43 protein-coding genes and 2 pseudogenes are annotated in these 55692 nt (G+C 72.6%); 29 read left to right on the top strand and 16 right to left on the bottom strand.

What is annotated here, in order from left to right; translation table 11 throughout:
* From PUR61_RS05420 to PUR61_RS05430, 3 genes are all read left to right on the top strand, one after another.
* Positions 1-627: PhoH family protein (locus PUR61_RS05420; protein ID WP_329876161.1), on the top strand; the 627-nt coding region annotated here is incomplete at its 5' end.
* Between the two features lie 446 nt (positions 628-1073).
* A complete protein-coding gene (locus PUR61_RS05425; RefSeq protein WP_329876163.1) occupies positions 1074-1829 on the top strand; it encodes a transglycosylase SLT domain-containing protein in 756 nt (251 codons plus the stop codon).
* Positions 1830-2355: 526 nt separating this feature from the next.
* The gene (locus PUR61_RS05430) at positions 2356-3756 is read left to right on the top strand and encodes an AI-2E family transporter (RefSeq protein WP_329876165.1); all 1401 of its coding nucleotides are present in this window, start codon (positions 2356-2358) and stop codon (positions 3754-3756) included.
* 87 nt (positions 3757-3843) lie between these two features.
* On the opposite strand, the gene PUR61_RS05435 is transcribed toward PUR61_RS05430, so the two are convergent.
* Together PUR61_RS05435 and PUR61_RS05440 are read right to left on the bottom strand one after the other, a co-directional pair.
* Positions 3844-4386, bottom strand: a complete 543-nt coding sequence (locus PUR61_RS05435; protein ID WP_329876167.1) for an alkyl hydroperoxide reductase — start codon at positions 4384-4386, stop codon at positions 3844-3846.
* Between the two features lie 3 nt (positions 4387-4389).
* Positions 4390-4941 (bottom strand): peroxiredoxin, encoded by a 552-nt coding sequence (locus PUR61_RS05440; protein WP_030397082.1) that lies wholly within the window; start codon positions 4939-4941, stop codon positions 4390-4392.
* A 192-nt stretch (positions 4942-5133) separates the two neighbouring features.
* On the opposite strand from PUR61_RS05440, the gene PUR61_RS05445 reads away from it, so the two are divergent.
* Complete coding sequence (locus PUR61_RS05445) at positions 5134-6084, top strand: LysR substrate-binding domain-containing protein (RefSeq protein ID WP_329876174.1); 951 nt, start codon at positions 5134-5136, stop codon at positions 6082-6084.
* A gap of 38 nt (positions 6085-6122) precedes the next feature.
* Here the strand turns inward: PUR61_RS05445 and PUR61_RS05450 are convergent, their stop codons facing one another.
* Entirely contained in the window at positions 6123-6749 is a 627-nt protein-coding gene (locus PUR61_RS05450) for a TetR/AcrR family transcriptional regulator (protein WP_329876176.1), read from the bottom strand.
* 157 nt (positions 6750-6906) lie between these two features.
* On the opposite strand from PUR61_RS05450, the gene PUR61_RS05455 reads away from it, so the two are divergent.
* Positions 6907-9156 (top strand): MMPL family transporter, encoded by a 2250-nt coding sequence (locus PUR61_RS05455; RefSeq protein WP_329876178.1) that lies wholly within the window; start codon positions 6907-6909, stop codon positions 9154-9156.
* 100 nt (positions 9157-9256) lie between these two features.
* On the opposite strand, the gene PUR61_RS05460 is transcribed toward PUR61_RS05455, so the two are convergent.
* The 3 genes from PUR61_RS05460 to PUR61_RS05470 form a co-directional block, all read right to left on the bottom strand.
* Positions 9257-11161: an ATP-binding SpoIIE family protein phosphatase gene (locus PUR61_RS05460; protein WP_329876180.1), complete on the bottom strand. Its 1905-nt coding sequence runs from the start codon at positions 11159-11161 to the stop codon at positions 9257-9259.
* 221 nt (positions 11162-11382) lie between these two features.
* The gene (locus tag PUR61_RS05465; RefSeq protein WP_329876182.1) at positions 11383-12150 is read right to left on the bottom strand and encodes a class I SAM-dependent methyltransferase; all 768 of its coding nucleotides are present in this window, start codon (positions 12148-12150) and stop codon (positions 11383-11385) included.
* A gap of 602 nt (positions 12151-12752) precedes the next feature.
* The gene (locus PUR61_RS05470; protein ID WP_329876184.1) at positions 12753-15731 is read right to left on the bottom strand and encodes an AfsR/SARP family transcriptional regulator; all 2979 of its coding nucleotides are present in this window, start codon (positions 15729-15731) and stop codon (positions 12753-12755) included.
* A 197-nt stretch (positions 15732-15928) separates the two neighbouring features.
* On the opposite strand from PUR61_RS05470, the gene PUR61_RS05475 reads away from it, so the two are divergent.
* Entirely contained in the window at positions 15929-16216 is a 288-nt protein-coding gene (locus PUR61_RS05475; protein WP_329876186.1) for a hypothetical protein, read from the top strand.
* A 266-nt stretch (positions 16217-16482) separates the two neighbouring features.
* Here PUR61_RS05475 and PUR61_RS05480 read toward each other — a convergent pair whose 3' ends face one another.
* Positions 16483-16902, bottom strand: a complete 420-nt coding sequence (locus PUR61_RS05480; protein WP_329876188.1) for a hypothetical protein — start codon at positions 16900-16902, stop codon at positions 16483-16485.
* Positions 16903-17115: 213 nt separating this feature from the next.
* On the opposite strand from PUR61_RS05480, the gene PUR61_RS05485 reads away from it, so the two are divergent.
* Complete coding sequence (locus tag PUR61_RS05485; protein ID WP_329876190.1) at positions 17116-17874, top strand: GntR family transcriptional regulator; 759 nt, start codon at positions 17116-17118, stop codon at positions 17872-17874.
* A gap of 115 nt (positions 17875-17989) precedes the next feature.
* On the opposite strand, the gene PUR61_RS05490 is transcribed toward PUR61_RS05485, so the two are convergent.
* Positions 17990-19657, bottom strand: coding sequence for a fumarate hydratase (locus PUR61_RS05490; protein ID WP_329876192.1), 1668 nt, complete (start codon positions 19655-19657; stop codon positions 17990-17992).
* A 192-nt stretch (positions 19658-19849) separates the two neighbouring features.
* Here PUR61_RS05490 and PUR61_RS05495 point away from each other — a divergent pair, with 192 nt between their 5' ends.
* Complete coding sequence (locus PUR61_RS05495) at positions 19850-20611, top strand: DUF1707 SHOCT-like domain-containing protein (protein ID WP_443035126.1); 762 nt, start codon at positions 19850-19852, stop codon at positions 20609-20611.
* A gap of 348 nt (positions 20612-20959) precedes the next feature.
* Positions 20960-21319, top strand: a complete 360-nt coding sequence (locus PUR61_RS05500) for a WhiB family transcriptional regulator (protein ID WP_380361454.1) — start codon at positions 20960-20962, stop codon at positions 21317-21319.
* 168 nt (positions 21320-21487) lie between these two features.
* Here the strand turns inward: PUR61_RS05500 and glpX are convergent, their stop codons facing one another.
* A complete protein-coding gene (gene glpX / locus PUR61_RS05505; RefSeq protein WP_329876194.1) occupies positions 21488-22528 on the bottom strand; it encodes a class II fructose-bisphosphatase in 1041 nt (346 codons plus the stop codon).
* Between the two features lie 217 nt (positions 22529-22745).
* On the opposite strand from glpX, the gene PUR61_RS05510 reads away from it, so the two are divergent.
* Positions 22746-23282: a DUF4245 domain-containing protein gene (locus tag PUR61_RS05510; RefSeq protein ID WP_329876196.1), complete on the top strand. Its 537-nt coding sequence runs from the start codon at positions 22746-22748 to the stop codon at positions 23280-23282.
* 132 nt (positions 23283-23414) lie between these two features.
* Here PUR61_RS05510 and PUR61_RS05515 read toward each other — a convergent pair whose 3' ends face one another.
* The 4 genes from PUR61_RS05515 to PUR61_RS05530 form a co-directional block, all read right to left on the bottom strand.
* Entirely contained in the window at positions 23415-24017 is a 603-nt protein-coding gene (locus PUR61_RS05515; RefSeq protein ID WP_329876198.1) for a malonic semialdehyde reductase, read from the bottom strand.
* 122 nt (positions 24018-24139) lie between these two features.
* Positions 24140-24415 (bottom strand): exodeoxyribonuclease VII small subunit, encoded by a 276-nt coding sequence (locus PUR61_RS05520; protein ID WP_329876199.1) that lies wholly within the window; start codon positions 24413-24415, stop codon positions 24140-24142.
* A gap of 61 nt (positions 24416-24476) precedes the next feature.
* Positions 24477-25697 (bottom strand): exodeoxyribonuclease VII large subunit, encoded by a 1221-nt coding sequence (xseA, locus tag PUR61_RS05525; protein WP_329876201.1) that lies wholly within the window; start codon positions 25695-25697, stop codon positions 24477-24479.
* 130 nt (positions 25698-25827) lie between these two features.
* The gene (locus PUR61_RS05530) at positions 25828-27171 is read right to left on the bottom strand and encodes an APC family permease (RefSeq protein ID WP_329876203.1); all 1344 of its coding nucleotides are present in this window, start codon (positions 27169-27171) and stop codon (positions 25828-25830) included.
* 87 nt (positions 27172-27258) lie between these two features.
* Here PUR61_RS05530 and PUR61_RS05535 point away from each other — a divergent pair, with 87 nt between their 5' ends.
* Together PUR61_RS05535 and ppgK are read left to right on the top strand one after the other, a co-directional pair.
* Entirely contained in the window at positions 27259-28236 is a 978-nt protein-coding gene (locus PUR61_RS05535) for a 4-hydroxy-3-methylbut-2-enyl diphosphate reductase (protein WP_329876205.1), read from the top strand.
* Between the two features lie 137 nt (positions 28237-28373).
* A complete protein-coding gene (gene ppgK / locus PUR61_RS05540) occupies positions 28374-29120 on the top strand; it encodes a polyphosphate--glucose phosphotransferase (RefSeq protein WP_329876207.1) in 747 nt (248 codons plus the stop codon).
* Between the two features lie 140 nt (positions 29121-29260).
* On the opposite strand, the gene PUR61_RS05545 is transcribed toward ppgK, so the two are convergent.
* A complete protein-coding gene (locus tag PUR61_RS05545; RefSeq protein WP_329876209.1) occupies positions 29261-29935 on the bottom strand; it encodes a DUF6542 domain-containing protein in 675 nt (224 codons plus the stop codon).
* 254 nt (positions 29936-30189) lie between these two features.
* Between PUR61_RS05545 and ychF the strand changes: the two genes are divergently transcribed.
* From ychF to PUR61_RS05560, 3 genes are all read left to right on the top strand, one after another.
* Positions 30190-31263, top strand: a complete 1074-nt coding sequence (gene ychF, locus PUR61_RS05550) for a redox-regulated ATPase YchF (RefSeq protein WP_329876211.1) — start codon at positions 30190-30192, stop codon at positions 31261-31263.
* 197 nt (positions 31264-31460) lie between these two features.
* Positions 31461-31742 carry a type II toxin-antitoxin system Phd/YefM family antitoxin gene (locus PUR61_RS05555; RefSeq protein ID WP_329876214.1) on the top strand — a complete coding sequence of 94 codons (282 nt, stop codon included), beginning with the start codon at positions 31461-31463 and terminating at the stop codon, positions 31740-31742.
* Positions 31739-31993 carry a Txe/YoeB family addiction module toxin gene (locus PUR61_RS05560; protein ID WP_329876216.1) on the top strand — a complete coding sequence of 85 codons (255 nt, stop codon included), beginning with the start codon at positions 31739-31741 and terminating at the stop codon, positions 31991-31993. The genes PUR61_RS05555 and PUR61_RS05560 overlap by 4 nt, the downstream gene beginning before the upstream one ends.
* Positions 31994-32324: 331 nt before the next feature.
* Here PUR61_RS05560 and PUR61_RS05565 read toward each other — a convergent pair whose 3' ends face one another.
* Together PUR61_RS05565 and PUR61_RS05570 are read right to left on the bottom strand one after the other, a co-directional pair.
* Positions 32325-32987, bottom strand: a complete 663-nt coding sequence (locus tag PUR61_RS05565) for an HAD-IA family hydrolase (protein ID WP_329876218.1) — start codon at positions 32985-32987, stop codon at positions 32325-32327.
* 74 nt (positions 32988-33061) lie between these two features.
* Positions 33062-34206: pseudogene (locus PUR61_RS05570) on the bottom strand (dihydrofolate reductase family protein).
* A 247-nt stretch (positions 34207-34453) separates the two neighbouring features.
* On the opposite strand from PUR61_RS05570, the pseudogene PUR61_RS05575 reads away from it, so the two are divergent.
* From PUR61_RS05575 to PUR61_RS05640, 14 genes and pseudogenes are all read left to right on the top strand, one after another.
* A pseudogene (locus PUR61_RS05575) lies at positions 34454-35784 on the top strand (hypothetical protein).
* A gap of 161 nt (positions 35785-35945) precedes the next feature.
* Positions 35946-36761, top strand: coding sequence for a methyltransferase domain-containing protein (locus tag PUR61_RS05580; protein WP_329876221.1), 816 nt, complete (start codon positions 35946-35948; stop codon positions 36759-36761).
* Between the two features lie 206 nt (positions 36762-36967).
* Positions 36968-38551, top strand: coding sequence for a DUF4190 domain-containing protein (locus PUR61_RS05585; protein WP_329876223.1), 1584 nt, complete (start codon positions 36968-36970; stop codon positions 38549-38551).
* Positions 38552-38735: 184 nt separating this feature from the next.
* Positions 38736-38918 (top strand): SPOR domain-containing protein, encoded by a 183-nt coding sequence (locus PUR61_RS05590; protein ID WP_329876225.1) that lies wholly within the window; start codon positions 38736-38738, stop codon positions 38916-38918.
* 31 nt (positions 38919-38949) lie between these two features.
* Complete coding sequence (locus tag PUR61_RS05595; protein ID WP_329876227.1) at positions 38950-39381, top strand: (deoxy)nucleoside triphosphate pyrophosphohydrolase; 432 nt, start codon at positions 38950-38952, stop codon at positions 39379-39381.
* Positions 39382-40239: 858 nt separating this feature from the next.
* A complete protein-coding gene (locus PUR61_RS05600; RefSeq protein ID WP_329876229.1) occupies positions 40240-42690 on the top strand; it encodes a SpoIIE family protein phosphatase in 2451 nt (816 codons plus the stop codon).
* Between the two features lie 185 nt (positions 42691-42875).
* The gene (locus PUR61_RS05605) at positions 42876-45557 is read left to right on the top strand and encodes a SpoIIE family protein phosphatase (RefSeq protein ID WP_380356733.1); all 2682 of its coding nucleotides are present in this window, start codon (positions 42876-42878) and stop codon (positions 45555-45557) included.
* A gap of 161 nt (positions 45558-45718) precedes the next feature.
* Positions 45719-47485, top strand: a complete 1767-nt coding sequence (locus PUR61_RS05610; protein ID WP_329876231.1) for an ABC transporter family substrate-binding protein — start codon at positions 45719-45721, stop codon at positions 47483-47485.
* A 478-nt stretch (positions 47486-47963) separates the two neighbouring features.
* Positions 47964-49868, top strand: a complete 1905-nt coding sequence (gene typA, locus PUR61_RS05615) for a translational GTPase TypA (protein WP_329876233.1) — start codon at positions 47964-47966, stop codon at positions 49866-49868.
* 442 nt (positions 49869-50310) lie between these two features.
* The gene (locus PUR61_RS05620; RefSeq protein WP_329876235.1) at positions 50311-51945 is read left to right on the top strand and encodes a peptide ABC transporter substrate-binding protein; all 1635 of its coding nucleotides are present in this window, start codon (positions 50311-50313) and stop codon (positions 51943-51945) included.
* Positions 51946-52035: 90 nt separating this feature from the next.
* The gene (locus PUR61_RS05625) at positions 52036-52980 is read left to right on the top strand and encodes an ABC transporter permease (RefSeq protein WP_329876237.1); all 945 of its coding nucleotides are present in this window, start codon (positions 52036-52038) and stop codon (positions 52978-52980) included.
* Positions 52973-53914 carry an ABC transporter permease gene (locus PUR61_RS05630; protein ID WP_329876239.1) on the top strand — a complete coding sequence of 314 codons (942 nt, stop codon included), beginning with the start codon at positions 52973-52975 and terminating at the stop codon, positions 53912-53914. Before PUR61_RS05625 ends, PUR61_RS05630 begins: the two co-directional genes overlap by 8 nt.
* A gap of 19 nt (positions 53915-53933) precedes the next feature.
* Positions 53934-54983, top strand: a complete 1050-nt coding sequence (locus tag PUR61_RS05635) for an ABC transporter ATP-binding protein (protein WP_329876241.1) — start codon at positions 53934-53936, stop codon at positions 54981-54983.
* Positions 54976-55692: ABC transporter ATP-binding protein (locus tag PUR61_RS05640; protein WP_329876243.1), on the top strand; the 717-nt coding region annotated here is incomplete at its 3' end. The genes PUR61_RS05635 and PUR61_RS05640, both read left to right, overlap by 8 nt.

Consider the following 55692-nt stretch of genomic DNA (forward strand, 5'->3'; position numbering starts at 1 on the left):
CGCAGCGCCGAGCAGCGGGTCGCGCTGGACCTCCTGCTGGACCCGGAGGTCGGCATCGTCTCGATGGGCGGCCGGGCCGGGACGGGGAAGTCCGCGCTGGCGCTCTGCGCCGGGCTGGAGGCGGTCCTGGAGCGGCAGCAGCACCGGAAGGTGATGGTCTTCCGGCCGCTCTACGCGGTCGGCGGCCAGGAGCTCGGCTACCTGCCGGGCAGCGAGAGCGAGAAGATGAGCCCCTGGGCCCAGGCCGTCTTCGACACGCTCTCGGCCGTCACCACCCCGGACGTGATCGAGGAGATCATCTCCCGGGGGATGCTGGAGGTCCTGCCGCTGACCCACATCCGGGGGCGTTCCCTGCACGACGCCTTCGTGATCGTGGACGAGGCGCAGTCGCTGGAGCGCAACGTCCTGCTCACCGTGCTCTCCCGGATCGGCCAGGGCTCGCGGGTGGTCCTCACCCACGACGTCGCCCAACGCGACAACCTCCGGGTCGGCCGCCACGACGGCGTCGTCGCCGTGGTGGAGAAGCTGAAGGGCCATCCGCTCTTCGCCCACATCACGCTGACCCGGTCGGAGCGTTCGCCGATCGCGGCCCTGGTGACCGAGATGCTGGAGGACATCCACCCCTGATCGGGGTGATACGGTCATAGCGGGACAAAAAGGTCAATTCGCGGCGCGAGGCCCGCTCCTGACGGAGCGGGCCTCGTCCCTTTCATCACATCGAGTGCTTTCTGTCCGGAGAACTCCGGCACGGTGAATGTGACATCCGCCACGCAACAGGGAATTGCGTCGACAGTGCCCCTTGCGGCATGGTGAGGGTTCTGTCAGGCCCCGCGTACGGCATGGCATGGCTTCCGGGCACCCGGAAGTCCGGCCCGGACGGTCCACCAACTCCGGTCGGTGGGCGCACAATTGAACACCGATGAGCCGTACGCCGCCCGATCTCAACGCCCGGTCGCCTCACGTCGGCCGGACGCCGGGTCAGTACCTCCCGTGACCAGCACGTCCGGAGGGCAGCGCCAAGGGGCATGTTGCGCCCGTACGGTCACGCGTGGGCGATGCTGGAAGGAAACCATGTGACTCGGATCTCGGTCCGGGGAGTTGCTGTCGCCTCCGCCACCGCCGTCACCGCTGTTGGTGCCGTCGTGGGCATGGCCTCGGGCAGCGAGGGCAAGACGACGCAGACGGTCGATGTCGCCGGTGCGACCCTGCTTGCCGAAGTCCCCTCTGGCGCCCAGGCGCAGACCATCAGCGACAACATCGGCACGCAGGCAACCGCCCAGCAGGCCGCCGCCGACGCCGCCGCCAAGGCAGCCGCCGAGCAGAAGGCCGCCGAGGAGGCCGCGCGCCAGCAGGCCGCGGCCGACGCCCAGGCCAAGGCCGAGGCGCAGGCCAAGGAGGCGCAGGCCAAGGCCGACGCGGAGAAGGCCGCCAAGGCGGCCGAGGAGAAGCGGAAGGCCGACGAGGCCGCCGCCAACCGCTCCAAGTCGCGCTCGGCGATGGCTGCCACCGACAACGCGGCTCCGCCGGTCTCGGTCAGCCCCGGCTCCGTCCAGGAGCTCGCCCAGCAGATCGTCGGCAACGACGCCCAGTTCCAGTGCTTCAGCCAGATCGTGAAGCGCGAGTCCGGCTGGAACTACACCGCCACCAACAAGAGCTCCGGCGCGTACGGCCTGGTCCAGGCGCTGCCCGGGACGAAGATGGCCTCGGCGGGCGCCGACTGGCGTACCAACCCGGCCACGCAGATCAAGTGGGGCCTCAGCTACATGAACAGCCGCTACGGCAGCCCCTGTGGCGCCTGGTCGTTCTGGCAGTCGCACCACTGGTACTAGGCCCACCGGCCGAGTACCGGGTCCACCGGCTTCACCACGGCCCCCGGCCGCGCGGACAGCGCGACCGGGGGCCGTGCTGTGTCGTCCGCGAACCGCTGCGAACCGTGAACCGCCGGGCCCTGCCCGGGGGCGATCCGGCCCCGGCGCCCGGCCCCGACGCGAGCGGGCCGCGCCGCCCGGGCTGCGCTGACCAGTGCGCCCACGGGCGGTGCGGTCCTGGGTGCGGACGCGGGGCGCGGAGAGGGGTCCTGGTAGCCCTCCGCACCGGCCGGTCCGCCGACAGTTGGCTCCGGTCCCGACCGACTCCTCCCCGCTGCCCGACGCCTGAAACCACCCGAACTGCGTGGTTTCACCCCGGTATCCCCACTCCGGCCGTGGCCCGTTCTCCGCCGGTGGGTACGAAGAACCCGCCCGCCCGGCGGACTCGGCGTGCCCCGGCCGGGTAGCGTCATCCCTGACGGCCGTGGCGGGACCCACGGCGTCCCGCCGGACACGGCGGGTCCGGCGGGGAGAAGTGGTAACGAGCATGGCGCGGGGCGGAAAGGCTTTCAAGGCCGTGGCCAAGGGCATGGCCGTGGTGGCGAGCGCGGCCGCCGTGATCGAGCGGCGCCGACGGGCCGCGATGGCGGCCGACTTCCACGAATCCCTGCTCCTGGCGGCGCCCGCCGCCGCGGAGCTCCCGGCACCGTTGCCGGCTCCCCGGGAGGAGGCGGCGCCTGTCGCTGCCGCCGCACCGGCCGCCGCGGTCCCGCCGGCCGCGTCCGGCGGGACCGGTGGGTCCCACGGACACTTCGGGCGGCCCGCCACCCCCGCCGAGGCGGTGCCGTGGAGCCTGCGGGTGGCCGCCGAGTCCACCTGGCGGCTGCTGCTGCTCGGTGCCGCGCTGTACGTCGTCTTCTACATCGTCGACATGCTGCGGCTGGTCGCCTTCGCGGTGCTCGCCTCGCTGCTGATCTCCGCGTTGCTGGAGCCCACCGTCTCCTGGCTGCGCCGGCACGGCGTCCCGCGCTCGCTGGCCGCCGGTGGGGTGTTCATGAGCGGCCTGGCCGGAATCGGCCTGGTCGGCTGGTTCGTGGTCTGGCAGGTGACCACCAACCTGGAGACCGTCACCAGCAAGGTCAAGGCGGGCGTCGACCAGCTCCGGGACTGGCTGATCACCGGGCCGTTGCACCTGACCGAGCAGCAGATCACCGACTTCGCCAACCAGATCACCAAGGCGATCAGCACCAACACCGAGCAGATCACCTCGGCCAGCCTGACCGGCGCGCAGATCGCCGTCGAGGTGCTGACCGCCGTGCTGCTGGCCTTCTTCACCACCTTCTTCTTCCTCTACGACGGCGAGCGGATCTGGAACTGGGCGCTGCGGGGCCTGCCCCGGCACTCCCGGTACGCGATGGCCGGGGCCGGGCCGAAGGCCTGGGCGACGCTCACCGCCTACGTGCGCGGCACCGTCTGCGTGGCCTTCATCGACGCGGTCTGCATCGGCATCGGCATCCAGCTGCTCGGGGTGCCGATGGCGCTGCCGCTCGCCGTGATCATCTTCCTGGGCGCCTTCGTCCCGCTGGTGGGTGCGCTGGTCACCGGGACCGTCGCGGTGCTGATCGCCCTGGTCACCACCACGCCGTGGACCGCGCTGATGGTGCTGGTGGTGCTGATCGCCGTCCAGCAGCTGGAGGGACACATCCTCCAGCCGCTCATCCTCGGCCGGGCGGTCCGCGTCCACCCGCTCGGCGTGGTGCTGGGGGTGGCCGCCGGCTCCATCATCGGCGGCATCGGCGGTGCGATCGTCGCCGTCCCGCTGATCGCGGTCACCAACACCGTGGTCACCCACCTTCGCCGCCGCAACGAGGCGGGCCAGGCGGTCTTCACCGCCCTGGAGGCCGCCCGCGAGGCCGCGACCCGAGCCCCGGCACCACCGGCCTCGTAGTCGCCGCCCTCCCGGTACGCGAACGGGCCCCCGGGCGGACGTGGTGTCCGGCGCGGGGGCCCGTTCGGGGGTGGTGCGGGTGCGTCGTCAGGCGTTGACGGTCGCGAGCGCGGCCTCGGCGTCGAGGACACCGGCGACGGCCTGGAGCACGGCGGCGATCTTCATCGAGGCCTGGATGACGTCGCGGTCGACGCCGGCCTTGCGGAGGACGCCCTCGTGCGAGTCGAGGCACTGGCCGCAGCCGTTGATCGCGGAGACCGCGAAGCACCAGAGCTCGAAGTCGACCTTCTCGACGCCCGGGGTGCCGATGATGTTCATCCGCAGACCGGCCCGCATGCTGCTGTACTCCTTGTCGGAGAGCAGGTGCAGCGTCCGGTAGTAGACGTTGTTCATCCCCATGATCGCGGCCGCGCCCTTGGCAGCGGTGTACGCCTCCGGGGAGAGGTTGGCCTTGGCCTCGGGCTCCAGCTCACGCAGCACGGCGGCGCTGCGGGTGGCCATCGCGCAGGAGAGCACGGTGCCCCAGAGCTGCTGGGCGGGGAGGTCGGAGTTGCCGATGACCGAGCCCAGGTTGAGCTTCAGGTCCTTGGCGTAGTCCGGGAGGGCGGACTTCAGGTCGTCGAGGGCCATGGGTCAGCCGGCCAGCAGGGCCTGGGCGTCGAGGGTGTCCTCGCCCTTGGTCCAGTTGCACGGGCACAGCTCGTCGGTCTGCAGGGCGTCCAGCACCCGCAGGACCTCCTTGGGGTTACGGCCGACGGAGCCGGCGGTCACCATGACGAACTGGATCTCGTTGTTCGGGTCCACGATGAAGACGGCGCGCTGGGCGGTGCCGTCCGCGGCCTCGACGCCGCAGGCGCGCATGAGGTCGTGCTTGACGTCGGCCAGCATCGGGAACGGCAGGTCGCGGAGGTCCTTGTGGTCCTTGCGCCAGGCGTGGTGGACGAACTCCGAGTCGCCGGAGACGCCGAGGATCTGGGCGTCGCGGTCGGCGAACTCGTCGTTCAGCTTGCCGAACGCGGCGATCTCGGTCGGACAGACGAAGGTGAAGTCCATCGGCCAGAAGAACACGATCTTCCACTTGCCCTCGTAGGACTTGTGGTTGATCTCGGCGAAGGCGTTCGCGGCGTCCAGGTCGACGCAGGCGTTGAGTTCGAACTCGGGGAACTTGTCACCGATCGTGAGCACGTTCGCTTCTCCTGAAGTGAGACTGAGGGGGGTTTGTCCGTTTTGCGGAACGGTCTCTACCATTCCACATCGTGGACTGATCAGGGAAATAGCTACACTCGATGTGTCTGATCGGAGAGAGTTATCAATACCCCCAAGCCCCCCTCCCGCCCCACGGGGCGCAGGGCTCCCGCCCGCAAACCCGAGGGCGCTGTGGCGAGTGCCACATCCCGCGCCCCCCGCACACCGACGGTCGCCCAGCTCAGGGCCTTCGTCGCGGTGGCCGAGCACCGGCACTTCCGGGAGGCCGCGGCGGCCACCGGGACCAGCCAGCCGGCGCTGTCCGCGGCGGTCGCGGCGTTGGAGGAGTCGCTGGGCGCGCAGCTGATCGAGCGTACGACGCGGAAGGTGATTATCACCCAGCTGGGGGAGCGCGTGCTCGAACACTCGCGCCGGGTGCTCGCCTCCCTGCAGGGGCTGACCGAGGAGGTGGAGGCCGCCCGCCGCCCGTTCACCGGGCCGCTGCACCTGGGCGTCATCCCGACCGTCGCGCCGTACCTGCTCCCGCCGGTGCTGCGGCTGGTCCGGGACCGCTACCCGGATCTGGAGCTGCACGTCCACGAGGAACGGACGTCGTCGCTGCTGGAGGGCCTGGCCGCCGGGCGGCTGGACGTGCTGCTGCTGGCGCTGCCGGCCGGCGGGGCCGCGCCGACCCGGGACATCCCGCTGTTCGACGAGGACTTCGTCCTGGTCGCCCCGGCCGACCACGAGCTGGCCGGCCGGGTCGACGTGCCGCGCGACGTCCTGCTCGACCTGGACGTCCTGCTGCTGGAGGAGGGGCACTGCCTGCGTGACCAGGCCCTCGACATCTGCCGCGAGGTCGGCGCGGACCCGGCCGGCGCCACCACCAGGGCGGCCGGCCTCTCCACCCTGGTCCAGCTGGTCGCCGGCGGCCTCGGGGTGACCCTGCTGCCCGCCACGGCGCTGGACGTCGAGACGAGCCGCACCGACCGGTTGGCCGCCGTGCGCTTCGCCGCCCCGGCGCCGGGGCGGCGGATCGGGCTCGCCACCCGGCCGGGCTCGGCCCGCAGCGCCGAGTACGACCGGTTCGCCGTCTCGCTGCGCGAGGTACTGGCCGAGCTGCCGGTCCGACTGGTGCTCTGAGGGGGCCGCGGATCGCGAGCCGGCCCGTCGGGCGCCCGTCAGGGCAGGCGGGCCGGTGCTCCCAGGCAGAGTCCGATCGTGGTGGCGATCAGCAGGTCGAGGGTGTGCAGCGCCACGGCGTCCGGCCGCTCGCCGGCCCGGCGCAGCACCATGTAGCGGTCGGTCAGCCCGTTGAAGCCGACCAGGAACAGGACCGCGATCTCGTCGGCGGGCACGGCCAGGGTCTGGCCGTGTGCCTCGGCGAGCGCGGTGAGCAGCTCGGCGGCGGTGCTCTCGATCTCGTGCTGGACCGCGCGCATGATCTCCTGGAGATCCGGGTCGCGCAGTGACAGCGCCGTGAACTCGGTGATCAGCGCGCACCGTCCGCCCTCGGCGACGGCGCTCTCCCAGAGTGCGTAGACCATGGTCCGCACCTGCTCGCCGAACGACCCGTCGCCGGGGGAGGCGGCGCGGACCTGGTGGATGAACTCCGCGGTCAGCTCCTCGACGACGGAGCGGTAGAGGTCCTTCTTGGTGCCGAAGGTGTAGTGCACCGTCGCCTGTGCCACGCCCAGCTCGGCCGCGATCGCCCGGGTGCTGCCGGCGGCGATCCCCTCCCGGGCCATCAGGTCGATGGCGGCCTGGATCAGTTGGGGGCGCCTTTCGGAGGCGGGGACATGTGCCATTGGGCCAGGGTATCGCCATGTTCAGACAACCTGATCAGGCGAATTCGTCACAGGTTCGCGTCGAGTGACTTTGTCGCCCGACAAACTTGCGCGTACGGTGGTCCGAGACCTGTTCAGGCAGTCGCCTGCCTCGACCGACCCGATCGAAGGTGCCCGCATGGCCACGTACCTGTACCGCCTGGGCCGACTCTGCTTCCGCCGAAGGCGCACCGTCCTCGCCGTCTGGCTGGCCCTGCTGATCGCCGTCGGCGGCGCCGCGGGGGCGTTCGCGGGCAAGACCAGCGACGAGTTCAAGGTCCCCGGGACCGAGGCACAGGCCACCCTGGACCGGATCACCGACGCCTTCCCCGAGCAGGGCCACGGCTCCGCCCAGGTGGCCTTCGCCACCGACGGCGCCGGCGGCGTCGCGGCCCCGGACACCGCCAGGGCCGTCGGCGAGGCGGTCGGCCGGATCGCCGCCGTCCCCGGCGTCTCGGCCGCGCCCGACCCGTACGCCACCGGTGCGCTCTCCCCGGACGGCCGGGTCGCGCTCGCCCTGGTCTCCTTCGACCGCGAGCTCGGCGACATCACCGACCAGCAGCGCGACGCGGTCAGGGAGGCCGCCGAGCCGGCCCGCGCGGCCGGGCTGACCGTGGCCTTCGGCGGCGACGCGTACAACCGGATGGCACAGGTCGAGGGCGGCGAGGCGGTCGGTCTGGCGGTGGCCGGACTGGTCCTGGTGATGACCCTGGGCTCGCTGGTCGCGGCCGGGCTGCCGCTGGTCACCGCCCTGGTCGGGGTCGGGGTCGCACTCGCCGGGCTGCTGACGCTGGCCGGCTCGTTCGAGATCATCTCCACCGCGCCGGTGCTGGCCCTGATGGTCGGCCTCGCGGTCGGCATCGACTACGCCCTGTTCATCGTCTCCCGGCACCGGCGCCATCTCGCCGAGGGGCTGGAGCCGGACGAGGCCGCCGCCCGCGCCAACGCGACCGCCGGCAGCGCGGTGGTGTTCGCCGGCCTGACCGTCGTCGTCGCGCTGGCCGGGCTGGCCGTCGCCGGCGTGCCCTTCCTCACCGTGATGGGCCTCGCCGCCTCCGGCGCCGTGGTGGTCGCGGTACTGGTCGCGATCACCCTGCTGCCCGCGCTGCTCGGCTTCGCCGGGCGTGCCATCGACCGGCTGCCGGTCTGGCGGCGCGCGCTCCGGGCCCCCGACCGGACCACGCTCGGCGAGCGCTGGGCGGAACTGGTGGTCCGCCGCCCGCTGGTCGTCCTGCTCACCGGACTGACCGCGCTGGTCGCCCTCGCGGTGCCCGCCGCGAGCCTCACCCTCGGCCTGCCGGGCGGTGGCTCCCAGGCCAGGGGCACCGACGCCCGCACGGCCTACGACCTGATCGACCGAAGCTTCGGGCCCGGCTTCAACGCGCCGCTGGTGGTCGTCGTGGACACCGGGGACGCCGCCCGGCCGGACGCCGCCGTGCAGGGCGTCGCCGAGAAGCTCTCCGGCCTGGACGGCGTCCGGACCCTGCTGCCGCCGGCCGTCGACGAGCCGAGCGGCACCACCCTGCTCACCGTCATCCCGAAGACCGGCCCGGACCACGCGGACACCCGGGACCTGGTCACCGAGATCCGCGACCAGCGGGACGGCCTCAAGGCCGCGACCGGGGCCCGGATCGACGTCACCGGCACCACGGCCGCCAACATCGACGTCTCCGCCAAGCTGACCGACGCGCTCCCGCCGTTCGTCGCCGTGATCGCGGGCATCGCGATGGTGCTGCTGGCGCTGGCCTTCCGTTCCGTCCTGGTGCCGCTCAAGGCGGTGGCCGGCTTCCTGCTCTCCATCACCGCCTCGCTCGGCGCCGTCGTCGCCGTCTACCAGTGGGGCTGGCTGGACGGCGTGATCGACGTGCCGAAGGTCGGCCCGGTGGTGAGCTTCGTGCCGATCCTGCTGATCGGCGTGCTGTTCGGGCTGGCGATGGACTACGAGCTGTTCCTGGTCTCCGGGATGAAGGAGCACCACGTGCACGGCATGGCCCCGCGGGAGGCCGTGGTGGCCGGGGTGAAGAACGGGGCCCGGGTGGTCACCGCCGCCGCGCTGATCATGATCGCGGTCTTCGGGTCCTTCGTCTTCGGCCACGACCCGATCGTCCAGCCGATCGGCTTCGCGCTCGCCGTGGGCGTGCTGGTGGACGCCTTCGTGGTGCGGATGGCCCTGGTGCCGGCCGCGATGGCGCTGTTCGGCAAGGCCGCGTGGTGGTTCCCGAAGAGCCTGGAGAAGGTGGTGCCGCGGGTGGACATGGAGGGTGAGCAGCTGCTGGCCCGACTGGAGAAGCCCGCGAACGGCGGTGCGAACGGCGACGTCGGCGACGAGAACGGCGGTGCGGCCGGCGGTGCGGCCGACGACGCCGGCCGGCCGGCCGCGCGGGTCTGATCGCCCCGGTGCACGGGCCCGACGGGTCCGAACGGCCCGTGCGCGCGCGGCTCCCGGCGTACCCGGCCGGGAGTCGCCGCGGCGGCCGGACGGCCCCGGGCTACGGCAGTCGCTGCTCGAACCAGACGACCTTGCCGGTGCCCAGGCGGGTGGCACCCCAGCGCTCCGCGCACCGGGCCACTATCTGCAGTCCCCGGCCGCGCTCGTCCTCCGGCCCGGTCCGGCGCGGCCGGGGCAGCAGCGGGCTGTCGTCCCCGACCTCGCAGCGCAGCCGGGACGTGCGGACCAGGCTCAGCGTGATCGGGCGGGTCGCGTGCTGGACGGCGTTGGTGACCAGCTCGCTGACCATCAGCTCGGTCGCCTCGGTGAGCTTCTCCAGACCCCAGCGGCGCAGGGTGTGCGCGACCAGTCGGCGGGCCCGCCCCGGTGTCTCGTTGCGCGGCTGGAGGTACCAGTGCGCGACGTCCCCGGCCGGGATGCCGTCGAAGCAGGCGGCCAGCAGGGCGATGTCGTCCCCGCGGTCGCCCGGCGGCAGGATGCGCAACGCCTCCTGGCAGAGGTTCTCGGGCGTGTGCCGGTGGGCGTTGGCGAGCCGGGCCCGGAGCAGTTCCAGTCCGTCGCTGAGGGGCCGGCTGCGGGTCTCCACCAGGCCGTCGGTGAACAGCAGCAGGGCCGAGCCGGGCGGCGCGGGGAGTTCGACGGAGGAGAAGTCGACACCGCCGACGCCGATCGGCGCACCCGACTCCAGGTCGAGGAGTTCGGCCGTCCCGTCCGGCTGGACGAGCACCGGCGGCACGTGGCCGGCGTTGGCGATTACCACCCGGTTGGCGATCGGGTCGTACACCGCGTAGACGCAGGTGGCCAGGTGCTGTTCGCGGCCGAGCCGTTGGGCCTGTTCGTCCAGGTGGTACAGCACCTCGTGCGGCGGCAGGTCGAGCGCGGCCAGGGTCTGGGCGCTGGTGCGGAGCTGGCCCATGATGGCGGCCGAGGTGAGCGAGTGGCCCATCACGTCGCCGACGATCAGCGCCACCCGGTTGCCGGGCAGCGGCACGGCGTCGTACCAGTCGCCGCCGACCTGGGCGCCCCGCTCGCCGGGCAGGTAGCGCTGGGCGAGCCGGACGCCGTGCGGTTGGGGGAGGCGCAACGGCAGCATGCTGCGCTGGAGCTCGTTGGCTATCTCCCATTCGCGGGCGTACCGGAGCGCGGTGTCGACGGCCAGCCCGGCCTGGGTGGCGAGGTGGGCGGCGGTCGCGGTGTCGGCGGCGTCGAAGGAGGGCCGGCCGGTCCGTTCGGGAGGCCGGCGGATGAGCACCAGCAGGCCGAGCACGGCCTTCCGTCCGCGCAGCGGCAGGGCGAGGACGGACGTCCCGGGGCCGAGCCGGGAGAGACCGCGCGCGCCGTACAGCTCGCGCAGCAGCTCGGTGGTGCGGGCGCTGCCGGAGTCGTCGGTCGCGCCGAGGACGACCGGCTCGGCCGGGCGGCGGCTGAGCAGGGTGTGGGCGAGCGCGCCGCCGCGGGTGACCGGGGTGGCCGGCCCGGTGTCGGCGGTGGAGCGGGCGCCGTACCGGCTGCCGTAGTGCGAGCCGTACCGGGAGTCGCGGCGGTCGTCGCCGGCCGGGCGGCCGCGGCGGCCCAGCCGGGTGCCGTGGCTGTGGTGGATCCGCAGCTGCTCCGGGAAGCCGGGTTCGCGCTCGACGTTGGGCAGCGGGTCGCGCAGGTGGACGACGGCGGCGTCGGCGAGGGTCGGCACGAGGACGCGGCAGACGTTGCGCAGGGTCGCGGCCAGGTCGAGCGCGCTGTTGATCCGCCGGGTCGCGGAGTCGAGGTAGGCCAGGCGCTCGGCGACCCGGTCGTGGCCGTCCGACCCGGTCCCGGGTCCCGCCTCCGGCCCGGTCCCCGCCTCCGTCGCGGGTCCGGTCCCCGGATCCGGCTGGGCCGGCGGCGACCGGCGCGGGCTGGGCAGGGCAGGCGGCTGTCCGGCCTCGGATTTGAGCTGGTCGCGCACGGGTGCCTGTCCTGGGATCGGTTCGGTCTGTTGGTCTGTCTGTGGTGTGACGCGTCCGGGGTGTCCCGGTTCCGGGCCGCAGGTCCTCGGCCCTCGTTCATCCTCGTCGTTCGCGGCCGGTCCGCCGGTCCGCCGGTTCCCGTCCCGCCCGTCTCCCGTCCCGCCCGTCTCCTGCGCCGCCCCGACCGTGCCCGTCCCGACCTGCCGACCCCGACCGCGTGTCAGCCGACCCGCCGACAGCAGAGGAACAACTGCTCCTCCGGCGGCAGCGAGGTGCTGGCGGGTGCGTACGGGTGCCCCACCTGCTCCTCGACGGCGAAGCCGGACGCCACCAGGACCCGTTCGAGATCCTCCCGCAGGTATCCGCTGATCCGTAGCTCGCGCCCGAGGAACGGCAGCGGAACGTGGTCCAGGTCGGCCTCGACCATACCGAGCGCGAGGACCCCGCCGGGACGCAGCAGGGTGCGCAGCCGGGTCAGCACGGTGGGGATCTCGTCCTGGGGGAGGAGGATCAGGGAGAAGAAGGCGGTGACGGCGTCGAACGTGCCCTGCCCGCGGGGGCCGAGCTCCGGTGCGTTCCAGGCCCGGTCGGCGCGGTCGGTCGCCAGGTCGTACATGTCGATGCGGTGGAAGACCGGCGGGTGCGGCCCCGGGAAGCGCGACTCCCGGGCCAGGGCCAGCATGACGTCCGACAGGTCCGTTCCGGTGACCCGCATGCCGGCCGCGCCCAGCTGCCGGACGGTCGGTTCGCCGCTGCCGCAGCCGACGTCCAGGACGGCGGCACCCGGTTCGAGCCGGGCCAGCAGGCGGGCGCCGCAGGCCAGCTGGCCGTCCTTCGCGGGGAACGCCTCGCCGTAGCCGGAGCCGATGGTGTCGAAGGCGACAGCCTGCAGGGCGCGTTCGGCACGACGGCGCAGGACGTCGGGTCCGCCGTCGCCGTCCGCGTCCCCGTCGACGGGGAACGGATCGGATATCTGTCCGGTCGTCACGATTGAGAGGCACCTTTCCACCCGGGCCTCCGGTCGGCTGGACGAGGCGCGAGGCCGGGCTGCCGTCCTCCCGGCGCCCGCGCTGCCCCGCCGGCCTGCTGCCGGTGGCGGTACGTCACGCTCCCCGCGTCACACTGTCACGTTGACTGCCCTCTGACACTTTGCACAGACTCTTTGCACAGGGACACTCTGCACCGTGGGAGCGTCGCCGCGCTGCCTTTTCCGGATGCTCCACCGGAGAAGTGCACTCGTGTGTGTACTGGCATCCGAGAATATGCGTGATCACTCCGCCATGGGGTCCGTTTTCGGCCAACTCGTGGTGGTTGGCCGGAGCTGCCCCCCGCCCCAGGAGCGCGGGGTTGCGGGCCGGGGTGGTGCGGTGCGACCCCGCGCGCCGGGCAGTTCGGCCGTACGACCGCGCCGACCTGGGACTTCGTCGATCCGTGAGCCGACTTCCGGGCGTTTATCGAACGTCAATCGGTCCGGTGCACAGTGGTGTCAGCGCCGGGGAAGCGTTGAAGGCGCTCCCGCAGCCGGGGGGCTGCGGGAGCGCCGAACGCCTACGGGAAGGTCTCCAGGGGGGCGATCGGGGGATTGGAGACCTACGGCGCGGGGGGAGAGAGGGGCTCGGTGTGCTGCTGGGAGATGAGGTCCGCCACGGGGGAGGCCTCGGGCACACCGAGCCGCGTGAAGACGGCGTGGGCCTCCCGCAGACACGCCAGTCCACGAGCGGGCTGGGCGAGGCCGAGCAGCGCCCCGCCCAGCGCGGCGTTGGCGAGGCCCTGGCAGTAGGCGGAGTCCATCTCGTGCCCGATGGCGAGGGACTCCTCCGCCGTCTCGGCCGCCTCGGCCTGCTGGCCGGCGGCGAGGAGGGACGAGGAGAGGCGGGCGAGGGTGTAGCCCTCGCGCAGCCGGTTCTGCTGGGACTGGTACAGCCGGTGCGACTCGCGCAGGTGCTCGGCGGCGGTGGCCGGGTCGTCGGCGGAGGAGAGGACGACACCGAGTTGGTACAGCGTGTCGGCCAGGCAGGGGCCGTTCTTGGACGCGCGGGCGGTGCCGACGGCGTCCGTGACGGAGCGGACGGCCGTTTCGAGCATGCCGAGACCGAGCTGGGCCCGGGCCATGTTGCCGAGCAGCCGGGCCTCGCCGATCGGTGCGCCGACCACGCGGCTGATGGCGAGCGCCAGTTCGAAGAACGGCAGCGCCTCGGCGGGCCGGTTGGCCAGGCTGAGGATGATCCCCAGGTCGTTGGCGGCGGCGGAGCGCAGGACGGTCATGTCCTCGGCGTCCTGGAGGTCCAGGCTCTTGCGCAGGGACTGCTCGGCGCTCTGGAAGTCGTTGGTGATCGACTGCAGCGTGCCGAAGGCGAAGTGCACCCGGGCGAGGGCGGCGGAGTCCGCGTGCGAGGTGGCGTTCCGGTCGGCGGCTTCCAGCATGTGGCGCACCCGGGAGCCGTGCGTCGGGTCCTCGACCAGGCTGTTCAGGACGATCAGCAGGTCGACGGCGGGTCGCAGCAGTTCGCTCGGTCCCTGGACGGCGGCCTCGACCGAGCTGAGCAGCAGGGCGGTCTCGGTCCGCAGCCACTCCTGGGCGAAGTCACTGGTGATCAGCGGGATGCCGATCGACGCGGGCGGGTTCAGCGGCTCGGGCAGCTGGTCGTCGGGCTCGACGGCCTGCGCCGCGTTGCGGACGGTCGCGAGCAGCAGGTCGAGCAGGCGCCGGAGGGCGGCCTGCTGCTCCCCGGTGTCGTCCGCCCGCTCGTTCTGCCGCTGCGCGTACAGCCGGAGCAGGTCGTGGTACCGGTAGCGGCCCGGCGAGAAGGTCTCCAGCATGTTGGCCTCGACGAGGGCCTCGGCGAGGTCCTCCGCCTCGGTCTCCTCGACGCCGAGCAGCGCCGTCACCGCCGCCAGCGGCAGGTCGGGCGAGTCCACGACCGAGAGCAGCCGGAAGGCGCGGGCCTCGGCGGCGGACAGTTGCCCGTAGCCGAGGCCGATGGTGGTTTCCACGGCGAGGTTGCCCAGTTGGAGTTCGTCCAGGCGGCGCCGTTGGTCGGCTAAGCGGCGGGCGAGGTCCGAGACGCTCCACCGGGGCCGGCTGGCGAGCCGGGCGGCGGCGATGCGGACGGCGAGCGGAAGGAATCCGCAGGCGGTCACGACCGCCATGGCCGCCTCGGGTTCGGCGGCGACGCGCTGGTCGCCGACGATCGCGGAGAAGAGCGCCAGCGCCTCCTCGGGCGTCAGCTCCTCGACGTCCACGAGGTGCGCGCCGGGGATGCCGGCCAGCCGGGAACGGCTGGTGGCGAGCACGGCGCACCCGGAGACGCCCGGGATGAGCGGTTGGATCTGCTCGGCGTCCTGGGCGTTGTCGAGCAGGATCAGCATCCGCCGGCTGGCGAGCAGCGACCGGTAGAGGGCCGCGCGCTGCTCCAGCGAGTCGGGGTTCTCGGTGACGCCGAGGGCGTGCAGGAAGTCGCCGAGCACCACGGCCGGATCGGCGGGCGAGGCACCCGCGCCCCGGAGGTCGACGTACAGCTGCCCGTCCGGGAACTCGGCGCGGACCCGGTGGGCGACGTGCACGGCGAGGGTGGTCTTGCCGACGCCGCCGATGCCGGCCAGCGAGGTGACGACCACGGCCTGGCCGGTGGCGTTCATGAGGACGGTGGAGAGGTCGGCGACCATCTCCGAGCGTCCGCTGAAGTCGGAGACGTCCGCCGGCAGTTGGGCCGGGGCGGGTTGTGCGGCCGGGCCGTCCTCGCGGGCGACGGGCACGGGTGCGGTGACGGCCGGCAGGGTCAGCGCCGGGTCGGCCGCGAGGATGCGGGCGTGCATCGCGGAGAGCCCCGAGCCCGGCTCGACGCCGAGTTCGTCGATCAGCAGCTTGCGGGTGTCGGTGTAGACGCCGAGCGCCTCGGCCTGCCGTCCGCACCGGTAGAGCGCGAGCATCAGCAGTTCGCGCAGCCGCTCCCGGAGCGGGTGTTCGGCGGTGAGCGAGTTCAACTCGCCGACCACCTCGGCGTGCAGGCCGATGTCGAGCGCGATCGTGCACCGGTCCTCGGCGACGGCGATCTGCCGCTCGGCGAGCCGGAGCCGCTGCGCGTCCGCGTACGGGCCGGGGACGCCGGTGAGCGGGCGGCCGGCGAACAGGCCGAGCGCACGGACCAGGAGGTGGTGGGCCTTGTCGAGGTCGCCGCCGGCGCGGGCGGTCGCGGCCTCGGTGGCGAGCTGCTCGAAGACGGTCAGGTCGAGGGCCCGGCCCGGGATGTGCAGGGCGTAGCCGTCGGCGATCGAGATCAGCAGCTCGGCGGGCGCGCGCACTTCGCGGCGGGGCTCGATGACCGTGCGCAGTCGGGACACGTAGGTCCGCAGCGCCGCGATGGCCTGGGCCGGCGGCCGGTCGCCCCAGAGGCCGTCCACCAGGTCCTGGGTGGTGACCGGGCGTCCGGCGTGCAGCAGGAGGGTGGTGAGGACGGCCTGTTGCTGGGGAGAGCCGAGTGCGAGCTGCTTGCCGTCGAGCCAGGCCTGGACCGGACCGAGTACCTGGAAGCGCAGCGCCGGTGCAGGCGGCGTCTCCCGAAACTCCATGAAGTCCCCCGATGGCCTGGTGTCGATGATCCCGGTAGGGCGCTCGGCGGTCCGCCGTTGTGTGGTGGCTTCAGCTTAGGCGGAGGGCCGACTCTGCCGGACGGCACGGTAAGCCGCACGATGTTTATCGGACATTTAATCAACCCTACGATACTGACCGCGGGCCCGCGCCAAGCCGGTGGGGCAGAAGACATGTGATGACCGAAAGGCAGCCGCCCATGGCCAACAACCAGAGCGAGACCCCCGCGCCGACGACGCCGGCCGAGGACGCCGTCTCCGTGGAGGCGGGCGAGGCCGTCGAGGGCGCGGTGGCCGCGACCTCGAACCCGGCCGAGTACACCGAGCCGACCGCCGCGCAGAAGGCGGACCTGGAGGACGACCTCTTCGGCGACGAGGCCGCGTACGTGGTGGAGCCCGACGCTTCGGCCGACGGCGTGCACGGCACGGACCGCGAGCCGCAGGGCATCATCTCCAGCCACCCGTAGGCGCGGACGCTCCGCACCCGCCGCTCACCAGGGGGGAACCCGTGTGAACAGGCTCCGTCGCCTCGCGGTCGTCGCCGTCTCGACGATCGTGGTGACCACCGGCTGTGTCGTGACGGCCGCCGGCGCCTCCGCCGGCATCATCACCGGTCACCCGTAGCCCACCAGCACCCGAGTGCCCCACCCCGCAGGACGGGGTGGGGCACTCGCCGTCCCGCCCGCGACCGCTCCGGCCCGGTCGGCGCGGGTGCCGGGCCGGCCGGTGGAGGTCACCAGCCGCCCGCGGCGGCCGAGGCGCCCGGCCCCGTCCGGTGCTCCGGCGGGCGCCCGCGGTCGGGTTCGGGGGCGTGTCTGCCGGTGCCCCGTGGCCGGATCTCGCCGTCCGTCCTGCCGGTCCGTTCGGCCTGCCGCCCGATCCGGCCCCGGACCGCCGGTCCGGTGTCCCCGGCCCCGGTACCGCAGGGTCGTTCGTGTCCGGCGGCCCCGAGCGCCGCGAGGGACGCCCCGGCGCCGGCCGGGCCGATGTGTCCGGGGTCGGCGGTCCACTCGCAGCCGCCGTCCGGTGGGCGGAGATAGTGCTCCCCGCCGATGGTGTCCATGTAGATGCCGGTGCGTCCGGTCCTGGTGTCGAGGACGAGTTCACCCACTCGCGGCCGGTAGGCCGCGGCATTGCGCTTACGGGTGCTCACCGCAGTGCTCCTTGCTCCGGTGCGGGCGCGGCGCCGGTGCGGCCGCCCCTGGTCGCTGTCGTGGCTTGGCTCGGTTCGGCTCTGCTCGGCGACTACCCAGCATCTCTAGAGAAGCTAATATCTCTAGAGATGTCAACGGCCTGACCGGTCCGATCGGCTTACCGGAGGCCGCGAACGCGCCTACGATTTCCGGCGAGGACGAGGGAGCAGGCGATGGCCGGCAGCAGTGGCGACAAACAGCCCAAGTACCAACGGATCGCCGACACCCTGAAGGCGGCCATCGACGCGGGCGAGTACCGCGCCGGCGACCGGCTACCGGGCGAGAACGACCTCATGGACGCGTACAGCGTGGCCCGGATGACGGCCCGTCAGGCGCTCGGCGTCCTGCAGAGCGAGGGCATCGTGGAGGCGCGCAGGGGCTCGGGGGTGTTCGTCCGGGACTTCCGGCCGCTGCGGCGGCGCGGGATCCAGAGGCTCGCGCAGGGGCAGTGGGGGTCCGGCCGCTCGATATGGTCGGCGGACATCGACCGGCGGAACCTGGTCGTCGACCAGGTCTCGGTCACCGAGCAGGGGGCGCCGGACCACGTGGCGCGGGTGCTGGGCGTCGACCCGGGTGCGCCGATGTGCGTGCGGCACCGGCGGTTCGTCCTGGACGGCAAGCCGGTGCTGCTGTCGACGTCCTACCTGCCGGCCGGCCTGGTCGCGGGGACGGCGATCACCCGCGAGGACACCGGCCCGGGCGGCACGTACGCGCGGCTGGCGGAGATCGGGGCCAAGCCGGTGCACTTCCGCGAGGAGGTCCGGTCCCGGATGCCCGGCGCGGAGGAGACCGCGCGGCTGGAGCTGTCGGCGGGCACCCCGGTGATCCTCATCTGCCGGACGGCCTTCGCCGACGAGGGCCAGGTCGTCGAGCTGAACGAGATGATCCTCGACGCCGCGTCCTACGTGCTGGAGTACGACTTCGACGCGTGACCCCGGCGGCCCCGGCGGCGGTACCGCCGGAACCGGCGGCACGCCGACGGCGACGCCCCGGTCGCGGGGTGCGCGACCGGGGCGTCGTCCGGGTGTCCGGGTGTCCGGGTGTCCGTCACTCCTTGGAGCGGACCCGCAGGCTGGTGATCAGGGGGCCCTCGGTGGTCTCCCGGAAGAAGTCGTTGCCCTTGTCGTCCACCACGACGAACGCCGGGAAGTCCTCGACCTCGATCCGCCAGACGGCCTCCATGCCCAGCTCGGCGTACTCCAGGACCTCGACCTTCTTGATGCAGTCCTGGGCGAGGCGGGCGGCCGGGCCGCCGATGGAGCCCAGGTAGAAGCCGCCGTGCTCGGCGCAGGCGTCGGTGACCTGCTTGGAGCGGTTGCCCTTGGCCAGCATGACCATCGAGCCGCCGGCGGCCTGGAACTGGTCGACGTAGGAGTCCATCCGGCCGGCGGTCGTCGGGCCGAACGAACCGGAGGCGAAGCCCTCGGGGGTCTTGGCCGGGCCGGCGTAGTACACCGGGTGGTCCTGGAGGTACTTGGGCATGCCCTCGCCGGCGTCCAGGCGCTCCTTGATCTTGGCGTGCGCGATGTCGCGGGCGACGACGAGCGTGCCGGTGAGCGAGAGCCGGGTCTTCACGGGGTACTTGGACAGCTCGGCCCGGATCGAGGACATCGGCTGGTCGAGGTCGATGCGGACCACGTCGTCGTCGAGGTGGTCGTCGGTGGTGTCCGGCAGGTACGTGGCCGGGTCGGTCTCCAACTGCTCCAGGAAGACGCCCTCGGCGGTGATCTTGCCGAGTGCCTGGCGGTCCGCCGAGCAGGAGACGGCCATCGCGACCGGCAGCGAGGCGCCGTGGCGCGGCAGGCGGACGACGCGCACGTCGTGGCAGAAGTACTTGCCGCCGAACTGGGCGCCGATGCCGATCTTCTGGGTCAGCTCGGTGACCTTGGCCTCCAGCTCCAGGTCCCGGAAGCCGTGCCCGGTCTTCGCGTCGCCCTCGGTCGGCAGCTGGTCGAGGTAGTGCGCGGAGGCGTACTTGGCGGTCTTCAGCGCGAACTCGGCGCTGGTGCCGCCGATCACGATCGCCAGGTGGTACGGCGGGCAGGCCGCGGTGCCGAGCGAGCGGATCTTCTGCTCCAGGAAGGCGAGCATGCTCGCCTCGTTGAGGATCGCCTTGGTCTCCTGGTACAGGTACGACTTGTTGGCGGAGCCGCCGCCCTTGGCCATGAAGAGGAACTTGTAGGCGTCGCCGTCGGTGGCGTACAGCTCGATCTGGGCCGGCAGGTTGTTGCCGGTGTTCCTCTCGTCCCACATGGTGACCGGGGCCATCTGGGAGTACCGCAGGTTGAGCCTGGTGTACGCGTCGTAGACGCCGCGCGCGACGGCGGCCTCGTCGCCGCCGGACGTCAGCACGTTCTGGCCGCGCTTGCCCATGACGATGGCGGTGCCGGTGTCCTGGCACATGGGCAGGATGCCGCCGGCCGAGATGTTGACGTTCTTCAGCAGGTCCAGCGCGACGAAGCGGTCGTTGGGGCTGGCCTCCGGGTCGTCCAGGATGCGGCGCAGCTGGGCGAGGTGGGCGGGGCGGAGGTAGTGCGAGATGTCGTGCATCGCCTCGGCGGTGAGCAGCCGCAGGGCCTCGGGCTCGACCTGGAGGAAGGTGCGCCCGCCGGCCTCGAAGGTGGAGACACCCTCGGAGGTGAGCTTGCGGTAGGGGGTCGGGTCAGCGCCCAGGGGGAGCAGGTCGCTGTACTCGAAGTCTGGCGTGGGAGCCATCGGGGCGGTCCTTAGGTATCCAGTGTTCCGGCTGCGTCGGCGAAGCACCCTCAAGGGCGGAAGCACCCTCAAGGGTAGGACCCGCGCGAACGAAGCACGCGGACAGGTAAGCCTGCGTGACCGGCGTCACCCGCACGTGCGTACGAGGCTTGCCCCGGTGGCTAGGCTTGCCCCGTGGACAACTCGCCGTCGATGGACGATCAGAAGGACGACCGGGGGGCGTCGCCCGTGCCGCGGGGGCAGTCGCCGATACCGATGACCAAGCCGGCGCCGGAGCCGCCCGCCGGAGCCGGCCACGCGCCGGTGGCGCAGGCCGAGATGCGGGCCTCGGACGCCGACCGCGAACGGGTGGCGGAGCTGCTGCGCGACGCCTACGCCGAGGGGCGGTTGGACGTCGACGAGCACGCCGAGCGGATCGAGGCGGCCTACTCCGCCAAGACCCTCGGCGAACTCGTGCCGCTCACCCGGGACCTCCCGGTGCACACGGAGGTCTCCTTCGAGAAGCCGCCGCTGGGTTCCGCGGCCGGCGGCGCCCCGCGTCAGAACGGCCCGGTGCGGCTGCCGGCCCGGACGGAGGCGCCGACGATGCTGGCGGTCTTCGGCGGATCGTCCCGCAAGGGCCGCTGGCGGGTGGGGTCGAACCTGCGGGCGGTGGCGATCTTCGGCGGGGTGGAGATCGACCTGACCGACGCCGTCTTCGAGTCGCCCGAGGTGGTGATCGAGGTGGTGGCGATCTTCGGCGGGGTGGAGATCAAGGTGCCGGAGAACGTCAGCCTGCACGGCAGCGGCGTCGGCATCTTCGGGGGCTTCGACGTCAAGGAGCAGACCGCCGCCGATCCCTACGCGCCGGTGGTGCGGGTGAAGGGCACCGCGGTCTTCGGCGGCTGCGAGGCGAAGCCGCGCAAGGGCAAGAAGCTCAAGGAGTGGGTGCGCAAGCAGCTCGGCGCCGACTGATTCGCGTACGGACCGCGTCCCGTGTGCCCGGCCGGAGTCAACTCCCGGCCGGGCACTCGACGTTGCCTCGGGTGCACGCTGTAGTCGATTGCGTGCAGTGTGCATGAATCGCGGCGCCGTGGGGTAGTTCCTCTGGCACATCGCTTCTTGTACGGCTGCGTACCGGAGGCGGCCTGAGGCCGGCCCGGGGGGTGTGAGGAACGGGGGCCCGCAGCCCGCAGGGGAGCGAGCTTCCCCGTGTCCGAGAGCCTCGTCAGGAGTACGGCCGTGCTGCATCCGATCGAGTCCCGCACCACCTCGCCCGCCGCCCCGTCGTCGGCCACGCCGCCGTCCGCCGCCGCTTCGCCGGTGGTCGCGGCGGCCCGGCTGCTGGAACGGCGCCCGGCTCCGCAGCCGGCGGGTGAGGACAATCCGTGGCACACCGCCGCGGCCTGCCGACGGGACGAGGTGGGCCTGTTCTTCGCACCGTCGAAGGAACCGACGGCCGCCCGGCTGTCGCGCGAGGAGCAGGCGAAGCAGGTGTGTGCCCGCTGCCCGGTGCTCCTGGAGTGCCGGGAGCACGCGCTGGCGCAGCCGGAGCCGTACGGGGTGTGGGGCGGTCTGACGGCGGCCGAGCGGCGGGTCGTGCTGGCGCGCCGCCGCCGCCGTGACGTGGAACTGTGCGAGACGGCCCGGGTGCCTGCTCCGCGCCGCCGGATCGCGGGCTGACGCCCGGTCGGGACCGCGAACGCCCGCGGCCTCGGCGAAGGGGGATTTCGCCGAGGCCGCGGGCGTGCGACGTCGTGTTCCGGCGCGTCGCCGGGCGCTGAGCCGTGTCGTGCGGCGCGGCGCGGTGCTCCCCGCGCCGCGCTGCGCCGCGCGCGGGGAGCCGGGGGATCAGTTGGCGCGGTCGAAGTCGATCGCGCTGTAGGCCCGCAGCTTGGACAGCTTGTGGGTGGAGTGGATCTCCCGGATGGTGCCGCTCTTGGAGCGCATGACCAGCGAGCTGGTGGTGGCGGTCTCCTGGCGGTAGTGCACCCCGCGCAGCAGCTCGCCGTCGGTGATGCCGGTGGCGACGAAGAACACGTTCTCGCCGCTGACCAGGTCGTCGGTGCTGAGCACGCGGTCGAGGTCGTGGCCCGCGTCGACGGCCTTCTGGCGCTCGGCGTCGTCCTTGGGCCAGAGACGGCCCTGGATCACGCCGCCCATGCACTTCATCGCGCAGGCCGCGATGATGCCCTCGGGGGTGCCGCCGACGCCCATCAGCAGGTCGACGCCGGTGCCCTCGCGGGCGGCCATGATGGCGCCCGCGACGTCTCCGTCGGAGATGTACTTGATCCGGGCGCCCGCCTCGCGGATCTCCCGGATCAGGCCCTGGTGGCGCGGGCGGTCGAGGACGACCACGGTCACGTCCTCGACGGCGATGCCCTTGGCCTTGGCGACCCGGCGGATGTTGACGGCGGTCGGGGCGGTGATGTCGACGAAGTCGGCCGCCTCGGGCCCGGTGACGAGCTTGTCCATGTAGAAGACGGCGCTCGGGTCGAACATGGTGCCGCGGTCGGCGACGGCCAGCACGGCGACGGCGTTGTTCATGCCCTTCGCGGTGAGGGTGGTCCCGTCGACCGGGTCCACCGCGACGTCGCACTCGGCGCCGGTGCCGTCGCCGACCCGCTCGCCGTTGTACAGCATCGGAGCCTCGTCCTTCTCACCCTCTCCGATGACGACGACGCCGTTCATCGAGACGGTGGAGACGAGGGTGCGCATGGCCTTGACGGCGGCGCCGTCGGCGCCGTTCTTGTCGCCACGGCCGACCCAGCGGCCGGCGGCCATCGCGGCCGCCTCGGTGACCCGGACGAGTTCGAGTGCGAGGTTCCGGTCGGGCGCCTCCGGCGCCACCTCGAGGGAGCTGGGAAGGTTGTGCGGGTACTGCGTGGTCATCGTCGTTACCTCTCTGTACGCGACGGCCAGTGAGCGCCCGACTACTGCCTGGTCGAACGCCGTGGTGAGGGTCCTGCGATCGTATCTGCCCACGAGATGACTGTCTGTGGCGCGGGTCGCCACGGGCCGACGGGACCGGCAGGTCCGGCCCCCGTTCACCCGTACGCGGATACCCCCGGGTGGTGCCCGCGGGGGGTCGATGAGTCACCATGTGGGGGTGGCAGGAGAGAGCAAGGGCATGAGGGGCCGGCAGACCGTGCGGGACATGGTCCTGTCGATGCTGGCGGTCGGCGCGGTGGTCTGGGTCGGGTACCTGTTCCTTCCGCACGACGCGGGCGGCGACGGGGTGCGGACGGTCGAGTACAAGGTGGCCGCGGCCTCGGCGAAGCGCGCCGCGCCGTACCCGCTGCTCTCCCCGGAGGGCCTTCCCGCACAGTGGCGGGCCACGTCGGTGTCCTACAACCCGGCGTCGCTCGGCGGCGGCAAGGGCAACGCCTGGCACCTGGGCTTCGTCACCCCGTCCGGCCAGTACGCGGCGGTGGAGCAGAGCGACGCCCCGCGTGACGCGGTGCTCGACGCCGCGGTGGCGGGCGGCAAGCCGGACGGCACCGCGGAGGTGGCCGGCCGGACCTGGGAGCGGCTGCAGGGCGCCAAGTCCCGTGCGATCGCCGTCCAGGAGGGCGGCGGCACCACCGTCCTGACCGGTACCGCCTCCTACGAGGAGCTGGCGGAGCTGGCGCAGGCGCTCAAGTAGCCCGCCGGCCGGCCCCGCCCCGTCGGCCCCGCTCCACCCGGAGCGGTGGGGCCGCGGGCCGCAGGGCCTCCCCGGACGACGAGAAGGGCCCCGCACCGGTGTGCGGGGCCCTTCTCGTCGTCTCCGTCAGGCTCAGACGGTGGTGACGACCTGCTCGAAGGAGAGGCGCGGGGAGCGCGGGTACCAGGCGTCCTCGCCCGGCTTGCCGATGTTCACCACGGCCAGCACCGAGTGCTCGCCGTCGGAGAAGAACTCCTTGTTGATGCCCTCGGCGTCGTAGCCGGTCATCGGGCCCGCGGCCAGGCCGGCGGCGCGGACGCCGACGATGAAGTAGCCGGCCTGCAGGGCGCCGTTCATCAGGGCGGAGGCCTCGCGGACCGGGCGCTCGCCGAAGAAGGCGTCCTTCGCCTGCGGGAAGTGCGGGAACAGGGTCGGCAGCTCCTCGTGGAACTCGTTGTCCACGGCCAGGATCGCGGTCAGCGGCGCGGCGGCGGTCTTGGCCTTGTTGCCGTCCGACAGGTGCTGGACCAGGCGCTCGCGACCCTCGGTGGAGCGGACCAGGACGACGCGCAGCGGCTGCTGGTTCAGCGCGGTCGGGCCGAACTTGACCAGCTCGTAGATGGCCTGGATCTGCTCGTCGGAGACCGGCTCGTCGGTGAAGGTGTTGGCGGTGCGGGCCTCGCGGAACAGGAGGTCCTGAGCGGCGGCGTCGAGAACCAGGGCGTCGGTGGTCATGTGCTTCTGCACCTCATGGGGAGGAAGGAACGGGGTCCGTGTCGCGTGACCGGCTCCCGCCGGTCATTCGGTCCCAACATGAGTGAAGATTCAACTGTTCCCCGGGTTCCAGGTGACCTGTGTCACTCCCCGGGCGGCGGGCCCTCCGGGGCGTCCTCCCCGGCCGCCAGGGCGGCGTCCAACCGGGCCCGGGCGCCGTCCAGCCAGCGCTGGCAGACCTTCGCCAGCTGCTCGCCGCGCTCCCACAGCGCCAGCGACTCCTCCAGCGAGGTGCCGCCGTTCTCCAGCTGCCGGACCACCTCCAGCAGCGCGTCCCGCGCGTGCTCGTACCCCAGCGCGTCGTCCGCGACGGGGGCCGCGGCCGGAGACGTCGTCGCGTCCTGCTCCTGATCTGCCATGGGAGCCAGCGTAGGGGGCCGGGCCGACAGCGCGGGGACCCGCCCGCCGCGTCCCCCGCCGCTACCCCCCGGCGCCGCCCGCCGCCGTGACGTCGAACCCGCCGCCCGCGACCCGCGCGTGCAGTCCCTCCCCGGCCGCGACCTGCGCCGGATCCGTCACCACCGTGCCGTCGCCGCGCTGCAGCACCGCGTAACCGCGCTCCAGGGTGGCCGCCGGGGAGAGCGCGACCACCCGGGCCAGAGTGTGCCCGAGGTCGGTCTGCGCGTGGTCGAGCCGGTGCCCGAGCGTGCGCCGGGCCCGCTCCAGCAGACCGGCCACCTCCTGGCCGCGGCCGTCCAGCATCCGGTGCGGCGCGGCCAGCGCCGGGCGGCTGCGCACGCCGTCCAGCCCGTGCTGCTCCCGGTCCACCCGGCCGACCACGTGCCGCCGCGCCCGGTCGCGCAGCTGCCGGATCCTGGCCAGCTCCTCGCCGACGTCGGGGACCACCCGTTTGGCCGCATCGGTCGGCGTGGACGCGCGCAGGTCGGCGACGAAGTCCAGCAGCGGCTGGTCCGGCTCGTGCCCGATCGCGCTGACCACCGGTGTCCGGGCGGCGGCGACCAGCCGGACCAGTCCCTCGTCCGAGAAGGGCAGCAGGTCCTCCACGCTGCCGCCGCCCCGGGCCACGACGATCACGTCGACCTCGGGGTGCTCGTCCAGCTCGCGCACCGCCGCGCTCACCCGCTCGACCGCGCTGACGCCCTGCACCGGCACGTTGCGGACCTCGAAGCGGACGGCCGGCCAGCGTCGCCGGGCGTTCTCCAGGACGTCCCGCTCGGCCGCCGAGCCCCGGCCGGTGACCAGCCCGACGCACTGCGGGAGGAACGGCAGCGGCTTCTTCCGGTCCGCCGCGAACAGGCCCTCGCCGGCCAGCCGTCGCTTCAGCTGCTCCAACCGGGCCAGCAGCTCGCCCAGCCCGACCAGCCGGATCTCCGCCGCCCGCAGCGAGAGCTGTCCGCGCGCGGCGTACCACTCCGGCTTGGCGTGCACGATCACCCGCGAGCCCTCCTGCACGGCGTCCGCGACCTGGTCGAAGACGGAGCGGAAGCACGTCACGGTGAGCGAGACGTCCGCCTGCGGGTCGCGCAGCGTCAGGAACACCACGCCCGCGCCCGGGCGCCGGCTGAGCTGGGTGATCTGCCCCTCCACCCAGACCGCGCCGAGCCGGTCGATCCAGCTCCCGATCAGCGCGGAGACCTTGCCGACCGGGATCGGTGCTTCGGGGGAACTGGGGTTGGCCATGCGTACGAGGCTAGCGGCGCCCGGCGACACCGCACCCCGTCGTCGCGTCCGGCCGCCCGGACCGCCGCCGACACCGCGCCCCCGCCGGGACGCCGCGCCGGGACATTGCGCCCCCGGCCGGGCGCGGGACTCAGCGGCGGATGCCCGCGCCGGAGGCGCCCTGGACGACGAGGACCATGAATCCCACGGCCAGCCAGACCAGCCCCACCACCTGGGCCGTCCCCGAAGCCTCGAACACCACCGCCCCGATCACCACCACGCCCAGCACCGGCACCACGACGTGCCGCAGCCAGTCCCGCGAGTGGTGCTTGACCGCGTACCAGCCCACCACCGAGGCGTGCAGCAGCGCGAACGCGGTGAGCGCCCCGATGTCCACCACCGAGGTCAGCCGGTCCAGCCCGTCGTCGCGCCCGGCCGCCCAGACCGCCGCCGCCAGGGTGATCGCCGCCGCCACCAGCAGCGCCCGGCGCGGCACCGCGGTCTTCGGGTCGACGACGCCCAGGAAGCGCGGCAGCCGCCCGCCCCGGCCCATCGCGTAGACCAGCCGGGCGGCCGCGGCCTGCCCGGCGAGCGCCGCGAAGGCCGCGCCGATCGCCTTGCTCGCCGCGACCAGGACGTGCAGCCAGTGCCCGACCCCGCTCTCCACCGTGTCGTAGAACGCCGACCCCTGGGCCGCGGGGTCCGCCGCCAGCTGCTGCGGGGCGAGCGGCTCCAGCAGCGCCGCCAGGTAGGTCTGCGTCACGAACAGCACCCCGGACACCACCAGGCACCACAGCACCGCTCTGGCCACCGCCGCCGAGGCGCCGACGGCCTCCTCCACGAAGGTCGCGATCGCGTCGAAGCCGAGGTACGAGAGGACGGCCACCGAGACGGCCGAGAGCACGGCCGCCGCCGAGAAGTCGCCGACCGCGGTGAACGGCGTCGCCCAGCCGCGCTGCGCGCCGTCCCGGACGAGGACCACCACGGCCGCGACCACGAAGACCGCCAGCACGGCGATCTCCATGGCCAGCACCGCGAAGCCGACCACCGCCGCCGTCCGCACCCCGGCGAGGTTCAGCGCGGTGGTCACCACCACCGCCAGCGCCGTCCACACCCAGCGCGAGACGTCCGGGACCAGCGAGTTCAGCGCGATGCCGGAGAAGAGGTACGCGACCGCGGGGATCAGCAGGTAGTCGAGCATCGCCATCCAGCCGGCGATGAACCCCGGCCCCTCGCCGAGCCCGGCCCGTGCGTAGGCGAACACCGACCCGGTCTGCGGCACCGCCCGCACCATCTGGGCGTACGAGAAGGCGGTGAAACCCATCGCGACGGTCGCCACCAGGTAGACGGCGGCGACCGCGCCGTGACTCTTGGCGTCCAGCACCCCGAACACGCCGACCGGGGCCATCGGGGCGATGAACAGCAGCCCGTAGACCATCAGATCGCGGACGCTCAGGCTGCGCCGCAGCCCGCCGGACTCGACTCGCTCGCTCATAGCTTCCACATTTGAGCACCCGTGACCGATTCCGGCCGGAAGGCGGCTCACGTCGGCGCGGCACGGCTCCGCCCGTACGATGGAGCCATGTCGTCCAACACCGCGCAGCGCCGTGTCCTGCTCGCCGCCCCCCGGGGCTACTGCGCGGGCGTCGACCGCGCCGTGATCGCCGTCGAGAAGGCCCTGGAGCAGTACGGGGCACCCATCTACGTGCGCAAGCAGATCGTCCACAACAAGTACGTGGTGCAGACCCTGGAGAAGAAGGGCGCGATCTTCGTCGACGAGACGGAGGAGGTGCCCGAGGGCTCGATCGTGGTGTTCTCGGCACACGGCGTCGCACCCTCCGTCCACGACGAGGCCCGGGCCGGCAAGCTCGCCACCGTCGACGCGACCTGCCCGCTGGTCACCAAGGTGCACAAGGAGGCCGTGCGCTTCGCCGACGAGGGCTACGACATCCTGCTGGTGGGCCACGAGGGCCACGAGGAGGTCGTCGGCACCATGGGGGAGGCCCCGGACCGGATCCACCTGGTGGACGGCGCCGAGGACGTCGCCCAGGTCCAGGTCCGCGACGAGTCCAAGGTCGTCTGGCTCTCCCAGACCACGCTCTCGGTGGACGAGACCATGGCCACCGTCGGCGAGCTGAAGCGGCGCTTCCCGCTGCTGGTCAGCCCGCCCAGCGACGACATCTGCTACGCCACCCAGAACCGCCAGGTGGCCGTCAAGCAGATGGCCCCCGAGACCGACCTGCTGATCGTGGTCGGCTCCAAGAACTCCTCCAACTCCGTCCGTCTGGTGGAGGTCGGGCTGGAGTACGGCGCCAAGGCCGCCCACCTGGTGGACTTCGCCGAGGAGATCCAGGAGTCCTGGCTGGACGGCGTCACCACGGTCGGCCTGACCAGCGGCGCCTCGGTGCCGGAGATCCTGGTCGACGGCGTCCTGGAGTACCTGGCCGCGCGCGGTTACGGCGACGTCTCCACCGTCAAGACCGCCGAGGAGCACCTGATCTTCTCGCTGCCCAAGGAGCTCCGCCGCGACCTGCGCGCGGAGGCCGCGGGCAAGCTCTGACCGACCGCAGCACGCCGGGGAGACCCGGTACCCGGACGGGTACCGGGTCTTTGCTGTGCGGGGCGGGTGGGCCTCTCGTAGTTTTGTGCACAACCATGCACAGGTCTGTGGACAACTTCGGCGGAGGGCAGTCGGACATGACGGCGGTATTCGGTGTGGACATCGGCGGATCGGGCATCAAGGGGGCCCCGGTCGACCTCGGCCGGGGGGTGCTCACCGAGGAGCGGCACAAGGTCCTCACCCCGCAGCCCTCGGCGCCCGAGGCGGTGGTCGCCGCCGTCCGCGAGGTGGTCAGACACTTCGACCACCGGGGACCGGTCGGCCTGACCTTCCCCGGGGTGGTCGTCAACGGACAGACCAGGACCGCCGCCAACGTCGACAAGGGCTGGATCGGCGTGGACGCCGCCGGCCTCTTCCGCGAGGCGCTCGACCTGCCCGCGGTGGTGCTCAACGACGCCGACGCGGCCGGTCTCGCCGAGACCACGCACGGCGCCGGCCGCGACCAGGAGGGCGTGGTGCTGGTCCTGACCTTCGGCACCGGCATCGGCAGCGCCCTCTTCGTGGACGGCGCCCTGGTGCCCAACACCGAACTCGGCCACCTGGAGGTGCGCGGCAAGGACGCCGAGCGGCGCGCCTCCTCGGCCGCCAAGGAGCGGCACGGGCTGAACTGGGAGCAGTGGGCCGGGCGGGTCGACGAGTACCTGGACGTGGTGGAGATGCTGTTCTCGCCGCAGCTGATCGTGATCGGCGGCGGGGTGAGCCGCAAGCACGAGAAGTTCCTGCCGCTGCTGCGCGGGCGCGAGGCCCGGGTCGTCCCGGCGGAGCTGCGCAACGACGCCGGGATCGTCGGCGCGGCCATGGCGGCGGCGCGGGCCTCCGCCTGACCGTCCGGACCGGCCGCCGCGCGAACCGGCCGCCCGCGCCGTGAAGGCGGGCCGTGAAGGCGGGCCGGGAGCTCGTGCCGGGGACCGTGCGGGAGGCGGGCCGAGAAGTGGGAAACCGGTGGGAATCGGCTTCCCACTCCTCAGCGCGCGCGGTGGATCCGGTGCTGGGCCACGAACCGGGCGAGCACGATCACCGCGGCCAGGCCGGTGCCGGAGAACAGCCAGCCGGCCCGGGTGGCCAGGTTGGTCGCCAGCGCCACCACCTGGGCCGTCACGCCGGACGAGGTGACGGGACCGAACAGCAGCATCGCGACGGCGAAGGCGATCGGGCCGCTGATCGGGGCGGCCAGCAGGTCGGCGAACCGGACCCGGACGGCCAGCTGGAAGCAGATCGCCAGGTAGCCGAGGCCGAACAGGACGCCGAGACCGCCGAAGGCCAGCCGGTCCAGGCCGGCGACCGCGACGGTCGTCACCAGCGCGGCCACCCCGGTGCCGACGGCCGTCAGCCGGGTCGGCCGGCCGGTCCGCCGCCGTCCGTAGAGCCGGCCGGCGATCCGGGCGCGCCCCGGGGGGCCGGACACGGGGCGTAGCCGGGAGGAGAGCGCGGCCTTCCCGGCGGCCCTCCCGGCGCCCTTCGCCGAGGGCTTCCCGCCGCCCCTCCCGTCCGGCTTCCCGGCGGGCCCGTCGGCGGTCTCGGGGGCCCGCCCGGGCCCGGGGACGGCGGCCCCGGCCGCGCCGTTCGGCGGTCGGCGTCTGGGCCCTGGCGGCTGGGTACGGATGCGCTGCTCCACCCACCCAACGTACGGTCCGATCATCGCCACACTGTGTAATGGGTCTCCGGGCCTTGTTCCGTGTCTCCGGACGGAGTACTGATGTGATCGTCGCTCAACTTCACCGGGGGTTCGTACGAGCGGCGGATTCGGCTTCGAACGGCTCCACCGCGTGCGGCTCGACGTCCCCGCCGGGGCCCTCGCCGGCGGCGGCCGACGCCTGACCCGCTGCCCGTAGACTGGGGGATCGGCCCGTCCGGGGCCGGCCCAACTCCTCCAAGCCCACGGGACTGCGCTTCATGTCGCTCACGATCGGAATCGTCGGCCTGCCGAACGTCGGCAAGTCGACCCTGTTCAACGCCCTGACCAAGAACGACGTGCTGGCGGCCAACTACCCGTTCGCCACCATCGAGCCGAACGTCGGCGTCGTCGGCGTCCCGGACGAGCGGCTGACCAAGCTCGCCGAGATCTTCGGCTCGCAGCGCATCCTCCCGGCCACCGTCGACTTCGTCGACATCGCGGGCATCGTCCGCGGCGCCAGCGAGGGCGAGGGCCTCGGCAACAAGTTCCTCGCGAACATCCGTGAGTCCGACGCGATCTGCCAGGTCGTGCGCGCCTTCACCGACCCGGACGTCGTGCACGTGGACGGCAAGGTGTCGCCCAAGGACGACATCGAGACCATCCACACCGAGCTGATCCTGGCCGACCTCCAGACCGTCGAGAAGGTCCTGCCCCGGCTCCAGAAGGAGGCGCGCCTCAAGAAGGAGACCGCCCCCGTCCTGGCCGCCGCCGAGGCCGCCCAGGCGATCCTGGAGACCGGCAAGACCCTCTTCGAGGCCGGCTTCGACACCACCCCGATCCGCGAGCTGCACCTGCTGACGGCCAAGCCCTTCCTCTACGTCTTCAACGTGGACGAGGACGAGCTGGCCGACGAGGACTTCAAGAACGCCCAGCGCGCGCTGGTCGCCCCGGCCGAGGCCATCTTCCTCAGCGCCAAGATCGAGTCCGAGCTGATCGAGCTGGACGACGCCGAGGCCCTGGAGCTCCTCCAGTCCATGGGCCAGGAGGAGCCCGGCCTGGCCACCCTCGCCCGGGTCGGCTTCGACACCCTCGGCCTGCAGACCTACCTCACCGCCGGTCCCAAGGAAGCCCGCGCCTGGACCATCAAGAAGGGCGCCACCGCCCCCGAGGCGGCCGGTGTGATCCACACCGACTTCCAGAAGGGCTTCATCAAGGCGGAGATCATCTCCTTCGCCGACCTGGTCGAGACCGGCTCCATCGCCGAGGCCCGCGCCAAGGGCAAGGCCCGCATCGAGGGCAAGGAATACCTCATGCAGGACGGCGACGTCGTGGAGTTCCGCTTCAACGTGTGACGATTCGCATACTTTGCGTTAGATGACCTGTCAACTGTGCAGGTCGGATGGGGTCCACTCTCTCGGGGGTGGGCCCCTGACTTGTTCCCGTGCTGACCTGGTGCTGACTTCTCCGGGTCGGTATCGCGCTGAATGCCCCACTGGCGATCGCCGTGAGTGGTACGTTATTTGGTACCACTCTCGAAGGGTTTCCTGCCATGTCCATCACTGCGAGCGAGGCCCGCAAGGATCTCTTCCCGCTCATCAAGAAAGTCAATGACGATCACGAGGCCATCGAGATCGTCTCCAAGCACGGGAATGCCGTCCTCGTATCCGCCGAGGACTACGCCGCCCTGCGCGAGGGCTCCTATCTGCTGCGCTCGCCCGCCAATGCCCGTCGCCTGCTCAAGGCGTACGAAAACGCTCTCGGTCGCATCAACCTCGCCGAGCGCGAACTGATCGACCCCGATGCGGCGGATGCGGGGCAGGGCGACGCGTGAGGCTCGTCTTCGAGGATCAGGGCTGGGAGGACTACACGTCCTGGCGCAAGAGCGACCGCAAGATGCTCGCCCGGATCAACAAGCTCATTGAGGACGCTCGCCGTGATCCCTTCGCCGGGATCGGCAAGCCCGAGCCGCTGAAGTACCACCTGGCTGGCGCCTGGTCACGGCGGATCGACGACGAGCATCGCCTCGTCTACCTGGTCACGGGTGAGGAGATCATCATCCTCGCTGCTCGCTATCACTACTGATCGTCCTCTGGTGAAGGTCGTCCCACCGTGCTGATTCCGTGCTGACTTGGACCGCCAGGATCAACGTTTCCGCAGGTCGCAGCGTTGTGGTGGAAGTTCCGCTTCAACGTGTGAGCGGACTGCTTTGAGCTAGCTTGACCTGTCGACTGCGCAGGTCGGACGGGTCCGCTCTCTCGGGGGCGGGCCCCTGGCTGGTTCCCGCGCCGACCCGGTGTCGACTTCCCCGGGTGGCGGCGTGTCGGCGGCGTGGTGACCTCCGAGGTCGCGAGGGGCCGGCCTCGGGGGCCGACCCCTCGCCCGTTTGCGGACGGGCCCCGTGCCGGGGCCCTCGTCAGCCCACGGTGACGGTGATCGTGCCGTCCGGGCCGGGGGTGACGGTGACCGTCTCCAGGGTGGCCGCGTGGGCGGCGGGGCCGTGGGCGCCGGCGCGCGGGCCGATGCCGACGACGGGGACGCCGGCGGCCCGGGCGGCGGCGATGCCGGCCCCGGAGTCCTCGAAGGCGAGGCAGTCGGCGGGGGCGAAGCCCAGGGCGGCGGCGCCCTTGAGGAAGCCCTCCGGGTCGGGCTTGCTGGCGCCGACCGATTCGGCGGTGACCCGGACGGCCGGGAGCGGCAGGCCGGCGGCGGCCATCCGGACGGCGGCGAGCGGTTCGTCGGCCGAGGTGACGAGGGCGTGCGGGAGGCCGGCCAGGGCGGCGAGGAAGGCGGGGGCGCCGGGGATCGCGACGACGCCGTCGGTGTCGGCCTTCTCCTCGGCGAGCATCCGGTTGTTGTCGGCGAGGTTGAGCTCGACCGGGCGGTCGGGCAGCAGGGCGGCCATGGTGGCGTGGCCCTGGCGGCCGTGGGCGACGGCGAGGACCTCGGCCGGGTCCAGACCCTGCCCGTCGGCCCAGCGGTGCCAGCAGCGTTCGACCACGGCGTCGGAGTTGACCAGGGTGCCGTCCATGTCGAGCAGGAGGGCGCGGGTGGTGAAGGAGACGGGGGCGGCGGGCATGGGGCGGCTCCTCGCGGGGCGGATCGGTCAGGACCGAGAAAGGTGAGCTGATTGTTTAATAAGGATACAAAAGCTTAGCTCACCAGGTGGGCGTTGACCGCCCGTGCCTCTTCGGCCAGCTCGGACAGCTCCACGACCTCGATCCCCGCAGCCTCCAGCAGCGCCGCGCCCCGGGTGTCGGCGACGAAGGTGGACGGCTCGCGCCAGGCCACCACCACTCGCGGGACCCCGGCCGCGATCAGCCGCAGGGCGCAGGGCACGGGGCGGGAGGCACGCTGCCCGCAGGGCTCCAGCGAGCTGTAGACGTTCGCGCCGCGGAGCCGGGGGTCGCCGGCCGGGAGCTTGCCGAGCGCGGCCTCCTCGGCGTGGTCGTGCGGGTCCGTCTCGCGGCTCCAGCCCTCGGCCAGCACCGTGCCGTCGGCTCCGACGACCACCGCGCCGACCGAGAACGCGGTGGCGGAGGGCGGGCAGCGGCGGGAGAGCTCGACCGCCCGGCGGAGGAAGGCGAGGTCGGCGGACGGGCGGGGGTCGGTCACGGGGCGGGCTCCTTCGGGGCGTACCTGAGCAGGACGACGTCGCCCACCGTACGGGCCTCCAGCAGTCGCATCCGGTGCGCCGATCCGCCGGGGAACGCCGCCGGGCCGACGAACCGCGGGGCGTCCGTGTCACCGACCAGCAGGGGCGCGACCACCAGGTGGAGCTCGTCGGCCAGGCCCTGGGCCAGGAACTGGGTGTGCACCCCGCTGCCGCCCTCGACCATCAGCCGGCGGACCCCGCGCGCGCCGAGGTCGTCCAGCACCGTGCCCAGCTCCACCGTCGGACCGAGTGCCACGACCTCGGCCAGCCCGGCCAGCTCCGGGCGCAGGGCGGTGGCGCCCCGGTCCGTGGTGTAGGCGAGCCGCTCGCCGCCGGTGTGCCAGAACCGGAGCGACCGGTCCAGCCGCCCGCTCGCGCTGAGCGTCACCTTCAGCGGGTACTCGGGGCGGCCGCCCGCGCGCCGGGCGGCCCGCCGGTCCGGGTCGTTGACCAGCAGCCGGGGGTTGTCCGCCCGCAGGGTGTTGCCGCCGACGAGGATCGCGTCGCACGCGGCGCGCTCCGCGTCGACCCGGTCGAAGTCGGCCGGGCCGGAGAGCAGCAGCCGCTCGGGGGAGGCGTCGTCGAGGTACCCGTCGAGTGACATCGCGGCACTCAGCAGGACGAAGGGGCGCGGGGCGGGCATCGTGGAACCGTTCTGTCGGGTGCCCGTCCACGGTACGGCCCCGGCGGGCGGGAGGGTCCGCGCGAGGGGCGGTGTTCGCCCGGTGGCCCGCTGCTGTCGGGGCGCCGTTCGCCGAAGGGCCCCACCCTGGTCCGGACCTCGCACCGCCCCACGTCGAAGGGCTGTCACCGTGTCCCGTCCGTCCCGCTCCAGCCGTCCGTCCGGTTCCTCCCGCCGCCTGCTGCCGCTCGCCGTCGCCGCGGCCGGGCTGCCGCTGCTCGCCCTGCCGGCCGGGCCCGTCTCCGCCGCGTCCTACGGCACGCCGACGATCACGCTCTCCGCCGCCTACCTGTCCGGCGCGGTCGGAGCCGCCGGCGACCCGACCGTCACCGTGACGGTGGCCCAGAGCGGCGCCGCGGCCTCCGCCCTGACCGTGGCCGCCACCGCGAGCACCCGCAGCACCGTGGCCCGGACCGGCGACGTCACCGTCGCCGGCACCGGCGCGGCCCGTACTCTCGCGGTCGCCGCGCGGGGCGTCGGCTACACCGACCTGACCGTGAAGGTGACCGGCCTGGGAGGCAAGACCGCGTCGAAGACGCTGCACTACGCGGCCTCGCCGACGGTGCAGTTCGCGTCCGAGAGCCGTTACCTGACCGGCTCCAGCGACGCCTCGGCGGCGGTGGACGCGGGCGGCGGGTACGTGGTGGTGGCCGACGACGAGTCGAACGTGCTGCGGCTGTACGACCGGAACGCCTCCGGTGCGCCGGTCCGCACCTGGGACTTCGGCTCGGCGCTCGGCGTCTCCAAGGAGATCGACATCGAGGGCGCCACCCGGGTCGGCAACACGATCTACTGGACCGGCTCGCTGGGCAACAACAAGGACGGCGAGATCAAGGCGGACCGGCACACCGTCTTCGCCACCGCCGTCACCGGCTCGGGTGCCGGCACCCAGCTGGCGCTCGCCGGTTCGTACAAGGGCCTGCGGGCCGACCTGATCGCCTGGGACCGTGCCCACGGCGACCGCTACGGCTTCGCGGCGGGCGCGGCGTCCGGCGAGGTGCCCAAGCAGATCGACGGGTTCAACGTGGAGGGGCTGGAGTTCGCGCCGGGCAGCAGCACCACGGCCTACGTGGGCTTCCGCGCGCCGCTCACCCGGCGGTCACCGGCGGCCGGGCGCTGATCGTGCCGGTCACCAACTTCTCCTCGCTGCCCGGGGGTTCGGTGCACGCGACGTTCGGCGAGCCGATCGAGCTGAACCTCGGCGGGCTGGCCGTCCGAGACCTGCGGCGCAACGCCCTGGGCCAGTACCTGATCGTGGCCGGATCCTGGGCGGCGGACGACAACTCCGACCCGTACGCGCTCTACCGCTGGGACGGGCAGCCCGGTTCGCAGCCGGTCAAGCTGCTCGACCTGCCGACCACCGACGCGGGCGGCTGGGAGGCCGTGGTGGACGTCCCGGACCTCACCGTCCCCGGCGCCCGGGCACAGCTGATCACCGACGACGGCTCGGCCGACCTGTACGGCGACGGCACCGAGGCGAAGGACCTCTCCCACCCGGAGTGGAAGAAGTCCCGGACCACCTGGTTCGCCCTCAACTGACCTGCTCCGCAGCCCGATCGGGCCCCCGTTCGCCGCGTGCGGGCGGGGGCCTCCGTGTGTCGCGAGGCGTTCGCGATGTGAGACGATTCTTCTCGTCATGCGGGACGAGGAGTAGCGTCGGAGGCGTCGAGGAGCCGATCGCACCCGAAGGGGACGTCACCGTGACCGCACCGAAGCCCGCCGTCTACACCCATGGCCACCAGGAGCCCGTGCTGCGCTCGCACCGCTCCCGGACCGTCGCCAACTCCGCCGCCTACCTGCAGCCCGAACTGCGGCCCGGTCAGGTCGTGCTGGACGTCGGATGCGGGCCCGGCACGATCACCGCCGACCTGGCCGAACTGGTCGGCCCCAATGGCCGGGTGGTGGCCGTGGACACCTCCGCCGAGGTGCTGGAGGAGGCCGCCCGGCACGTCGCCGGACGCGGGTCGGCCAACGTCGTCTTCGAGGTCGCAGACGTCCACCGACTGCCCTACGCGGACGGGGAGTTCGACGTCGTCCACGCGCACCAGGTGCTGCAGCACGTCACCGATCCGGTGGGAGCGCTGCGGGAGATGCGCCGGGTCGTCGCCGAGGACGGCGTGGTCGCGGTCCGGGACGTCGACTACGCGACCATGACCTGGTACCCGGAGTCGCCCGAACTGGACCGCTGGCTGGACCTGTACCGGCGTATCGCCCGCGCCAACGGCGGCGAGCCGGACGCCGGTCGGCGGCTGCTGTCCTGGGCTAGGCAGGCGGGGTTCACCGACGTCGCCGCGACGTCCGGCACCTGGACGTACGCGACGCCCGAGCAGCGCGAGTGGTGGGGCGGACTGTGGGCCGACCGGGTCGTGTCCTCCGGCATCGCGCGGACGGCGGTGGCCGACGGGTACGCGGAGCAGGCCGAGCTGGAGCGGATCTCGGCCGGGTGGCGGGAGTGGGTGGCCTCCGAGGACGGCTGGTTCGCGATGCTGCACGGCGAGGTCCTGGCCCGGGGGTGAGCCCCCGGGCGGCCGGCCCGAGGGACAGGGGCGGCGGGCGGGACGCGCACGGGTGGCCGTTCCTCAAGATCGGGTAGAGTCGCGCGCCTGTTCCCACGGATCCGCCGTGACTGCGGCGATTCTCCGATCGCGGCGGTTCGCCCCGTGGGCCCTTCCGACCGAACTGCCGAGTAGGGCCCGTGACCTGCGGGCCGGGGGAGTCGTACGTGTCCAAGCCCGAGCCCGACGACGTTCCGCCGCCCGCGGACCTGCGGGTTGAGCTGACCAAGCCGACGGCCGGCGCGGCTGCCGGACCGGCGGTCGAGCCCGAGCCCGAGCCCGAGCCCGAGCCCGCGGTCTCGCCTGCGGCCGGGCTCCCGGCCGAGGCGGTGGATGACGCGGTGGCCGAACCGGTGGCCGAACCGGTGGCCCCGCCCGCGGCTCGGCCCGCGGACCCGCGGGTCGAACTGATGAAGCCCCTGGCCGCCGCCGGCCCGCCGGCGCAGGAGACGGTCCCCGCCGACCCGGGGGCGGCTCCGGCCGCTGCCGCCCCCGCCGCCCCCGCCGACCCCTGGGCGGCTCCGGTCGCCCCCGCCGACCCGTGGGCCGCCCCGGGAAACGGCGCCCGCGCGACCACGCCGGCCGCTCCGGCCGCCCCCGGTACGGACCTGCCGCCCGCCACCCCGCAGCCGTCCGGCTGGGGGGCCGTCCCGCCCGGCGCGATCTCCGGGTACCAGCCCGGGTTCGCCTATACGCCGGCCCCCACGGGCACCAGCGGTTTCGCCGTCGCCGCCCTGGTCACCGGCCTGTTCTGCCTCTGGCCGCCCGCCCTCGTCCTCGCGATCGTCGCGCTGGTCCGGATATCGAAGCGGAACCAGCGCGGCCGGGGCATGGCGGTCACCGGCCTGGTCCTCGGCGTGTTCGGTGTGATCGTCACCCTGGTCGCGTTCATCGGGTTCGCCGTCCTCGGGATCCAGGCCGAGGAACGCGAGAGGGACCAGCCGCCACGGCCGGCCGGCGCGGTGTCCTGGGGGTCGCTGCGTACCGGTGACTGCTTCACCCGGGCGGATCCCGGGTCCGACGCGGCGGAGGGCTCCCCGGGCGTCGTCTACTGGGTGCTCAAGAAGCCCTGCTCGGCCCCGCACCAGGGCGAGGTGGCCGGGATCGTCCCGATGCCCGACGAGGGGAGCTCCGAGTACCCGGGCGAGACCGCCGTGCGCGACCGCGCGATCGAGCTCTGCCGGCCGGTCCGCGACGCGTACGCCCTCGACTTCTGGGCGGTGCCCGAGGGCATGAACCCGTCCGAGTACTACCCGGGCCGGGACAACTGGCAGGCGGGCGACCACGAGGTCATCTGCGTCCTGGAGGACGCCCGCGCCGAGCACCTCGGCACCGTCCGCACCGACCGGGGCAGCCTGAACCCGGCCCAGCTCGCCTACCTCGAAGCCGCCCGGGCCTACGAGCGGGTGTACGCGAAGCGGCCGCCCGCGGAGGTCTCCCTCCAGCCGGCCGCCTACCGGACGTGGGCCGTGCAGATGGCCGCGGCGTCGCGCAAGGAGGCCGCGGACGTCGTCAGCCCCACGGCGGTCTGGCCGGCGGGCGTGAAGCCGAAGCTGGCCGAGCTGGCGGCGGTACAGCTGGAGGCCGCCAACATCTGGGACGCGGCGGGCAGGTCCGTCGACGACACCACGCTGCAGCGCGAGGTGCGGCGCGCCGACGCGCTGCTCGCGAGGAGCGACAAGGGCACCGTGGAGATCCGGCGCGAGCTGGGCCTGCAGACCGGGGAGCACATCGCCAAGTACCAGGTCTGACGCCGCGGGCCCCGGCGACCGGTCGCGGGGGTGGTCCGCCGGTCGCCGCGGCCCCGGCGGCGCCCGGCTTACCGGCCGTTAACCGCGCCCGTACCTGCCGGAAGCGAACCCGGCGTAGCGTCCCGAGGAGGCCCGCCCCGGCCCGACCCCCACGCGGGCCGGGGCCCGGCCTACGCTGGCCGCCATGGACACCTTTCGGGTGATGCGGCAGGACGACAACGGCAACCGCTTCGTGGTCGCCGGGGGCGTCGAGCGGGAGGCGGCCGATCGCCTGGCGGCCGAGTTCGAGGCGCGCGGTCACAAGCAGCTGTACTGGGTCGAGGCCGAGCCCGCCGGTGCGTCGCGGACGCGGGGACCGGACGAGTAGCACGGCGGGCGGGCGGCTAGGGTCTTCGGCCATGGACAAGCCCAACGACCGGCCGGCCGCGGGCGACACGGCAGAGAACCGGATCGTCGTCGGCGGCGCGCTGATCCACCGGGGCCGGGTGCTCGCCGCCCGCCGGAGCGCGCCCGCCGAGGTGGCCGGCCGCTGGGAGTTCCCCGGCGGCAAGGCCGAGCCCGGTGAGACCGAGAGCCAGGCGCTCGAACGCGAGCTGATGGAGGAACTGGGCGTACGCGCCCGGGCGGTCACCCGGCTGCCGGGCTCGTGGCTGGTCCGGCCGGGCCTGGAGCTGCGGTTCTGGGCCGCCGAGCTGCTCTCCGGGGATCCGCGCCCGCTGGAGGACCACGACGAGCTCCGCTGGCTCGGACCGGCCGAGCTGTCGGACGTCGACTGGCTCGATCACGACCGCGCCGTGCTCCCGGACGTCGCCCGCCGCCTGGCGCCCTGAACCGCGCGCCCTGAACCGCGCGCCCTGAACCGCGCGCCCTGAACCGCGCGCCCTGAACCCCCGCGCCCCGAAGCCGGTGACCTGAACCCCGGCGCCCCGTCCGGACGCGTGCCCGCCCATGCTCCCGCCCGCCCTCACCGCCTCCGGACGAGCTGCGGACCGCCTCGCCGGCGCCGCCCCCCGGGGCGCCCCCTGCCGTCCCCGCAGGCCGTCCCCGTCCGCGTCCCCGTCCCGGAGCGGGGACGCGGACGGGGCGGCTCCCGCGCGACGCGTGGGGCGGTGGGCCGGGCAATCGGAAAAGTCGACGCGCTGACCGGGATAGCCTTGGTTCTGCTGGGTATGTCACTTTTCGGCACTATTCGTCACCATCGGTGAGCCGCCCCCAGCCGGCGACGCCGATCCCGACCAGAGCCGGAGGCCCCGTCGGTGTCGAATACCGGTAACGGTGGCGGGGGAGCGCGACGGGCGGGCGCCGGGGGGAGCGCCGCCGCCCGGGCCCGGCTGCGCCGCGGCGCGAGCCGGGCGGACGTGCGCGGCGAGAACCGGGCCGCGTACCCGTCGGCCGGGCGTGGCCGGAGCGAGGGCGGCGGTCCGCCCGAGGGGCCGGTGCCGACGCAGCCCGCACCGTCCCTGGTGGTGCCCGACGCGGCGCCGCCGGGCGGTGTCCGGAGCAGACCCGGCCGGCCGTTCCCCGGCGGACCGCGGAACACCCAGGCGCAGCCTCCGGCAGGTGCCGGGGGAGGCGGCCGGGGAGACGCCCCGGGCGGGCCGGGAAGCGGCACCGCAGGCCCCCGGACGGCACTCGGGGGGCGCCCCGGTCCCGGTACGGCCGGCCATCCCGAGGGCACCCTCTTCGACGTGGTCAAGGTCGCCATCGCGATCCTCGACACCGCCGGCCGCGTGGTGCTCTGGAGTCCGGCCGCCGAGGAACTGCTCGGCTGGCCGAACGAGCTGCTGGTCGGCCGCCGGATCGACGAGCTGATCCCGGACGCCGACCAGGTGGTCCGGATCCGGGCCGCGATCCAGGACACCCTGCGCCACGGCCGCTGGTCCGGTCTGGCCGAGCTGCGCGACCGGGAGGGCGATCCGGTGCTGGTCGACGCCCGGATCTCGCTGCTCGTCGACGGCGACGGCACCCCGTTCCTCCAGGTCAACCTGGCCGAGGCGGCCGCCGTCCGGGCGGTGGAGCGCGACCTCGCCGTCCGTGACGCGCTGTTCGAGCAGTCCCCGCTGGGCATCGCGATCCTCGACACCGACCTGCGCTACACCGCCGTCAACCAGACCCTCGCCGAGATGAACGGCGTCGTGCCGGAGGACCACGTCGGCCGGACCACGGGGGAGACCCTCCCCGAGCGGGCGGCCGACGAGATCACCGCGATCCAGCGCCAGGTGCTGGCCACCGGCGAGCCGGTCATCGACGTCACCCTCGCCTCCCCGATCACCGCACGCTCCGGCTACCGCTCGATCTCCTACAGCCGGATGACCGACCGGGCCGGCCGGGTGCTCGGCATCTCCGGCACGGTGATGGACGTGACGGAACGTTACCGGGCGGTGGCCAAGGTCGAGCACGCCCGCCGCCGGCTCTCACTGCTCAACGAGTTCGGCTCCCGGGTCGGTGACCTGCTGGACGCCTCCCGGATCGCCCAGGAGCTGGCCGGCGCGGTCGTCCCCCGGCTGACCGACCACGCCGCGGTGATCCTGCTCCAGGCGGTCGCGCACGGTGACGACCTGCCCCGGCACGGGCACGACCGCCGCACCTCGCTCCTCCAGCTGGGCACCGCCTCCGTCCAGGACGGTCCGGAGGTGGAGACGATGCTCCGGCGCGGTGCCCGGATCACCTTCGCCGAGGACTCGGCCTGCGGCCGGGTGCTGCGCACCGGCGTTCCCGAGCTGCTCTCCGGCGCCGACCAGCTGAGCGACGTCACGTACCCGGGCGACCCGAAGATGCAGGCGGCGCACGACCTGGGCGTGCACTCGATGCTGGTGGTGCCGTTGCGCGCCCGGGGCATCGTGATCGGCCTGCTGCTCGTCAGCCGGGCCGGCTACCGGGAGGGCTTCGACCGGGACGACCTGGCGTTCACCGTGGAGCTGGCCGACCGGGCCGGCTCCTCGCTGGACAACGCCCGGCTCTACGCCCGTGAGCGCACCGCCGCGCTGACCCTGCAGCGCACGCTGCTCCCGCAGCAGGTCCCCCAGCCGACCGGCGTCGAGGTCGCCTACCGCTACGTGCCGGGCAGCAGCGGCACCGAGGTCGGCGGCGACTGGTTCGACGTCATCCCGCTGCCCGGCGACCGCACCGCGCTGGTGGTCGGCGACGTGATGGGCCACGGACTCCGGGCGGCCGCGACGATGGGTCGGCTGCGCACCGCCGTCCGCGTGCTGGCCGCCCTGGACCTGCCGCCGGACGTGCTGCTGCGGCACGTCCACGAGCTGGCCGACGACCTGGCCCAAGGGCCGGACGAGGCGCTGCTGGCCACCTGCGTGTACGCGGTGTTCGACCCGGCGACCGCCACCATGACCGTCGCCAAGGCCGGCCACATCCCGCCGGTGCTGGTGGTGCCGGCGGAGGGGACCGACGAACCGACCCGGACCGGCGGCCCGCTGCTCGGCGGCGTCGGGCGGATCCTGGAGCTGCCGTCCGGAGCCCCGCTCGGGGTCGGCGGAGTCCCGTTCGAGTCGGTCGAACTGAAGATCCCGGAGGGGAGCCTGCTGGCGCTCTGCACCGACGGGCTGGTGGAGTCCCGGGACAAGGACCTGGACGTGGGCCTGGGCCGGCTGCTCACCGTCCTGGAGGCGCCGTACGCGTCGATCCAGGCCGCCTGTGAGGCGGTGCTGGACACCATGGAGCAGGGCCGCGAGCCGGACGACGTGGCGCTGCTGCTGGCCCGGCTCGGCCACGGGCAGGCCGGCACCCCGACGGCGGGCTGGACGCTGCCCGCCGAGCCGACCGCCGTCTCCCGGGCCCGCCGGCTGGTCCGCGCGACGCTGGTCGAGTGGAGCGTCGAGGAGCTCACCGACACGGCCGAGCTCCTGGTCAGCGAGCTGGTCACGAACGCGGTCCGGTACGCGAGCGCACCGATCGGCGTGCGGCTGACGCTCGGGGAGACGCTGCTGGTGGAGATCTCCGACCCGTTGCCCGATCCGCCGCGCGAGCGGCACGCGGCCGAGGCCGACGAGGGCGGCCGGGGGCTGGAGCTGGTCCGCCGGCTGGCGCTGCGCTGGGGGGCCCGGGCCGAGGGGATGGGCAAGGTGGTCTGGTTCGAGCAGGCGCTGCCGGGTAGTGAGCCCCACGAGTCGGCAGCCGAGTAGGCCCGCCGGGCGGGCGAGCGGACGGCGAGGAGAACGGTGCTGCATATGCCGGGAGGCGGCCAGGGGGAGCGCGCGCTCCGGCAGGGGGCGCGAGCGTGGCATTGTGGTTGCGCGGGCGGTAGGACAAAAACCTTCGCCCGATCTGATGTTGTGATGTTGAGGGCGTGTGAACGTACCCCTCGATGATGAATACTCGGTCTTCTCGACATCCGGACGGTCGCGGGTTTGGAGGGGTCGGTCCGTTGAACAGCACCCCGGCGCGTAACGCGCCGAGCAGCAGCGGTCATGCCGCTGTACCCGGGCAGGCCGGTGCCCAACACGTGTCCGCGCCCGCCGTGCCCCGCTCGGTCGCGCGCGCGGCGGCCCCGACCGTCGGGCCCGCCGCCCACCGGGTGGCCGAGGCACACCGCTGGGGCGCCGGGGACCCGGGATCGATCTACGACTACATCCGGGTCGCCACCTTCGCGATCGGCCCCGACGGCCGGATCAGCCAGTGGAGCGAGCGCGCCGCCGAGTTCTTCGGGGTCCCCGCCTCCGAGGCGGTCGGCGCCGACCCGGTCACCACCTTCGTCCCGCGCGAGCTCTGGCAGCGCGGCCGGGCCCGGCTCGAACGGACCCTGGCCGGCGAGGAGTGGGTCGGCACCACCCCGTACCGCGACGCCAACGGCGGCGAGGGCCTCGCCGAGCTCTACCTGATGCCCGACAGCGCGCTGCCCACCGCCGGCGCCACCTGTCTCGCCGTCGACCTCGGCCGGCTCCGCCGGATCGAGACCGACCTCGCCGCCTCCGAGGCGGTTTTCGGCCAGACTCCGACCGGGTTCATCCTCTTCGACGACCGGCTCCGGCTCCAGCGGGTCAACGACGCCTTCGCCTCCGGGATGGGCCTCGCCCCCACCGACCTGGAGGGGCTCACCCCGCACGACCTCTTCCCCGGCTCCGAGGCCGACCGGCTCACCGCCGCCCTGCGCAAGGTCCTCGCCAGCGGCGAGCCCGTCTTCGACCTGCGCTTCCACTCCACCGTCCCGACCCGCGAGGGCAACCGGCTCTGGGCCGTCTCGCTCTACCGCCTCAACGGCGCGGCCGGCCAGCCGACCGGCGTCGCCGGACAGGTCTCCGACGTCACCAGCCGGCACGTCGCCGAGCGCGAGGCCGACGGCGTCCGCCGCAACCTCGCCCTGCTCAACGAGGCCAGCGCCCACATCGGCTCCACCCTCGACCTGGAGACCACCGCCAAGGAGCTGCTGGACGTCGTCGTCCCGCCGTTCTGCGACCTCGCCACCGTGGACCTCTACACCGCGCTGCTCTCCGGCGAGACCGTCCCCAGCGCCGGCCGGTACGGCGACGGCGTGCTCACCGACGGCAGCGGCGAACTGCGCCGGGTCGCCGTCTCCAGCGTGGTCGGCGGCGCCTCCTCGGTGCTCGGCTCGGTCACCGGCCTGCCCATCGCGGAGGCCGGCGGCACCCTCTGCTACCCGCGCCGCTCCCCGCACGCCCGGGCCCTGCGCACCGGCCGCAGCGTCGTCCCCGAGCCCGGGCCCGACCCGCTGCTCCGCTCCACCCTGATCGTCCCGCTGGTCGCCCGCGACCAGGTGCTCGGCCTCGTCCAGCTCTCCCGCGCGATCGGCAGCGAGCCGTTCGACGCCCGCGACGTCGCCATCGCCGAGGAACTGGTCGCCCGGGCCGCGGTCTGCATCGACAACGCGCGGCTCTACCGCCGCGAGCACGAGCGCGCGCTGATCCTCCAGCGCAGCCTGCTGCCCCCGGGCAACCCGGCCGCCAGTGGCCTGGAGATCGCCTGCCGCTATCTGCCCAGCAACAACAACACCGAGGTCGGCGGCGACTGGTTCGACGTCATCCCGCTGCCCGGCAACCGCACCGCGCTGGTCATCGGCGACGTGATGGGCCGCGGCCTGCGGGCCGCCGTCGCGATGGGGCAGCTGCGCACCGCCGTCCGCACCCTGGCCATGCTCGACCTCGACCCCGCCGAGGTGCTCACCGCCCTCGACGAGATCGCCCGCGGCCTCGGCGACGACACCGCGCCGGCCGTCGTGCCCGCCCCGTACGGGCGACTCACCTCGACCGCCGACGAGGAGGCCCGCGAGGTCTACCTGGCGACCTGCGTCTACGCGGTGTACGACGCCGTCACCCGGCGCTGCACCTTCGCCAACGCCGGCCACCTGCCGCCCGTCCTGCTCGGCCCCGGCGAACCGGCCCGGATGCTGGACGTCCCGCCCGGCCTGCCGCTCGGCGTCGGCGGCGAGCCCTTCGAGGAGGTCGAGCTGACCCTCCCGGACGGCGCCGTGCTCGGCCTCTACACCGACGGCCTGGTGGAGAGCCGCAAGCACCAGCTCGACGAGGGGCTCCGCGCCTTCCGCGTCGCGCTCTCCGCCGAGGGCAAGGGCCTGGAGGACCTCTGCGACCACGTCCTCGGCGAGCTCAACCCGCACCACGGGGAGGACGACATCGCCCTGCTCATGGCCAGGGTGCACGCCTTCCCCGAGGACGCCGTCGGCAACTGGTTCCTGCCGCCCGAGCCGACCTCCGTCGCCAAGGCCCGCGAACTCGCCTGCAGCTGGTTGCTGGCCCGCGGCCTCGACGAGCTGGTCGACACCACCGAGCTGCTGGTCAGCGAGCTGGTCACCAACGCCCTGCGGCACGGCCGGGGCGAGATCCGGCTCCGTCTGCTGCGCGACCGGACCATGGTGTGCGAGGTCTGGGACGACGGCTACGCCCAGCCCAGGCAGCGGCGCGCCCAGGAGACCGACGAGGGCGGGCGGGGACTCCAGCTGGTCAGCCTGCTCGCCGAACGCTGGGGCAGCCGGCGGACGCCCAAGGGCAAGATCGTCTGGTTCGAGCTCGGGCTGTAGACGGGCCCGGGCCGCGGGCCCACCGGGGCCGCCGCCCCCGCGCGCCGCCCCCGCGCGCCGTCGCGGCACGGGCGGCGGAGGCTCGGCCGACCGGGTGCAGTCCCCGGGCAGCCGCCGTGTCGGCGCGGCCCGGCCCGGAGCGGCGGCGTTCCATGGCCGCCATGCGCGCCCGCCTCCCCGCCGCAGCCGCCGCGCTGCTGCTCGCCCTCGCCGCCTCGGCCGGCTGCTCCGGCGGCCCGTTCCCGGCCGGCACCGCCCCGACGCCCGTCCCCGCACCGCCCGCGCCGGCCACCGTGACCGGGGACGTCCTCCCGGTCGACCGCTCCACCGTGCGGGACGGCGGTACCCTGCGCTGGGCGGTGGACGCCGTCCCCGCCACCCTGAACGTCTACCAGCCGGCCGCCACCGCCGACTCCGCGCTGCTCGCGCACGCCCTCTACCCCGCGCTGTTCCGGCCCGGTGCGCACGGCGGCTGGGAGGCCGACCCCGACTACCTGGCCGCCGCCGAGTCCACGCCGCCCGGGCAGCTGCCGCAGGTGGTGACCTACCGCCTCAACCCGCGGGCGGTCTGGAGCGACGGCACCCCGCTCTCCGCCGCCGACTTCATCGCCCAGCGGGCCGCGCTCTCCGGCCTCGACCCGGCCTACACCTCCGCCCGCCCCGCCGGCTACGGCACGATCGACTCGATCGTCCAGGGCGCCGGCCCGCAGGAGGTCAAGGTCACCTTCCGGCAGCCCTGCGCGCAGTGGCGCGCCCTGTTCGGCCCGCTCTACCCGGCCGCCGAGACCGCCACCGCCGCCGCCTTCGGCCGCCCGCTGCCCGGTGGCACCGCCCACCCGACCGCCGGGCCGTTCCTGGTCTCCGGGTACGACCCGGCCGGCGGACGGGCCGCCCTCGTCCGCAACCCGTACTGGTGGGGCGAGCCGGCCAAGGCCGACCGGATCGACTTCCTCGCTGTCCCGGCCGAACAACGTGCCGACGCGCTTGAACAGAACCGGGTGGACATCGCCCCGTTGACGGCCGCCGTCGACCACGCGGCCGGCGGGGCCGGCGCCCCGGCCGGGGGCGGGGCCGCCCAGGCGCTCCACCGGGCGGAGACCCTGCCCGGCGTCACCCTGCACCGCGCCGCCGGCGCCGCCCTCACCCAGCTCACCCTCAACGCGGCCCGCGACCTCCTCACCGACCCGGTCCTGCGGCGTGCGGTCGCCCGTGCGGTCGACCGCCGGCACGCCGCCGACGCCGCACTCACCCCGCTCGGGCTGCCGGCCGCCCCGCACGGCCACCACCTGCTCACCGGCGACCAGGACGGCTACCGCGACAACGCCGACGCGCTCGGCGCCACCGACGCCGGGCGGATGCTGGACACGGCCGGGTGGAAGCGCCCCGCCGCCGACGCCACCCGGGCCCGGAACGGCCGTGAGCTCGCCCTCACCCTCCTGGCCCCGGCCGGTTCCGCCACCGCCCGGCGCACCGCGGACGCGGTGGTGGCGGACCTCGGCGCGGCCGGGATCGCGGTCCGGGTGACGGAGGCGCCGGCGGACACCTTCGTCCGCGACCACCTGGCCGCCGGGGACTACGACCTCGCCCTCTTCTCCTGGCCGGCCGGGCCGGACCCGGCCGGCGAGCAGCAGCCCGTCTACGCCAAGCCCCGGCCGGGCCCCGACGGAGCCCTCCGGGCCGGTACCAACTTCGCCCGCGCGGGCACCGAGGAGATCGACCGCCTCTTCGAGCGTGCCGGCGCCGAACCGGACCCCGCCGCCCGCCAGGCCCTCCTCCAGGAGGCGGACGTCCGGATCTGGCAGCTGGGCCACTCGGTGCCGCTGTTCCAGCGCCCCGAGCTGACGGCCGTCCGGGCGGGGCTCGCAGGTGCGGGGGTCTGGGGCTTCGGCCGGCCGCGCTTCCAGGACGTGGGGTGGTCGGCCGGCTAGGTCGCGGTCAGGCCCTCCGTCAGTCCCTCCGTCAGGCCCGCTCTCCCGGGTCTCGTGCGTCCGGCAGGAGCCGTGAGACAGGGGCCGGGTCCCGGCGGGCAGGGCGGACGGACGCGGTCACCCGATCGCCGTGCGACCGGACCGGTCCGTGGACCGTCGCCGGGCGCGGCGGAGGGGACCGCCGGAGGGACCGCCGGAGGGGTCGGTGGACGGGTCGGCGGACGGGTCCGGAACGTGCCGCCGGACGTCCACAGGGTGAAGAGCCGGTGTCCGAGTTGTGATCTTGATCCCGCCCGACCTGCTCGTTTCGGCCGAGCTGGGCGGTTCCCCGTACCATAGGAGGAAGCCGTGGCATGTCCTGCCCGGCGGGTGGACCGGTAGTAGCAGGCGGAACGGGCGGCGGCGACCAACAGTGGTCGCAAGTGCGCGTCACGCAGCCGGGCGCCGAAACCCACGATTCCGGGAGAATCTGCTAGGCATGCCCACGCGCAACGACATCCGTAACGTCGCCATCGTCGCCCACGTCGACCACGGCAAGACCACCCTGGTCGACGCCATGCTCAAGCAGGCCGGCGCCTTCGCTGCCCACCAGCAGTTGGACGACCGCATGATGGACTCCAACGACCTGGAGCGCGAGAAGGGCATCACCATTCTCGCGAAGAACACCGCGGTCAAGTACCACCCGAAGGATGGTGGCGCTCCGATCACCATCAACATCATCGACACCCCGGGCCACGCCGACTTCGGTGGCGAGGTCGAGCGAGGTCTCTCGATGGTGGACGCGGTCGTCCTCCTGGTCGACGCCTCCGAGGGTCCGCTTCCGCAGACCCGCTTCGTGCTCCGCAAGGCGCTCACCGCGCGGCTCCCCGTCATCCTCTGCATCAACAAGACGGACCGCCCGGACGCCCGGATCGACGAGGTCATCAACGAGACCTACGACCTGTTCCTGGACCTGGACGCCGACGAGGACCAGATCGAGTTCCCGATCGTCTACGCCTGTGCGCGTGACGGCGTGGCCTCGCTGACCAAGCCGGACAACGGGACCGTCCCCGCGGACAGCGACAGCCTGGAGCCGTTCTTCTCCACCATCCTGGAGCACGTCCCGGCTCCGACGTTCGAGGAGGACGCGCCGCTCCAGGCCCACGTCACCAACCTCGACGCGGACAACTTCCTCGGCCGCATCGCCCTGCTCCGCGTCGAGCAGGGTGAGCTGCGCAAGGGCCAGACCGTGGCCTGGATCAAGCGCGACGGCACCATTTCGAGCGTCCGCATCTCCGAGCTGCTGATGACCGAGGCGCTCACCCGCAAGCCGGCCGAGGTGGCCGGTCCGGGCGACATCTGTGCCGTCGCCGGTATCTCCGACATCATGATCGGCGAGACCCTCGCCGACCCGGAGAACCCGATCGCGCTGCCGCTGATCACGGTGGACGAGCCGGCCATCTCGATGACCATCGGCACCAACACCTCGCCGCTGGTCGGCCGTGGCGGCAGCGGCAAGGGCGCGGACGCCAAGTCCAGCGGCCGGGTCGACCGCAAGGTCACCGCCCGCCAGGTCAAGGACCGCCTGGACCGCGAGCTGATCGGTAACGTCTCGCTGCGCGTCCTGGAGACCGAGCGCCCGGACGCCTGGGAGGTGCAGGGCCGTGGTGAGCTGGCGCTGGCCATCCTGATCGAGACCATGCGTCGCGAGGGCTTCGAGCTGACCGTCGGCAAGCCGCAGGTGGTCACCAAGCAGGTCAACGGCAAGACGCACGAGCCGGTCGAGCGCCTCACCGTGGACGTCCCCGAGGAGCACATGGGTGCCGTCACCCAGCTCATGGGCATCCGCAAGGGCCGGATGGACAACATGTCCAACCACGGTTCGGGCTGGGTCCGGATGGAGTTCGTGGTGCCGTCCCGCGGCCTGATCGGCTTCCGGACCGAGTTCCTCACCAACACCCGCGGCACCGGTATCGCGCACTCGATCCACGAGGGCCACGAGCCGTGGTTCGGCACCCTGACGACCCGCAACAACGGTTCGCTGGTCGCCGACCGGGCCGGTGTGGTGACCGCCTTCGCGATGACCAACCTGCAGGAGCGCGGCGTGCTCTTCTGCGACCCGGGCACCGAGGTGTACGAGGGCATGATCGTCGGCGAGAACTCGCGCGCCGACGACATGGACGTCAACATCACCAAGGAGAAGAAGCTCACCAACATGCGGTCGTCGAACGCCGATGTTGCCGAGTCGATCGTCCCGCCGCGGAAGCTCTCCCTGGAGCAGTCGCTGGAGTTCTGCCGCGAGGACGAGTGCATCGAGGTGACCCCGGAGACTGTTCGCATCCGTAAGGTCGTGCTGGACCAGAAGGACCGTGGTCGTACCGCCTCGCGCGCCAAGAAGGTCTGATCACCGCCTTCTGAGGCCTTCCGGCCGTGCTTTGGCCGGAAACCGTCGCCCCCCTTTCCGATGGAGAGGGGGGCGAACTTTTTCAACTACTCCATGCTGTCGACGCGCGTATAAACGGAATAGCGCTTACCACGGCAAGGTGTCCGCTGAGCGAACGTGACAGTCCGTCATTCATGACGACTGTCCGTTTAATGCCTGTCTGAGTATGTCTCATATGTCCGATTTTCGAAACTTACCGACCGTTCATGTGACCTAATTGAGATCGGTAGTGGTCACTTTCGTGTCCGTGCGTGACACATAGTGGGTGCAGTCAGGCTCGGGTCAAGGGTTAACGCGCAGGGGTGCGCGCCGAAACCACGAGCGCGGACGGCACAGCGGATCCGGTCCCGACCAACCGCGGTGCTCTCCTCGTTGGAAAGTCGAATTCAGGAGGCATCCCCCCATGCGTGGTGCAACCCAGACCAAGTGGCTCGTCGCGGCGACCGCGATCGCCCTTGCGGCGACCGCTTGCAGCACCAGCTCGAAGAGCAGCGACAAGGCTGCCTCGGGCGGCGGCACGATCGCCGTTCAGCTCGGTGAGCCGCAGCACGGCCTGATTCCGCAGAACACCGCGGAGTCCGAGGGTGCCGAGGTCCTGAACGCCCTCTTCGCCGGCCTGGTCGAGTACGACAACAAGACCAACGAGCCGAAGCTGCGCGTCGCGGAGTCGATCGAGTCCCCCGACAGCAAGGTCTGGACGATCAAGCTGAAGGACGGCTACACCTTCCACAACGGTGAGAAGGTCACCGCGCAGTCCTTCGTGGACGCCTGGAACTGGGGCGCCAACCAGGACAACGCGGCCGAGGGCCTCCCGTTCTTCGCCAAGATCGACGGCTCCGCCGACCTGGCCCCGGGCAAGGACAAGAAGCCGGCCACCGACAAGCTCAAGGGCCTGACGGTCGTCGACGACAAGACCTTCACGGTCTCCCTGACCGCGCCGTTCTCCCAGTTCAAGACCATGCTGGGCTACAACGCGTTCTACCCGCTGCCGAAGGCCTTCTTCGCTGACAAGAAGACCTTCGAAGAGGCCCCCATCGGCAACGGCCCGTTCCAGATGGACGGCAAGTGGGAGCACAACCAGCAGATCAAGGTCAAGCGCTTCGAGGGCTTCCCGGCCGCTGACGGCAAGGCGAAGCTCCAGGGCGTCACCTTCAAGATCTACGACAAGCTGGAGACGGCGTACAACGACCTGCGCGCCGACAACATCCAGGCCACCGACAAGCTCCCGATCTCGGCCATGGGCACGGTCAAGGGCGAGTTCGGCGACCGCTACATCTACAAGCCGGAGTCCGGCGTCGGCTACATCGGCTTCCCGATCGCCACCAACCCGGAGACCTACGGCAAGCCGGAGATCCGCAAGGCGATCTCGATGGCGATCGACCGCGAGGCGATCACCAAGACGATCTTCTCGGGCACCCGCGTCCCGGCCGACGACTTCGTCAACCCGCTGATCCCGGGCTACCGCAAGGGCGCCATGGGCGACGCGGCGAAGTACGACCCGGCCAAGGCCAAGGAGATCTTCACCGCGGCCAACGGTGTCCCGAACAACACCCTGGAGCTCGGCTACAACGCCGACGGTGGCCACAAGGAGTGGATCGAGGCCGTCGCCAACCAGCTGAAGAAGAACCTGGGCGTCGAGGTCACCCTCAAGCCGTTCGAGAAGTTCGGCAAGATCCTGGACGCGCTGGGCGACAAGCAGTACTCCGGCGGCTTCCGCATGGCGTGGTCGATGGACTACCCGTCGATCGAGAACTACCTCCGTCCGATCTTCTCCAAGGTCGCGATCGACAACGGCTCGAACTACGGCGGCTACGTCAACGAGAAGTTCGAGGCGCTGCTGGACCAGGCCGACCAGGCGAAGAGCCCGGAGGAGGGTCAGAAGCTGTACCAGCAGGCTGACGACATCCTGGTCCAGGACCTGCCGTACATCCCGGTGTACACCTACATGTCCTCCGCCGCGTACAGCAAGAAGATCAAGAACTTCGACACCGACGCCCAGGGTCGCATGAACCTGGACGAGGTCGAGCTCGCCGGCTGATCCGGTTAATCAGACGAACGGGGGCGGGCGGACCGGACTACAGTCCGGGTCCTCCCGCCTCCCTTCCTTGTCCGAAAGTATGGAGGTCTGATGGGCCGCTATGTCATCCGCCGACTTATACAGGCAATCCCTGTCCTGATCGGTGCGACGTTCCTGATCTACTGGCTGTGCTTCAGCCTGCCCGGTGACCCGGTGCAGGCGCTGGCCGGCGAGAAGAAGGCCGACCCGCTCGTGGCGGAGATGATCCGCCAGAAGTACCACCTGAACGACCCGTTCCTGCTCCAGTACTGGAACTACATCTCCGGCGTGTTCCAGGGCAACCTGGGCGAGAGCCTGACCGGTCGTTCGGTGAGCGACATGATCAGCGAGGCGTTCCCCTTCACCGTCAACCTCGCCATCGTGGCCTTCGTCATCGAGGCGATCATCGGTGTGCTGGCGGGCGTCATGGCGGCCCTGCGCAAGGGCAAGTTCCTGGACCAACTGGTCCTGATCAGCACGCTGTTCGTGATCTCGATCCCGGTCTTCGTCACCGGTTTCGTGCTCCAGCTCGTGCTCGGCGTCAAGCTCAAGAACGACTACGGTCTCGAGATCTTCTCCGTCTCCTTCAACGAGGAGGACGGTCTGCGGGCGTACCTGCTGCCGGCCTTCGTGCTGGCGTCGACCTCGCTCGCCTACGTGGCCCGACTGACCCGCACCAGCCTCATGGAGACCATGCGCGCCGACTACGTGCGCACCGCGGTCGCCAAGGGTCTGAAGCGGCGTCGGGTGATCGGCCGGCACGCCCTGCGCAACGCGCTCATCCCGATCGTCACCTTCCTCGGTGCCGACCTCGGTGGTCTGATGGGCGGCGCGGTCATCACGGAGAAGATCTTCAACATCCACGGCATCGGCGGTCTGCTCGCCCAGGCCGTGTACCAGAAGCAGGGCACGATCATCGTCGGCGTCGTCACGCTGCTGGTGATGATCTACCTCGTCACCACCCTGCTCGTGGACCTGCTGTACGCCGTGCTCGACCCGAGGATCCGCTATGAGTGAGACCATCACCAAGGGCGCCGAGGCCCCCTCCGAGGACAACTCCCCGAAGTCCTCCCCGGAGAAGAAGCAGAAGCCGGAGCGCGTCGCCAGTCTCTGGTCGGACGCGATGAGCGACCTGCGCCGCAACCCGGTCTTCATCATCGGCGCCGTGCTGGTGTCGTTCCTGCTCCTGCTGGCCGTCGTGCCGCAGTGGTTCACGGACGGCAGCCCGTTCGACTCGGGGGCCTGCGACCTGGCCGACTCGCTGAAGCGTCCGAGCGGCGACCACTGGTTCGGCTTCGACGTCCAGGGCTGCGACATCTACACCCGCACGGTGTGGGGCGCGCGCAACTCGATCATCGTCGGCGTCCTGACCACCACCATGGTCACCCTGGTGGGCGCCCTCCTCGGCCTGCTGGCCGGGTGGAAGGGCGGGATCGTCGACAGCATCCTCTCGCGCTTCACCGAGATCTTCTTCTCGATCCCGCTGCTGCTCGGCGGCATGCTGATCATGTCGATGCTCGGCAAGGGCAACGCCTGGACGGTCTCGGTCGTGATGACCGTGCTCGGCTGGCCGCAGATCTTCCGCATCATGCGTGCCTCGGTGCTGTCGAACAAGAACAACGACTACGTGATGGCGGCCCGCGCCCTCGGCGCCGGCTCCGGCCGGATCACCTTCCGGCACATCGTGCCGAACGCCATCGCTCCGGTCATCGTCGTCTCCGCGATCAGCCTGGGTGTCTACATCGGCGCCGAGGCGGCCCTGTCCTACCTGGGCATCGGCGTCCAGCCGCCGGAGATCTCCTGGGGCCTGATGATCAGCGACGCGTCGGTCCGCTTCCTCGACGCGCCCCACGTGCTGCTCTTCCCGTCCGCGGTACTGAGCGTCACCGTCCTGGCCTTCATCATGCTCGGCGACGCGGTGCGCGACGCCCTCGACCCGAAGCTCCGCTGAGAGAAGAGGTGACGACCCGATGACCACCGTGATCGAGAAGAACCAGAAGACCGGCCGCCTGGAGGTTGGCACCCCGCTGCTGGAGGTCAAGGACCTCCACGTGGAGTTCCACACCCGGGACGGCGTCGCCAAGGCCGTGAACGGTGTCAACTACTCCGTGGCCGCCGGTGAGACCCTGGCGGTGCTCGGCGAGTCCGGCTCCGGCAAGTCCGTGACCGCCCAGACCATCATGGGCATCCTCGACATGCCGCCCGGCAAGATCAGCCAGGGCCAGATCCTCTTCCGCGGGCAGGACATGCTCGCCATGAAGGAGGAGGACCGCCGGCAGATCCGCGGCCAGAAGATCGCGATGATCTTCCAGGACGCGCTCTCCTCGCTGAACCCCGTGATGACCGTCGGCGCCCAGCTCGGCGAGATGTTCCGGGTGCACCGCGGCTCCTCCAAGAAGGAGGCCCGGGAGAAGGCCATCGAGCTGATGGAGCGGGTGCGCATCCCCGCCGCCCGGCAGCGCGTCGGCGACTACCCGCACCAGTTCTCCGGCGGTATGCGCCAGCGCATCATGATCGCCATGGCGCTCTCCATGGAGCCCGACCTGATCATCGCGGACGAGCCCACCACCGCCCTGGACGTCACCGTCCAGGCCCAGGTGATGGACCTGCTCGCGGAGCTCCAGGCCGAGTACAACATGGGCCTGATCCTGATCACCCACGACCTCGGCGTGGTCGCCGACGTCGCGGACAAGATCGCCGTGATGTACGCGGGCCGGATCGTCGAGACGGCGCCGGTGCACGAGCTGTACGCCAACCCGGCGCACCCGTACACCAAGGGCCTGCTCCGTTCCATCCCGCGCCTGGACCAGAAGGGCCAGGAGCTGTACGCGATCAAGGGCCTGCCCCCGAACCTGCTCAAGGTCCCGGCCGGCTGCGCGTTCAACCCCCGCTGTGACGTCGCCACCGACCTGTGCCGCTCGGAGATCCCGAAGCTGCACCAGGTGACCGACAAGGACGGCAAGGAGCTCACCGGCCGCCGCAGCGCGTGCCACCTCTGGAAGGAGACCCTCCATGGCTGAGCCCATCCTGGAGGTCAAGGACCTGGTCAAGCACTACCCGCTGACCCAGGGCATCCTCTTCAAGAAGCAGGTCGGCGCGGTCAAGGCCGTCGACGGCGTCTCCTTCGAGCTGGCGAGGGGCGAGACCCTCGGCATCGTCGGCGAGTCCGGCTGTGGCAAGTCCACGCTGGCCAAGGTGCTGATGAACCTGGAGCGGGCCACCTCCGGCCAGGTGCTGTTCAAGGGCGAGGACATCTCCAAGCTGTCCGGCGCGGGCCTCAAGGCCGTCCGCCGGAACATCCAGATGGTGTTCCAGGACCCGTACACCTCGCTGAACCCGCGCATGACGGTCGGCGACATCATCGGTGAGCCCTACGAGATCCACCCCGAGGTGGCTCCGAAGGGCGACCGCCGCAAGGCCGTCCAGGACCTGCTGGACGTGGTGGGCCTGAACCCGGAGTACATCAACCGGTACCCGCACCAGTTCTCCGGCGGCCAGCGCCAGCGCATCGGCATCGCCCGCGGCCTCGCGCTCAAGCCCGAGATCATCATCTGCGACGAGCCGGTCTCCGCCCTGGACGTCTCCGTCCAGGCGCAGGTGATCAACCTGCTGGAGCAGCTCCAGAGCGAGTTCGAGCTCTCGTACATGTTCATCGCGCACGACCTCTCGATCGTCCGGCACATCTCCGACCGCGTCGGCGTGATGTACCTCGGCAAGATGGTCGAGATC

The sequence above is a fragment of the Streptomyces sp. BE20 genome, assembly GCF_036322525.1.
GTDB lineage: Bacteria > Actinomycetota > Actinomycetes > Streptomycetales > Streptomycetaceae > Kitasatospora.

Excerpts from the sequence above, each read along its gene's own strand:
- PUR61_RS05630 (WP_329876239.1), top strand. The coding sequence starts at position 52,973 with ATGAGTGAGACCATCACCAAGGGCGCCGAGGCCCCCTCCGAGGACAAC.
- PUR61_RS05635 (WP_329876241.1), top strand. The coding sequence starts at position 53,934 with ATGACCACCGTGATCGAGAAGAACCAGAAGACCGGCCGCCTGGAGGTT.
- PUR61_RS05555 (WP_329876214.1), top strand. The coding sequence starts at position 31,461 with ATGTCCATCACTGCGAGCGAGGCCCGCAAGGATCTCTTCCCGCTCATC.
- PUR61_RS05455 (WP_329876178.1), top strand. The coding sequence starts at position 6,907 with ATGGCCACGTACCTGTACCGCCTGGGCCGACTCTGCTTCCGCCGAAGG.
- typA (WP_329876233.1), top strand. The coding sequence starts at position 47,964 with ATGCCCACGCGCAACGACATCCGTAACGTCGCCATCGTCGCCCACGTC.
- PUR61_RS05620 (WP_329876235.1), top strand. The coding sequence starts at position 50,311 with ATGCGTGGTGCAACCCAGACCAAGTGGCTCGTCGCGGCGACCGCGATC.
- PUR61_RS05515 (WP_329876198.1), bottom strand. The coding sequence starts at position 24,017 with ATGACCACCGACGCCCTGGTTCTCGACGCCGCCGCTCAGGACCTCCTG.
- PUR61_RS05595 (WP_329876227.1), top strand. The coding sequence starts at position 38,950 with ATGGACAAGCCCAACGACCGGCCGGCCGCGGGCGACACGGCAGAGAAC.
- PUR61_RS05430 (WP_329876165.1), top strand. The coding sequence starts at position 2,356 with ATGGCGCGGGGCGGAAAGGCTTTCAAGGCCGTGGCCAAGGGCATGGCC.
- PUR61_RS05590 (WP_329876225.1), top strand. The coding sequence starts at position 38,736 with ATGGACACCTTTCGGGTGATGCGGCAGGACGACAACGGCAACCGCTTC.
- PUR61_RS05475 (WP_329876186.1), top strand. The coding sequence starts at position 15,929 with ATGACCGAAAGGCAGCCGCCCATGGCCAACAACCAGAGCGAGACCCCC.
- PUR61_RS05565 (WP_329876218.1), bottom strand. The coding sequence starts at position 32,987 with ATGCCCGCCGCCCCCGTCTCCTTCACCACCCGCGCCCTCCTGCTCGAC.
- ppgK (WP_329876207.1), top strand. The coding sequence starts at position 28,374 with ATGACGGCGGTATTCGGTGTGGACATCGGCGGATCGGGCATCAAGGGG.
- PUR61_RS05490 (WP_329876192.1), bottom strand. The coding sequence starts at position 19,657 with ATGGCTCCCACGCCAGACTTCGAGTACAGCGACCTGCTCCCCCTGGGC.
- PUR61_RS05535 (WP_329876205.1), top strand. The coding sequence starts at position 27,259 with ATGTCGTCCAACACCGCGCAGCGCCGTGTCCTGCTCGCCGCCCCCCGG.
- PUR61_RS05530 (WP_329876203.1), bottom strand. The coding sequence starts at position 27,171 with ATGAGCGAGCGAGTCGAGTCCGGCGGGCTGCGGCGCAGCCTGAGCGTC.
- PUR61_RS05435 (WP_329876167.1), bottom strand. The coding sequence starts at position 4,386 with ATGGCCCTCGACGACCTGAAGTCCGCCCTCCCGGACTACGCCAAGGAC.
- PUR61_RS05605 (WP_380356733.1), top strand. The coding sequence starts at position 42,876 with ATGAATACTCGGTCTTCTCGACATCCGGACGGTCGCGGGTTTGGAGGG.
- PUR61_RS05470 (WP_329876184.1), bottom strand. The coding sequence starts at position 15,731 with ATGGAGTTTCGGGAGACGCCGCCTGCACCGGCGCTGCGCTTCCAGGTA.
- PUR61_RS05545 (WP_329876209.1), bottom strand. The coding sequence starts at position 29,935 with ATGATCGGACCGTACGTTGGGTGGGTGGAGCAGCGCATCCGTACCCAG.
- PUR61_RS05520 (WP_329876199.1), bottom strand. The coding sequence starts at position 24,415 with ATGGCAGATCAGGAGCAGGACGCGACGACGTCTCCGGCCGCGGCCCCC.
- PUR61_RS05485 (WP_329876190.1), top strand. The coding sequence starts at position 17,116 with ATGGCCGGCAGCAGTGGCGACAAACAGCCCAAGTACCAACGGATCGCC.
- glpX (WP_329876194.1), bottom strand. The coding sequence starts at position 22,528 with ATGACCACGCAGTACCCGCACAACCTTCCCAGCTCCCTCGAGGTGGCG.
- xseA (WP_329876201.1), bottom strand. The coding sequence starts at position 25,697 with ATGGCCAACCCCAGTTCCCCCGAAGCACCGATCCCGGTCGGCAAGGTC.
- ychF (WP_329876211.1), top strand. The coding sequence starts at position 30,190 with ATGTCGCTCACGATCGGAATCGTCGGCCTGCCGAACGTCGGCAAGTCG.
- PUR61_RS05450 (WP_329876176.1), bottom strand. The coding sequence starts at position 6,749 with ATGGCACATGTCCCCGCCTCCGAAAGGCGCCCCCAACTGATCCAGGCC.
- PUR61_RS05610 (WP_329876231.1), top strand. The coding sequence starts at position 45,719 with ATGCGCGCCCGCCTCCCCGCCGCAGCCGCCGCGCTGCTGCTCGCCCTC.
- PUR61_RS05495 (WP_443035126.1), top strand. The coding sequence starts at position 19,850 with ATGGACGATCAGAAGGACGACCGGGGGGCGTCGCCCGTGCCGCGGGGG.
- PUR61_RS05625 (WP_329876237.1), top strand. The coding sequence starts at position 52,036 with ATGGGCCGCTATGTCATCCGCCGACTTATACAGGCAATCCCTGTCCTG.